Annotated in this window: 54 protein-coding genes and 1 tRNA gene (2 of these 55 cut by a window edge); 19 read left to right on the plus strand and 36 right to left on the minus strand. The window is 40.6% G+C overall.

Going from position 1 to position 57,671, the window contains the following annotated elements; all coding sequences use genetic code 11:
* The 6 genes from BM375_RS00520 to BM375_RS00545 form a co-directional block, all read right to left on the minus strand.
* Positions 1–165 carry the beginning of a hypothetical protein gene (locus BM375_RS00520; RefSeq protein WP_139227463.1) on the minus strand. The gene continues 357 nt to the left of window position 1, outside the view, so the window shows 165 of its 522 coding nt (coding positions 1–165); its start codon is at positions 163–165; its stop codon lies off the left edge, out of view.
* Between the two features lie 12 nt (positions 166–177).
* A complete protein-coding gene (locus BM375_RS00525; protein ID WP_093363215.1) occupies positions 178–1,638 on the minus strand; it encodes a hypothetical protein in 1,461 nt (486 codons plus the stop codon).
* 259 nt (positions 1,639–1,897) lie between these two features.
* On the minus strand, positions 1,898–2,557 hold the full coding sequence (gene pdeM, locus BM375_RS00530) for a ligase-associated DNA damage response endonuclease PdeM (RefSeq protein ID WP_093363216.1): 660 nt from the start codon (positions 2,555–2,557) through the stop codon (positions 1,898–1,900).
* Positions 2,557–5,004 carry a ligase-associated DNA damage response DEXH box helicase gene (locus BM375_RS00535; RefSeq protein ID WP_093363217.1) on the minus strand — a complete coding sequence of 816 codons (2,448 nt, stop codon included), beginning with the start codon at positions 5,002–5,004 and terminating at the stop codon, positions 2,557–2,559. The genes pdeM and BM375_RS00535 overlap by 1 nt, the downstream gene beginning before the upstream one ends.
* Positions 4,988–6,586 (minus strand): ATP-dependent DNA ligase, encoded by a 1,599-nt coding sequence (locus BM375_RS00540; RefSeq protein ID WP_093363218.1) that lies wholly within the window; start codon positions 6,584–6,586, stop codon positions 4,988–4,990. Before BM375_RS00540 ends, BM375_RS00535 begins: the two co-directional genes overlap by 17 nt.
* The gene (locus BM375_RS00545; RefSeq protein ID WP_093363219.1) at positions 6,583–7,581 is read right to left on the minus strand and encodes a ligase-associated DNA damage response exonuclease; all 999 of its coding nucleotides are present in this window, start codon (positions 7,579–7,581) and stop codon (positions 6,583–6,585) included. Before BM375_RS00545 ends, BM375_RS00540 begins: the two co-directional genes overlap by 4 nt.
* Before the next feature lie 61 nt (positions 7,582–7,642).
* Between BM375_RS00545 and BM375_RS00550 the strand changes: the two genes are divergently transcribed.
* Both BM375_RS00550 and BM375_RS00555 read left to right on the plus strand, forming a co-directional pair.
* Positions 7,643–8,302: an HAD family hydrolase gene (locus tag BM375_RS00550; protein WP_093363220.1), complete on the plus strand. Its 660-nt coding sequence runs from the start codon at positions 7,643–7,645 to the stop codon at positions 8,300–8,302.
* Positions 8,303–8,304: 2 nt separating this feature from the next.
* Complete coding sequence (locus BM375_RS00555; protein ID WP_093363221.1) at positions 8,305–9,069, plus strand: sulfite exporter TauE/SafE family protein; 765 nt, start codon at positions 8,305–8,307, stop codon at positions 9,067–9,069.
* A gap of 33 nt (positions 9,070–9,102) precedes the next feature.
* On the opposite strand, the gene BM375_RS00560 is transcribed toward BM375_RS00555, so the two are convergent.
* Both BM375_RS00560 and BM375_RS00565 read right to left on the minus strand, forming a co-directional pair.
* Complete coding sequence (locus tag BM375_RS00560; RefSeq protein ID WP_093363222.1) at positions 9,103–9,375, minus strand: GNAT family N-acetyltransferase; 273 nt, start codon at positions 9,373–9,375, stop codon at positions 9,103–9,105.
* 13 nt (positions 9,376–9,388) lie between these two features.
* A complete protein-coding gene (locus tag BM375_RS00565; RefSeq protein WP_093363223.1) occupies positions 9,389–9,823 on the minus strand; it encodes an SRPBCC family protein in 435 nt (144 codons plus the stop codon).
* 129 nt (positions 9,824–9,952) lie between these two features.
* Between BM375_RS00565 and mqnC the strand changes: the two genes are divergently transcribed.
* The 3 genes from mqnC (at position 9,953) to BM375_RS17075 (ending at position 11,937) form a co-directional block, all read left to right on the plus strand.
* Positions 9,953–11,074, plus strand: coding sequence for a cyclic dehypoxanthinyl futalosine synthase (mqnC, locus tag BM375_RS00570; protein WP_093363224.1), 1,122 nt, complete (start codon positions 9,953–9,955; stop codon positions 11,072–11,074).
* Between the two features lie 14 nt (positions 11,075–11,088).
* The gene (gene scpB, locus BM375_RS00575) at positions 11,089–11,649 is read left to right on the plus strand and encodes an SMC-Scp complex subunit ScpB (RefSeq protein WP_093363225.1); all 561 of its coding nucleotides are present in this window, start codon (positions 11,089–11,091) and stop codon (positions 11,647–11,649) included.
* Between the two features lie 132 nt (positions 11,650–11,781).
* Entirely contained in the window at positions 11,782–11,937 is a 156-nt protein-coding gene (locus BM375_RS17075) for a hypothetical protein (RefSeq protein ID WP_212611616.1), read from the plus strand.
* Positions 11,938–12,027: 90 nt separating this feature from the next.
* Here BM375_RS17075 and BM375_RS00580 read toward each other — a convergent pair whose 3' ends face one another.
* The 13 genes from BM375_RS00580 to BM375_RS00640 form a co-directional block, all read right to left on the minus strand.
* Positions 12,028–13,119 carry a family 16 glycosylhydrolase gene (locus BM375_RS00580; RefSeq protein WP_212611594.1) on the minus strand — a complete coding sequence of 364 codons (1,092 nt, stop codon included), beginning with the start codon at positions 13,117–13,119 and terminating at the stop codon, positions 12,028–12,030.
* A gap of 68 nt (positions 13,120–13,187) precedes the next feature.
* Positions 13,188–15,044: a hypothetical protein gene (locus BM375_RS00585; protein WP_093363227.1), complete on the minus strand. Its 1,857-nt coding sequence runs from the start codon at positions 15,042–15,044 to the stop codon at positions 13,188–13,190.
* Positions 15,045–15,063: 19 nt separating this feature from the next.
* A complete protein-coding gene (locus BM375_RS00590) occupies positions 15,064–16,584 on the minus strand; it encodes a RagB/SusD family nutrient uptake outer membrane protein (RefSeq protein ID WP_093363552.1) in 1,521 nt (506 codons plus the stop codon).
* A gap of 17 nt (positions 16,585–16,601) precedes the next feature.
* On the minus strand, positions 16,602–20,072 hold the full coding sequence (locus tag BM375_RS00595; protein ID WP_212611595.1) for a TonB-dependent receptor: 3,471 nt from the start codon (positions 20,070–20,072) through the stop codon (positions 16,602–16,604).
* Positions 20,073–20,282: 210 nt separating this feature from the next.
* Positions 20,283–21,380, minus strand: coding sequence for a FecR family protein (locus tag BM375_RS00600; RefSeq protein WP_093363228.1), 1,098 nt, complete (start codon positions 21,378–21,380; stop codon positions 20,283–20,285).
* Positions 21,381–21,437: 57 nt separating this feature from the next.
* Positions 21,438–22,025, minus strand: a complete 588-nt coding sequence (locus tag BM375_RS00605; RefSeq protein WP_093363229.1) for an RNA polymerase sigma factor — start codon at positions 22,023–22,025, stop codon at positions 21,438–21,440.
* Between the two features lie 215 nt (positions 22,026–22,240).
* Positions 22,241–23,053, minus strand: a complete 813-nt coding sequence (locus BM375_RS00610; RefSeq protein WP_093363230.1) for a hypothetical protein — start codon at positions 23,051–23,053, stop codon at positions 22,241–22,243.
* Positions 23,054–23,276: 223 nt separating this feature from the next.
* On the minus strand, positions 23,277–23,606 hold the full coding sequence (locus BM375_RS00615; RefSeq protein ID WP_093363231.1) for a helix-turn-helix domain-containing protein: 330 nt from the start codon (positions 23,604–23,606) through the stop codon (positions 23,277–23,279).
* 70 nt (positions 23,607–23,676) lie between these two features.
* Positions 23,677–25,047, minus strand: a complete 1,371-nt coding sequence (locus BM375_RS00620) for a Mur ligase family protein (protein ID WP_093363232.1) — start codon at positions 25,045–25,047, stop codon at positions 23,677–23,679.
* 3 nt (positions 25,048–25,050) lie between these two features.
* Entirely contained in the window at positions 25,051–25,890 is an 840-nt protein-coding gene (gene prmA / locus BM375_RS00625; protein WP_093363233.1) for a 50S ribosomal protein L11 methyltransferase, read from the minus strand.
* A gap of 123 nt (positions 25,891–26,013) precedes the next feature.
* Positions 26,014–26,775 (minus strand): triose-phosphate isomerase, encoded by a 762-nt coding sequence (gene tpiA, locus BM375_RS00630; RefSeq protein WP_093363234.1) that lies wholly within the window; start codon positions 26,773–26,775, stop codon positions 26,014–26,016.
* Between the two features lie 95 nt (positions 26,776–26,870).
* Positions 26,871–28,061, minus strand: a complete 1,191-nt coding sequence (locus BM375_RS00635; protein ID WP_093363235.1) for a putative sugar nucleotidyl transferase — start codon at positions 28,059–28,061, stop codon at positions 26,871–26,873.
* A gap of 81 nt (positions 28,062–28,142) precedes the next feature.
* Positions 28,143–28,388: a type B 50S ribosomal protein L31 gene (locus BM375_RS00640; RefSeq protein WP_093363236.1), complete on the minus strand. Its 246-nt coding sequence runs from the start codon at positions 28,386–28,388 to the stop codon at positions 28,143–28,145.
* 323 nt (positions 28,389–28,711) lie between these two features.
* On the opposite strand from BM375_RS00640, the gene lysS reads away from it, so the two are divergent.
* Complete coding sequence (gene lysS, locus BM375_RS00645) at positions 28,712–30,418, plus strand: lysine--tRNA ligase (protein ID WP_170852546.1); 1,707 nt, start codon at positions 28,712–28,714, stop codon at positions 30,416–30,418.
* 79 nt (positions 30,419–30,497) lie between these two features.
* Here lysS and BM375_RS00650 read toward each other — a convergent pair whose 3' ends face one another.
* Together BM375_RS00650 and BM375_RS00655 are read right to left on the minus strand one after the other, a co-directional pair.
* A complete protein-coding gene (locus BM375_RS00650) occupies positions 30,498–31,409 on the minus strand; it encodes an OmpA family protein (RefSeq protein WP_093363237.1) in 912 nt (303 codons plus the stop codon).
* Positions 31,410–31,644: 235 nt separating this feature from the next.
* On the minus strand, positions 31,645–32,670 hold the full coding sequence (locus BM375_RS00655) for a quinone-dependent dihydroorotate dehydrogenase (RefSeq protein WP_093363238.1): 1,026 nt from the start codon (positions 32,668–32,670) through the stop codon (positions 31,645–31,647).
* A gap of 102 nt (positions 32,671–32,772) precedes the next feature.
* Here BM375_RS00655 and BM375_RS00660 point away from each other — a divergent pair, with 102 nt between their 5' ends.
* Complete coding sequence (locus tag BM375_RS00660; protein ID WP_093363239.1) at positions 32,773–34,692, plus strand: ABC-F family ATP-binding cassette domain-containing protein; 1,920 nt, start codon at positions 32,773–32,775, stop codon at positions 34,690–34,692.
* Positions 34,693–34,702: 10 nt separating this feature from the next.
* Positions 34,703–35,032 (plus strand): hypothetical protein, encoded by a 330-nt coding sequence (locus BM375_RS00665; RefSeq protein ID WP_093363240.1) that lies wholly within the window; start codon positions 34,703–34,705, stop codon positions 35,030–35,032.
* 47 nt (positions 35,033–35,079) lie between these two features.
* Here BM375_RS00665 and BM375_RS00670 read toward each other — a convergent pair whose 3' ends face one another.
* Together BM375_RS00670 and BM375_RS00675 are read right to left on the minus strand one after the other, a co-directional pair.
* Positions 35,080–35,928, minus strand: a complete 849-nt coding sequence (locus BM375_RS00670; RefSeq protein ID WP_093363241.1) for an aminotransferase class IV — start codon at positions 35,926–35,928, stop codon at positions 35,080–35,082.
* 17 nt (positions 35,929–35,945) lie between these two features.
* Positions 35,946–36,986, minus strand: coding sequence for an RluA family pseudouridine synthase (locus tag BM375_RS00675; RefSeq protein WP_093363242.1), 1,041 nt, complete (start codon positions 36,984–36,986; stop codon positions 35,946–35,948).
* Positions 36,987–37,035: 49 nt separating this feature from the next.
* Here BM375_RS00675 and BM375_RS00680 point away from each other — a divergent pair, with 49 nt between their 5' ends.
* The gene (locus BM375_RS00680) at positions 37,036–37,899 is read left to right on the plus strand and encodes a 1-aminocyclopropane-1-carboxylate deaminase/D-cysteine desulfhydrase (protein ID WP_093363243.1); all 864 of its coding nucleotides are present in this window, start codon (positions 37,036–37,038) and stop codon (positions 37,897–37,899) included.
* Positions 37,900–37,971: 72 nt separating this feature from the next.
* Here the strand turns inward: BM375_RS00680 and BM375_RS00685 are convergent, their stop codons facing one another.
* Complete coding sequence (locus BM375_RS00685; RefSeq protein WP_170852547.1) at positions 37,972–38,601, minus strand: carbohydrate-binding family 9-like protein; 630 nt, start codon at positions 38,599–38,601, stop codon at positions 37,972–37,974.
* 163 nt (positions 38,602–38,764) lie between these two features.
* Positions 38,765–39,877, minus strand: coding sequence for a phosphotransferase enzyme family protein (locus BM375_RS00690; protein WP_093363245.1), 1,113 nt, complete (start codon positions 39,875–39,877; stop codon positions 38,765–38,767).
* A gap of 256 nt (positions 39,878–40,133) precedes the next feature.
* Here BM375_RS00690 and BM375_RS00695 point away from each other — a divergent pair, with 256 nt between their 5' ends.
* Entirely contained in the window at positions 40,134–41,459 is a 1,326-nt protein-coding gene (locus BM375_RS00695) for a hemolysin family protein (protein ID WP_093363246.1), read from the plus strand.
* Between the two features lie 4 nt (positions 41,460–41,463).
* Here BM375_RS00695 and BM375_RS00700 read toward each other — a convergent pair whose 3' ends face one another.
* Positions 41,464–42,315 (minus strand): glycoside hydrolase family 25 protein, encoded by an 852-nt coding sequence (locus BM375_RS00700; protein WP_093363247.1) that lies wholly within the window; start codon positions 42,313–42,315, stop codon positions 41,464–41,466.
* A gap of 53 nt (positions 42,316–42,368) precedes the next feature.
* Here BM375_RS00700 and BM375_RS00705 point away from each other — a divergent pair, with 53 nt between their 5' ends.
* Together BM375_RS00705 and BM375_RS00710 are read left to right on the plus strand one after the other, a co-directional pair.
* The gene (locus BM375_RS00705) at positions 42,369–43,253 is read left to right on the plus strand and encodes a bestrophin family protein (protein ID WP_093363248.1); all 885 of its coding nucleotides are present in this window, start codon (positions 42,369–42,371) and stop codon (positions 43,251–43,253) included.
* Between the two features lie 121 nt (positions 43,254–43,374).
* A tRNA-Ser gene (locus tag BM375_RS00710) sits at positions 43,375–43,459 on the plus strand.
* 128 nt (positions 43,460–43,587) lie between these two features.
* Here the strand turns inward: BM375_RS00710 and BM375_RS00715 are convergent.
* Positions 43,588–44,556 (minus strand): TolB-like translocation protein, encoded by a 969-nt coding sequence (locus tag BM375_RS00715; protein WP_093363249.1) that lies wholly within the window; start codon positions 44,554–44,556, stop codon positions 43,588–43,590.
* Between the two features lie 295 nt (positions 44,557–44,851).
* On the opposite strand from BM375_RS00715, the gene BM375_RS00720 reads away from it, so the two are divergent.
* From BM375_RS00720 to BM375_RS00730, 3 genes are all read left to right on the plus strand, one after another.
* Positions 44,852–45,100, plus strand: coding sequence for a hypothetical protein (locus tag BM375_RS00720; protein WP_139227465.1), 249 nt, complete (start codon positions 44,852–44,854; stop codon positions 45,098–45,100).
* 61 nt (positions 45,101–45,161) lie between these two features.
* Positions 45,162–46,337, plus strand: coding sequence for a cysteine desulfurase family protein (locus BM375_RS00725; RefSeq protein ID WP_093363251.1), 1,176 nt, complete (start codon positions 45,162–45,164; stop codon positions 46,335–46,337).
* A 93-nt stretch (positions 46,338–46,430) separates the two neighbouring features.
* Positions 46,431–46,757 carry a HesB/IscA family protein gene (locus BM375_RS00730; RefSeq protein WP_093363555.1) on the plus strand — a complete coding sequence of 109 codons (327 nt, stop codon included), beginning with the start codon at positions 46,431–46,433 and terminating at the stop codon, positions 46,755–46,757.
* 51 nt (positions 46,758–46,808) lie between these two features.
* Here BM375_RS00730 and BM375_RS00735 read toward each other — a convergent pair whose 3' ends face one another.
* The 3 genes from BM375_RS00735 to BM375_RS00745 all read right to left on the minus strand — a co-directional run bounded on the left by BM375_RS00735 (position 46,809) and on the right by BM375_RS00745 (position 49,218).
* Complete coding sequence (locus BM375_RS00735; protein WP_093363556.1) at positions 46,809–47,717, minus strand: NAD(P)/FAD-dependent oxidoreductase; 909 nt, start codon at positions 47,715–47,717, stop codon at positions 46,809–46,811.
* Between the two features lie 104 nt (positions 47,718–47,821).
* Complete coding sequence (locus BM375_RS00740) at positions 47,822–49,030, minus strand: GTP-binding protein (RefSeq protein ID WP_093363252.1); 1,209 nt, start codon at positions 49,028–49,030, stop codon at positions 47,822–47,824.
* Positions 49,027–49,218, minus strand: a complete 192-nt coding sequence (locus BM375_RS00745; protein WP_093363253.1) for a hypothetical protein — start codon at positions 49,216–49,218, stop codon at positions 49,027–49,029. Before BM375_RS00745 ends, BM375_RS00740 begins: the two co-directional genes overlap by 4 nt.
* 344 nt (positions 49,219–49,562) lie before the next feature.
* Between BM375_RS00745 and asnA the strand changes: the two genes are divergently transcribed.
* A complete protein-coding gene (gene asnA / locus BM375_RS00750; RefSeq protein WP_093363254.1) occupies positions 49,563–50,567 on the plus strand; it encodes an aspartate--ammonia ligase in 1,005 nt (334 codons plus the stop codon).
* A gap of 49 nt (positions 50,568–50,616) precedes the next feature.
* Here the strand turns inward: asnA and BM375_RS00755 are convergent, their stop codons facing one another.
* The 4 genes from BM375_RS00755 to BM375_RS00770 form a co-directional block, all read right to left on the minus strand.
* Positions 50,617–51,348 (minus strand): menaquinone biosynthetic enzyme MqnA/MqnD family protein, encoded by a 732-nt coding sequence (locus BM375_RS00755; RefSeq protein WP_093363255.1) that lies wholly within the window; start codon positions 51,346–51,348, stop codon positions 50,617–50,619.
* Positions 51,349–51,966, minus strand: a complete 618-nt coding sequence (locus BM375_RS00760; protein ID WP_093363256.1) for a histidine phosphatase family protein — start codon at positions 51,964–51,966, stop codon at positions 51,349–51,351.
* A 5-nt stretch (positions 51,967–51,971) separates the two neighbouring features.
* Complete coding sequence (gene mqnE, locus BM375_RS00765) at positions 51,972–53,165, minus strand: aminofutalosine synthase MqnE (RefSeq protein WP_093363257.1); 1,194 nt, start codon at positions 53,163–53,165, stop codon at positions 51,972–51,974.
* Between the two features lie 77 nt (positions 53,166–53,242).
* Entirely contained in the window at positions 53,243–55,075 is a 1,833-nt protein-coding gene (locus tag BM375_RS00770) for an ABC transporter ATP-binding protein (RefSeq protein ID WP_093363258.1), read from the minus strand.
* A 160-nt stretch (positions 55,076–55,235) separates the two neighbouring features.
* Between BM375_RS00770 and BM375_RS00775 the strand changes: the two genes are divergently transcribed.
* The 3 genes from BM375_RS00775 to BM375_RS00785 all read left to right on the plus strand — a co-directional run.
* Positions 55,236–56,396 carry a pyridoxal phosphate-dependent aminotransferase gene (locus BM375_RS00775; protein ID WP_093363259.1) on the plus strand — a complete coding sequence of 387 codons (1,161 nt, stop codon included), beginning with the start codon at positions 55,236–55,238 and terminating at the stop codon, positions 56,394–56,396.
* A 99-nt stretch (positions 56,397–56,495) separates the two neighbouring features.
* A complete protein-coding gene (locus BM375_RS00780) occupies positions 56,496–57,359 on the plus strand; it encodes a prephenate dehydrogenase (protein WP_262987250.1) in 864 nt (287 codons plus the stop codon).
* Positions 57,359–57,671, plus strand: the 5' portion of a protein-coding gene (locus BM375_RS00785; RefSeq protein WP_093363261.1) for a GNAT family N-acetyltransferase. Its footprint extends 209 nt past the window's final position; the window shows 313 of its 522 coding nt (coding positions 1–313); its start codon is at positions 57,359–57,361; its stop codon lies off the right edge, out of view. Before BM375_RS00780 ends, BM375_RS00785 begins: the two co-directional genes overlap by 1 nt.

Raw genomic sequence — 57,671 nt, forward strand, 5'->3', positions numbered from 1 at the left:
AATTTTATGGTTTGGACTAAAAACAAAATTATTATACAATTCCAACTGGCCTATCTTGTAGTCTATTCCGTTCACCGTAAAATCACCTGATCTTAACGGTGTCTGTGATGATGCTATATTTATTAAGAAAAGCATCAATAGTGATACAAAAAGTCTATTTTTCATTACTTTATAAATTTATTCTGGACAATTGTAAGAGCCATCAAATATCATTTTTAAGGATACCGGCTGTAAAGTTGTTAATATTTGAGAATCAGCATACGATGGATGTCCGTATCTATTAAATGACTGAAGCGCATCGCGATATCTTATATCAAAGTTAGGAATTAGCGAAATATCTTTAGTAGCAATTATATCCTCTACCAGATCTATGTACGCATCAACGGCAAAATTAAACCCATCTCTATCCGACCTCGTAAAATATACCCCAACGCTCTGTGCCCATTCCAAACCATTGGTAGCCACATCCTGTATGAGCATTCGCTCAAATTCTATATTAATATTTCCTGGTAGCCCCTGAGCATGGTGATGAAATGTGGAACCTATATTCTGATGCTGAAATGCATGAATCATTTCATGTGCCACAAAATCTGATCTAGTGACCATATATTCATTTACTATTATAGTTTTAGTATTAAAAACATAAACAGGATTACCGCTTTGCCTATCGACTATTAATTTTAATCCATGTGTAGACAGCTTCTGTAGCATATGGTTTAATGCACACGATTCTCGGATTTCATTTTCCGTTTCCTCATACAACATTTTTTCCTCTTCTGTAAGGCTTGAAATATCGATTCCTCCTTGAGTATCACCACCTCCACCATTTTCGCCACTTCCACCGTCGCCCCCGCCGCCAATGGGGGGGGCTGGATCTTCATATTTAACACAAATAGTTTGCATAACTGGCGCCCTTTGCGTCCAATAACTCCACGTATTCCCACATCTTATTTCCGAGGGGGGCAGACAGGTTCCCACGGGGCTTAACCTAAAAAACACTTGTCCTGTTTCATGACAATATGTTGTCCAGTCACATGTCATTACTGTTAAATATTCCGCACATTCACTGCTTAACGCGCTTGATGACATCTTATTAGCTGATCGTTGTCCAGCGACCGGGAGTTTACTTCCTTTCCCATTTATATAGCTATAAAAAGAAGTATTTCCGTTCAACAGATTGTCTAAGGATAACGTACCGTTTGATAAAAATGCAGGATCATGAATAATCCCGTCAGTTTCTTGATAGATATATTTCCCATAATATGCTACTTCATTATTTTCAAATAAGATAAACTCTCTATAATTGGATAAGTTAACAACTATTGTTTCTCTTCCTCTAATCCCTACTGGCAATAATGGCAAAATCGAATAGATAGTAGAATCATTAATGAATTGTACCTTCAAATCAGACCATTCAGGTTTATACCTAATAAACGTCGAATCATCAATTTCAAAATTGATTCTATCCTCTAAATTTAAATTATCATAAAGCCCCTGTAATTCCTTTAATGTTGGAGGATTCTGTACCTTTATCCAGTAAGCGTTATCAAAGTCTTTATTACAAGACAAAAAAGTTAAGCAACAACTAAAAACAATCAATATTAGCCTCGTATACCAAAATAACTTTATAACCTTCATGTAGATCGAATTGGTTTATAATGATGGCTAATATACATTATTTCTTTTAGATAGGGAAAAATAAGACGTATTCTTATATCTAAAAAAAAGACTTACAAACAAACCCTATACAGAGGTATATAAACGAGTTATATTCTTTAATCGTTATGCATGTCTTATTTAACTCATGGCTACCGCACTAATGAACTATCACAAGTTACGCTTTACTAAACTTGCAATAGTTGTGATAATTGTGAACCAATTCCGTACGTCAGAACATTTACAACCCACTTTCCGGAACTTCAATTACCGCATCGTTTACCACGGCGAACAACCGATTGTTGGATTTTTTGCGAATCATATAAAGTCCCGTCCAGCGGCCAAAGGCAGGCAAGGTCAAAACGCGATCTTCTAAATGAAAACAAGGAAGCCGGAAAGTCTGTCTGCCGCGAACTGCAATTTCACAGCCTGGATGTACATGCCCTACAATATTTAAACAAGAATTGTCCAACCCAGATAAAGGCTCGTGAGAAAACACGAGACCCTCCGCGAGCACAAGCTGGTTGACTACATGTAAAGCGATAGTCCCAAAGCGTTCGGCGGGGAGAATATCATGATTGCCCCGCGTGAGCACAAAATCTATCTGTGGAAAAGTCTTCAAATAGTCTGTAAACGCATCCCATTCATAGTTCCATTCCGAATGAAAAAGGTCTCCTAGAAAAACCACTTTACTTACCTCCAGCGATGTCAACAGACTACCCAAGCGTAAAAACTCTTCCTCCAGGTTCATTTGCGGAATAAAAAAGCCTTCTTTCCGAAAATGCCCTAACTTACCCAAATGCCAATCCGATATAACCAGTAAACGATGCACAGGGATGTACAATGCTTTTTGAGCTAACAGAAAAATATCCAATCCGTTCCACGATAGCTTTTTAGCCATTATTCTATCTTTCCTTCCAGCTGCAATTTTAACGTTTCTAAACGACTTTGCCAATCTTCGTTGCTGTATTTTTCCCGAAAAGACTCTGAAAAGATAGGAAAAGAAAACGGTGTGAGTTTATCCGGAAAGGAAAGGAGAATGCGGTGATCGGCAATACGCTCAAAAGCCAACTGCATGCGTCCCTCCTCCAATTGAAAATCAAAGACTTCGTCATAAGCCTGACGCAACAGCAGATTGTCGGCTTCATAATCTTCGAATACGGAGAAGAAGAGACCGGAATTGGCTTGAAGATGTTTTGTTTTCATCGGTTTACCGGGGTATCCCTGAAACACAAGTCCGGCAATGCCGGCAATATCCCGAAACCGTCTACGCGCCATTTCCCGAACGTTAATTCCAGATGTGATGTCCTGATGCAGGTTTTTCGGAGAAAGCAAATCTTTTACCAACGCTTCATCCAGATCATAGGACGTAGCCGAAAGCAGCTCAAAACCGTATTCATTGCTGGCAATACTGAACGTCGCGGGCTTTATCTTCCCTAACCGATAAGCGAGGACCTGCGCCATCCCCTCATGCACCAGTTTACCGTCGAAAGGATACACAAAGAGATGGTGGCCAAACCGGGTTTGGATATATTCAACTAATAAATCATCTTCTCCGGGTAAAGCAGAACGTCTTTGCTGCTCTTGAAATAAGGGCTTTAAAAATTTAATTTCTTCGCTGAGACCAGCATTTTTCTGAATATGCTTAAAACTGTGGCGGATAGCTATTCCCAAATCCGGTGATATGGAAAAACGACCACCCATCCACGAAGGAACCACACCTTTAGACTTTGTCGTCGGTCTTACCACGACTTCCATATGGCGTACATGCAACAGCTCCAATTGCCTACCCGAAAACCAAAAGACATCTCCGGTGTTGAGCTTGGAAATAAATGATTCCTCGATACTGCCTAAATATTTACCCGACATGAATTTAACTTTCATCATCGCGTCCGAAACGATTGCTCCTATGCTTAAGCGATGACGCATCGCCAGTTTTCGGCTTTCAACCTTATAAACACCATCCACCAAGACAAGACGATGAAAGTCATCATAAGCTGTCAATGCCTTACCGCCATGCAGCAGCATCTTCATACACTGATCAAATTCTTCCCTGCTTATCGAGGAAAAACAATGTGTAGATTTCACTTCACCAAAGATCTCGTCTGCCTGAAACCCATCACCTACGGCCAAAGTCATCAAATACTGTATAAGGACATCGAAACTCCGTATATACGGAATCCGTTGTTCAATAATATGCTCTTTTACGGCATATTTCAGGGAGTCACCTTCAATAATTTCCAGCGAATGGGTCGGCACATAGTAAATATAGGAGGTCTCATGCGGCCGATGTCCGGAACGTCCTGCCCGTTGGAGAAAGCGAGCGACACCCTTAGGCGAACCGATCTGCACGACGCAATCCACAGGTCTAAAATCTACACCTAAATCCAAACTGCTGGTACAGACGACGGCTTTCAACCGCCCCTCATGCAGGGCCTCTTCCACCCATAGACGTACCTCATCGCTCAACGATCCGTGATGAATAGCCAAAATACCGGCAAATTCCGGATAATGCATAATGATCTGCTGATACCATATTTCCGCCTGCGAACGGGTATTCGTAAAAATCAATGTTGATTGAAACTTATTGACAATAGCAATAACTTTATCCAGCAACTTCACACCGAGGTGACCTGCCCAGGGAAATTTTTCCAGATTATCGGGAAAGACGGTTTCAATACGCAGCTTCTTCTTTAAATTTGCGCGTATGGTGACACCTTTGTGATCCTTCCCAAGAAGGATATCCTGCGCTTCATCCAGATTACCAATGGTAGCCGAAATCCCCCATATTTTAAGTTGTGGACAAAGCACCTTAAGTCTACTCAGCGCCAGTTCGATCAGCACACCACGCTTACTGCCCAACAACTCATGCCATTCGTCCACGACAATAAATTCCAGGTGTTTAAAATAGTCAGCAGCTCCTTTACTGGCTAAAAGCAAATGAATACTTTCAGGCGTGGTTATTAACGCCTGTGGCGGGTTTTTACGTTGTTTCTGTCGTTCAGACACAGAAGTATCGCCTGTTCGGAGTTCTACTTTATAGTCTAAATCCAAGTCATTGCTTACTTGCGTGGTCGCTTTATATATCTCCTTGGACAAGGCACGTAAAGGGGTAATCCATAATGCGTGAAGCTTCGGAGTTTTAAGCTTATCTTTTTTCTTCTGAAAAGCTTTATTATCGTAATAGTGGTGTAAAATACCAAACCAGATAGCAAATGTCTTCCCAAAGCCTGTAGGGGCATTGAGCAAACCGGATTGTTCCCGCGCCAGTGCTTTCCATGCCTGTTTTTGAAATGCATGCGGTTCCCAACCTTGATTAAAAAACCATACGTCAGCTATTTGATTCATGTACAGACGATATCAATTGCAGTAAATCTTCTTTTGTGTTTGCTTCTGAAGCAGGTTTATCTTTTCGCCAGCGTACAATACGTGGGAAACGTAAGGCAATACCCGATTTATGTCTGCTGCTACGGTTTATTCCCTCAAAAGCCAATTCAAACACCAGTTCTGGCTGTACACTTCTTACCGGGCCGAACTTCTCTATGGTATTTCGTTTTATCCAGTTATCTATCGTGATCAGCTCTTTATCCGTTAATCCTGAGTATGCTTTTGTAAAAGGGACCAACTGCCCTTCATCCCAAACGGCGAACGTATAATCGGTAAACAGATTCGCTCGGCGGCCGTGCCCAGATTGCGCATAGATAAGCACACCATCTACAGTCATGGGGTCCGTCTTCCATTTCCACCATCGTCCGCGCTTTCTCCCTACTTCATAAGGACTATCTTTGTGTTTCAGCATCAGTCCCTCTGCATGATAATGCCGAGCTTCGCGACGAAATGTAGCGGCATCTGCCCAACTTTCAAAAGTTTTAGAAACCGATAATTTTAAAACATGATCTACAGGATATGTCTGCAACAGTTCGATCAACTTTTCCCTGCGCTTCCACAATGGCCATGAACGAATATCCTCCCCCTCCCATTCCAGCACATCATAACACACCATCACTAAGGGTGCATCCTGCAATGATTTTTTAGATATATTCTTGCGTCCTATGCGGGTCTGCATGACGCTGAAATCCAGTGGATGCTCTTCTTTCCAGGGAATAACCTCACCGTCCAATACAATACCGTTGGGCAAAATAGCCGTTAATTCATTAAACTCGACAAATTTGTCTGTCATCAGGTCTTCTCCGCGACTCCAAACAAATAATTCATCTTGTCTGATGATTAGTTGTCCACGAATGCCGTCCAACTTTGGTTCGATTATCCAATCGCTTATGTTACCCAGTGTTTCCGGCTCACTTTCCAAAGGATAAGCTAAATAAAATGGATAAGGTAGGAAATGTTTATCTGTTTGCACTTTGAACAGGGTTTGCAACGTTTCCTCAAAAGGATTCCATTTGCCCATTAGCTGATGCTCGATAACCGGTTCTTCAGCATTAAGGTATTTAGCCACAGCTTTGATTACTAACTTACGCGATACTCCTACTCTAAAATTCCCCGTGAGGAATTTGTTAAAAACAAAAAGCGCTGTTCCATTTAAGCGGGTCCAATAGTCTATTATAATAGACCGCTGTTCGCCTATGTCTGCCCCCTGCAATCGCATGATATCCTGAAATATAGTAACCAAGTGAAATGCTGTTTCTTGATTGCTTTTTGGGATGACGTGCATAAGCGTTTCGGCTAAATCTCCCACAATGAAATAACTCTCTTCCAAAAGCCATAGCGGAATAGAAGAAAATTCAGCAGCCCAAGCCCGCAAATCTGTGGTTTTAACGGGACGTTTTGGTTTATTACCCATCAGGATAGCGATCGCAAAAATCTTATCCTCTTCGGTTGCTTCTTCCAAATATTGAACGATAGCATTCACCTTCCCTGACGTTTTAGTCGTTTGGTCAATTGCATCAAATAGCATAATAAAATCCATCATGCGGACTCCTCCTCTTCATCGTTATAAAGGGTTTTAAATATGGATGATTGGAGATTATATTCTTCTGCCACCCATCTGGAAAAGACGTTTTCATATCCGTGGGTAACATATACCTTTTTAGCCCCTGTTTGTAAAACGGCCTGATTAAGTTGTTTCCAATCGCAATGGTCAGAAAGCGGAAATCCCATATCCACACCGCGTCTTCTCCTTGCACCGCGCAACTGCATCCATCCGCTGCACATGCCGATACGGTAAGGCTTTAATTTTCGCAGCCAAGGTGTATCACTGGCTGACGGTGGGGCCACAATCAGAGCTTCTTTGATTCTGGAACGATCGGTATCACTTGTGATACGCTCGCCTTGAAATTGATAACCGACTTCATTTAATGCCGCATTGACATTAGCTACTGCTCCATGCAGGTAGATATCACCTATCGTACGATCTGCGTGGGCGAGCATATTCTGTGCCTTCCCTAAAGCATAGCCAAGCAACACTGTATTGTAGCCTTCTTCTGCATTTTTCTTCCACCAACGGTTTATAGCGGCATATATGTCGTGAGCGCTAGGAAATTGGTAAACGGGCAGCCCGAACGTACTTTCGGTAATAAAATGATCGCATCTCAGCTGCTCATAAGGTTGGCTGACACCGTCAGATGCTAATTTGTAATCTCCTGTAAATACCCACACTTCGCCTTGATAACTGAGCTTAATCTGTGCAGATCCAATAATGTGGCCAGCAGGATGAAAGGAAATTTTAACACCCTTGATCTCGAATTCTTCACCATACTCCACCCCTTGAACGGAGTTTTCTTCGCCCAACCGCAATTTTAAGATAGGCACGGTATGATGATGACAGATGTAATGTGCCATTCCCCAGCGCATGTGGTCACTATGTCCGTGGGTAATGAGCGCTGTTTTTACAGGTTTCCATGGGTCAATATAAAAATCACCCACATTACAATAGAGTCCATTATCATTTACGGAGAGTAGTTTCATGTTGAAGCATTTATAGTTAAATAACAAAAATGCAGATGCATAGTTTTCTTATCTTTGCAGCATGAACGAATTTGCAGTTATCTTCGACATGGATGGCGTCATCTGCGACACCAACCCTCACCACGCTAAAGCGTTCGAAGCTTTCTTTGATAAATACAAAATCGCCTACAGTGATCAAGAATTTGAGGAACACATGTATGGCAAGCATAACAGCTACATTATGTCCCACTTCTTTAAAAGACCTATCACGGGCGATGAACTGTTAAGGCTTGAAAATGAAAAGGAAGCTTTATTTCGTGAGTTGTACAAAACCCAAGTGGAAACAATTCCTCATTATATCCCCTTTTTACATGCGCTTAAAGCAGAGGATTTTAAAACCGGGGTAGCGACCTCCGCACCAAAGGCTAATCTGGATCTGATTGTGGACGCATTAGCAATTCGTGAACTCATGAACTCCATCTTGACTAGCGAGGATGTTACGCTACATAAGCCGCATCCCGAAGTCTATTTAAAATCTGCTGAAAGAATTGGCTTAGACCCCTCGAACTGCTTGGTTTTTGAAGATTCTTTCTCGGGAATTACTGCGGCTAAGAATGCTGGAATGAACGTTGTCGCGGTGCTAAGTTCGCATACCCGAGAACAGCTTCCCGAATGTGCCTATTATATTAACGATTATCAACAGATAACACCAGAGATCGTTAAAGATATTTTGCGTAGTTAATCATGTCCGAAGCTCTACAATTGATTTCCTCTCCCTATGGTTGGGCACTCTATTTTAGCTGTGCCATTCTGATAGGCATGTCCAAAACTGGTATCCAAAATATCGGTACCCTAGCTGTTCCCTTATTTGCATTACTATTTGGAGCAAAATATTCGACAGGAATTGTCTTGATTTTATTATGCTTTGCAGATTTGGTCGCCGTGATCTATTACCGTAAAGCTTTCTTATGGAGCGAAATCAAAAAGCTGTTACCACTGGCTCTTGTCGGGTTAGTTGTAGGTTTGCTACTTGGAAATTACATCAATGATAAGACGTTCAAAACAGTTATAGGTGTATGCATCATTACTGGTATGGGGATTATGATATGGATGGAGCGCACATCCAAAGAACGACAGGACAGGCTGATCGAAAACAAGTGGTACTCGCCGGTGTTTGGTTTTATCATGGGCTTTTCCACAATGATAGGAAATGCCGCTGGTCCAGCTCTCTCAGTCTATATGCTTTCCAAACGGTTAAATAAGATAACCTTCGCGGCCACCTCGGCATGGTTTATCATGATTCTCAACTTCACCAAAATACCACTACAGGCTTTTGTATGGCATAATATAAGCTGGTCGGGAATTTATCTTAACCTCTTAGCCCTTCCCTTCATCCTGTTGGGGGGATTCATTGGTATAAAGATTGTCAAGATTCTTCCCGAACAACAATTCCGTTATCTGATTATGACTTTGGTTGTGATTTCAGCTATATTGCTGATTATCCTTTGATCAGTTCTCCCTTAGGTAGAAAAAGGAGAACAGTTAAGCCAATATATCCTTTAACTTAGGATGCTTTTCAAAAACCTTTTCGGCAAAAGAACATTCCAAAGCTATTTTCATATCCTCTGTACGGGCGAATTCTGCTGTCGCCAGCACCATGTCTTCCGCAATTTTATTTCCCCGATAATATCCATCCACCTCCGTATGGTTGATGGTCAAAATCCCGTCTTTAATCGCATAATTCAATTCCCCGATTTGTACCTCATCATTTACAGCCAACCACTTATTCTGATCTTTCACATGTACTATTTCCATAAAACCTCCTTATTTATTGATTTTCCAAAAATTTAGCCAACGATACGCCCAATATAATATTCCAACCCTTTTCGAAATTTGCTCTTGAGAACTCCTCTCCAGCCTCTTCAAAGTTCTCTGCTCCCTCATGCACCAATCTTACGGTTGTTGCTGTGCCACGCGGTATAAAATGCCAGGTAAGCGTGGACTGACCTTCACTATGAGTCGGGTGTGTCCATGTATGCCGAAACAGTTCTCCAGGTTTGATTTCCAGGATTTCACATTGATGATGGTATTTTTTTTTGGGACCAAATTCATAGAAATTAAAAGTCGCTCCTTCTTCCAACTCAAAATCCGGAATCTTAAAATACCATTTGTCTAACTTATCTTTATTAGTAATAGCGTCCCAAACTTCTCTTACATTGGCCGAGAAAGTGCGCTCGATTGAAATTGGTCCTGGATTAGTCATATCGTCATCTTTAATAAGTATGCATAAATATAACAAAAAATTGGGAAAAATAGTTTTTAGTCTGTATAAATATTCTTCACCGTCTGAATTGCTTTTACTTGAGGAAAATCATGCGTATCTTTGTTAACAATGAATGTAGAAAACTTACTTGAACGCGCCCTCCACTTCGATTTTTTGACGAAAGAAGAGGGAATTTTCTTATATCAGCATGCCGCTACTGCCGATTTGGCTTATGTTGCCAATGAATTGCGGAAAATCCAAGTTCCGCACGGGAAAGTGACCTGGCAGATCGACCGCAATGTAAACACGACCAATGTGTGCATTGCAAATTGTAAATTCTGTAACTTTTTCCGTCGTCCGGGACATGACGAGAGCTACATCACGGACATAGAGACATACAAGCAAAAGATCGAAGAAACTTTTAAGTATGGCGGCGATCAGCTTTTGCTACAAGGCGGACATCACCCCGATCTGGGACTGGAATTTTATGCTACTTTATTCCGCCAGTTAAAGGAGCTTTACCCGACACTAAAACTACATTCATTGGGACCGCCAGAGATTGCACATATCGCTAAATTGGAAGGCATGTCGCATATCGAGGTGCTTACTGCACTCAAGGAGTCAGGATTGGATTCCTTGCCAGGTGCAGGAGCTGAAATCTTAAACGACCGTGTACGCAGGTTGATTTCAAAGGGAAAATGTGGTGGTCAGGAATGGCTTGATGTGATGCGTGCAGCTCACCAAATCAATCTCCCTACATCGGCGACCATGATGTTTGGTCATATTGAAACGCTTGAGGAACGTTTTGAACACTTGGTATGGATTCGTGAAGTTCAATCCGAGAAACCGCAGGATGCTTTCGGTTTTATCGCCTTTATTCCCTGGCCATTCCAAGATGATGGGACTCTGCTCAAAAGATTACGGGGAATCACCAATAACGTTACAGCTGAAGAATATATCCGCATGATAGCGCTAAGCAGAATCATGTTGCCTAACATCAAAAATATTCAAGCATCATGGCTGACCGTAGGTAGAAAAACGGCGCAGCTTTGTTTGCATGCAGGTGCAAATGACTTTGGATCGATCATGATCGAAGAAAATGTGGTATCAGCGGCAGGTGCTCCGCACCGGTTTACATCGACATCTATTCAACAGGCCATTGAAGAAGCAGGTTTCGAACCCCAGCTGCGTACACAGAAATACGAGTTCCGCGAATTGCCACAGATGGAAGAACAGGTCATTAACTATTAAAGACAAAACCCACGGTGAAAGATATTTTACTACATATAGAAGCTATCATTTTCGGCAGTGAAGAGGGTATCTCTGCAAACGACATACGTCAGGTTCTACAAGAGGCTCTAGCTATTGAAATTACCAATCAAGAAATTGTCGAATTGGCAAAAAAGATCGAGGCCAAATACAATTCGGATGACTATGTATTCTGCCTTCGACAGATGAACAGACAATACCAATTTCTCACCAAAGAAATTTACCACGAAAGTATCAATCAGCTACAGGCGCATCGCGACAAAAAGAAACTTAGCCAATCCGCTTTGGAGACACTCGCTATTATTGCCTATAGACAGCCGATTACTAAGTTGGAAGTAGAACAAATCCGTGGTGTAAATTGTGATTATTCTATACAACGGTTATTGGAAAAGAAGCTTATCCAGATTGCCGGCAAAGCCGACAGCATAGGTAAACCGTTATTATATGCAACTAGCAGTCAGTTCATGAATCATTTTGGTATCAACTCTACCAAAGAGCTTCCACAACTAAAAGATATCGTAGCGGAAGAAAATACAATCGGAGAAATCCTAGAGTAAGAACGTACGACACCAAGAGACTAACAGTCAACAAATTAAAAAAAATAAAAAAATTTCATGTTTTAATATTGTTGTTTAATTTTACGCCGAAGAACAAACAATAGGTTAATCATTTTTTAATTAAACATGGCTATGATGGAAGTGGCAGAAAAAGAGGTTATGATTGATGAAATCATCAATTTTAACGGACCGGAGGATGATGCTGATGATGTCTACGATGATGATTTCGAGATCGAAGAAATTGACTCTCTTGGGGAATTTGATGATTTTGATGACGATGATTTTTAATTATCGCTAAAATCAACCTAAGCGTGTAAAGAAAGAAGGCAGAATTAAATAATTCTGCCTTCTTTTGTTTTAATCGGATACAGCTACACTTTACGGTTTTTTCTGGAATACCCTTACGTAATCGATTTCATACGTAGCTGGTAATACAGATTCATCTATACCTTGAGCACCACCCCAATCTCCACCCCATGCGAGATTAAGTTTGAGATAAAATGGTGCATTAAAAGGCCAAGTATCCTTATTTCCGGTCTTATCGTTCTGGAAAGTAAAAAATACTTCCCCATCGATATATCCTTTTATAAAGTCTTCCGTCCACTCAACAGCATACACATGAAATTCATCCTGTGCCGTTGGGATCATTTTTGAAGCAGTTTTTTGTGTCCCAATGGAATGATAATATGCCTTGCTATGGATCGACGAATGAATTCGATTCGGGTCATATCCAACATGTTCCATAATATCAATCTCACCATCTTCCGGCCATGAAGTATAGTTTTTCGGCATCATCCAAAAAGCTGGCCAGGTTCCTTTTCCCTTCGGAAGTTTTAAACGAGCTTCGAAATAACCGTATGTCCAGCTTTGATTAGTATTCATACGAATAGAATACACTGTACCGTCTATTTTCTTTGCAGTAATTCCCAGTATACCATTATTTATTACAGCTAATTGTTCACCATCTTTATCACCTGCCACGTAGGTTTGTAGTTCATTATTGCCCCAACCGCCGCCGCCGGTTTCATAAAACCATTCAGCACTTGGGCGATTTCCATCATTAAATTCATCATTCCAAACCAGCACATAGCCTTCAGGGGCTTCCACATCAATCATAGGTTTTCCGGCCTGCTTAACAGGAATACTCACCCGAGTAGTACCAGATTTTAGAACCACCGAACCTTCACGTTCCTCCAGTGTGGTATTGGCAGCAATAGTTACTGTCACCTTTTCCGTGGCATTGACCGAACCTGTTGGCGTACAAGTAATCCAATTTTCGTTACTATAGACCATCCACTCCCGATTTGCTGTGACATCCATAGTAGAAACAGCTTCGCTATGGTCTACATTAATTTGAGAGATAGAGCTTGTAATATTACCAGCCTCCGCTTCTATGTTATTGTCATTTTTACTGCAGCACAGTGAGCTCAGTGCCATCAGGGATAAAATAAGCAGTTTCATTTTTCTCATAATTATATTCTTAGAAAGCCTGCACGGGTATTTTAAGGAGAGCCCGCGCAGGCATTAAATTCATCATTTTAGTTGTTACACATTGATTCTTTTAAGATAATCTTACTGATAGTAACCTCTGTATTCGCCGGGTTTCCACCAAAGTCAAAGACCAGATTGACTTTATCTATATCTAGACCGTCCATATCCGGAACTTTAAGAACAAGGTCTTCATAAGCCTTCAAATTAACGTTCTTAGTAAAATAGAACGTTTCATCATCATCTACCTTAGTAAGTTTAACCGTTACACCAGTAATATCCTTCGTGGCATTCAACACACATTGGAAATCGTACTTATTGGCAGTGCTCGTACTGATATTATCTGTCTTGAAATGGACTTGTGCTTGCCACTGCTGAAAAGTCTCTTCCGGCAAGGTAACTTTATATGAATTCCCATTAACGACAACCTCTGGGGCGGCAACTTCATTCCAACCTGGAGCATAATAGAAAAAGTTCGTATATTTCACCGATTTCCATTTGTTACAATCCGAATCTGCATTATCTGGTCCCGAAACAGTCGTACCATCATCACAGCTGTGTTCTTTCAAAACTACACGGCTTACGGAAACGACCGTTTGAGCAGCATTACCTCCAAAATCAAACACAAGACTGACCTGATCCATATCAATACCTGGCATATCGGCTTTGGTAAATATATAGTTTTCATAAGCCTTTAATGAAATCTTCTCTTCAAAGAAGAACGTCCCATCCTCACCTGTCTTAACCAATTTAACAGTAACATTGTTATGATCTTTAGAGGAGTTAAGCACCGCAGAAAAATCATAATTTGTTGATGCCTTGGTGGTCATATTTGTCCGGTAAGCTACCTGTGCCTGCCACTGTAAACTCGTTGCCACTGGCAAAGTTATCTCATAGGAATTACCATTAGCTACGAAACCAGGATCACCCACCGAATTCCAATCTGGAGCATAGTAAAAATCATTTGTTATAGTCGCCTTCTTCCACAAGTTACAATCACTATCTGGGTCATATCCGCCGATTTGTGGCTCTTCTTCACCAGTATCTACATCGGTGGTCAGGATGTAATGCCATGCAATACTCCCATTGTCAGATACCAACTCAATCTTATTTGCCGAAATACCGACAACCCTATACTTTGGCGCGTTGTAGCTTTCATCATTAGCAATATAAGGAAATAACGTCTCTGCCGGGAATATGAGGAACACATCCTCCCCTTCTCCGACAAAGCTGTAAGTAGTCGTTTGCTCTTCCACTGGAGCCATAAAATCCAACTCATTGTGTGGATTGTGCGCACTGAACAATGAACTTTCTTTATTTACATATACAGTTCCCCCTTCGCCTGGATTGTAGGTATATTTCATATCACTTGTAAACGTCAATATGTCATCGTATACCCCCCAATCGGCCTTGTCATTCGGCGGAGCACTCCACCACTCGGTACCATCCGTACCTGATGGACCACAAGCTAGATGGGCTATTTCCTTTTTGGCAATGGACCAGGTTTTACTTCCACTGCCCGCAATCAATCCGATATATTTATCGTAATCAACTAACGAATTATCAATCGTGAAGGTTTTAATAATTGAACCATCACTGATTCCATGTGCATTTCCGAGCTTGATTTCTACAGAATATGTGCCTGCCGCATTGTAAACTTTGGTAAATTTACTCGATGTGGAATAGACTGTTTTACTTTTTTCCACAAAGCTCCATATTGGATAAGCACCTTTATTGTTAAAGGTAAAAGTTACTTGGTTGATTTCCTGGTCAACAACAATATCGACATCGATATCCGTCGCTAAAGGTATTTCTCCTTCCGAGGGACGAAAAATATCTTTCGCACATGCTGCAAAAACCAGAAGTACGATCAACAAGCCTCCTAAATAGTTATATATCCTTTTCATAATGCTGTACTGCTTAAGGTTAATAATTGTTTTGGGTCAATGTACCTGCAGATGCATCAATTTCTGATTGCGGTATCGGCAGATACTTTTTGGATGTTGTCCATGTACTTGTGCGGTACAATCCATCTGGTATAAGATAAGTTGGTGCATAACCCGAACGAATCAAATCCCAATAGCGCTTTCCTTCACCCAAAAATTCCAAACGACGTTCCTTGATGATGTTTTCAACGGACGGCGAGATAGCGTTAAGACCAGCCCGTGTACGGACTTTGTCTAAGTAGCTCTGTGCTGTCCCCGTTCCAGAGGCTCCACGGGCAATCAATTCAGCAGCATTCAACAAGGTCTCCGCATAGCGATAGACCCGGAAATTGTTATTGTAATTCAAATCTGCATCAGCAGAGTGATTTGCATTCCCATCTTTTCGAGCCATATATTTCTTTAAAAAATACCCTTGGTCTTGATAGCGCGCTTGATAAGTTGCACCTGTTTGTTCTGCATATTTTGCAAAGTTCAGAATACCACCATCACGTCTTTGGTCATTGTCATCGTATAAAGCGTAAGCATCGGCTCTCACAGGCTCAAAACCCCATCCACCATCATAATCCGGACTACCAGCCAGATTATATATACCGATAAATTTAGGATATACCGATCCACCATCGGTGGTCGGACTGCTCCAAGAACGGACAGCGTTACGACTGAAATAGTTAATTTCAAAAATAGATTCCTGCGACCATTCACCACTTTCTTCCCATAATCCCGCAAAATTACTCACCAAATCGTATTGTCCGGATTTGATAATTTCCTCCATATACTTAAGGGCTTGGTTTAAACGGCTATCATCATTTTGGTACATCACAACTTCAGCATACAGCATATAAGCCATAGCCAATGATACTCGTCCCTCTCTTCCACTACCTGCCTTCATTGGCAATCCGCCATTGTTGATTGCATCCTCTAATGTTGTAATGATACCTTGATACACCTCATCAGCCGTATTTTGGTCAGCGATATATGGGTAAGTCAAATTCGTCTCATAATAAGGAATATTTCCCCAAAGTTTCCACAACCATGTGTAATAAAAAGAACGTAATACTTTAGCTTCTGCCAGATACAAGGCTTTGGTATCATCAGAGATACCTTGTACATTATCCATATACTGCATCACAATATTTGAACGGTTCACACCTGAGTAAAAGGTTGTCCACAAGTCACTAACCACCGAAGTAGGTAGAGCTTCATAATTGAACATGCGGTGAAGATAGATACAGTCGTTGGCATCAGCACCTCCAACGTAAACATCATCCGCCATTACATCAGACACCAACCCGATGTGGGTATATTGCCCCCATGCATAGTCAAACCATTGCAAAGGATCGTAAGCTGCTACCAATGCTTCAAAAATTCTGCTTTCAGAGTTATAATATTCGTCCACGTACAGTTTATCCGCAGATTCTACTTCAAGGAAATCCTTTGAGCAGGAGTTCTGTATCAGAACAGTAAAAATTGCTATTGTTATTATATAGAGTAATCGTTTCATCTTTTCCATTTTTAATTTTAAAAGGATACATTCAAACCAAAAGAGAAAACCCGTGCTTGTGGGTATATACCGCGGTCTATACCGAGCGACGTCCCTCCTGCAGAAATCTCTGGATCAAGGCCTTCATACCTGGTTAACGTCAACAGGTTTTCGGCCGAAGCAAATATCCTAAGGTTTGAAACGAAATATTTACTGGTCAGATGGTTCGGGAGTGTATAGCCAAGAACCATATTTTTAAGTCGCATATACGAGCCATCTTTGACATACAGACTGGATGACAACCAGTTGCCATTTTCATCTGTAAAGGAAAACCGTGGAATCTCATTAGATGTTCCCTCCCCAGTCCATCTGTTCAACATATAGCTTGGCAGGTTAATATATGCAATATCCGTTCTACGTGTAGCATCGTAAATATCATTACCAAGAGTTCCCTGCAACATGAAACTAAAATCGAAATTCTTCCAGGTTATGTTCGTATTAAAACCAAATGTCCATTTTGGATTACCATTACCGATTATAGTGCGGTCTGCATCCGAAATAACACCATCTCCATTGAGATCAACGAACCTCACATCTCCCGGCACGGCTTTAGGCTGTATCATATCGCCTTCGCTTCCCACATGGTTGTGTATTTCATCCCAGTTCTGGAAAATCCCATTAGCTTGATAACCGTAAAAATAAGGGAAAGGGAAACCATTTTCAGCGCGGCTAATCGTTCCTACATTTTGGTAATAATCATAGTTCGCAAACCCTTCTTCATTGCCAAGGCGTAACATATTGTTTTTAATATACGATGCATTAGCTCCCAAACGTACGCCCCAATCCCCTGTTCTAAAACGATACATGGTCTCAAACTCCACACCTTTATTTTCCATTTCACCCACATTCCCGATAGGTTTTGCTTCGCCCACATAAGATGGGATAGACATGGTCATCAACATGCCATTCGTCTTTTTGTAAAAATAATCTACGGAGAAATCAAGTGAGTTACGGAAGAAGCTAAAATCTAGTCCTATATCGGTCTGCACAGATTCTTCCCACCTCAAATCAGGATTAGCCAAGCCACTTGGTTTTGTCCCTACGTGTATTGTTCCATCTCCGGTTCCGAAGACATAATTGTTGCCCGAGGAAGTCAACGCCACATAGCCAAACGCACCGATGCTTTCATTTCCGTTCTTACCCCAAGAACCTCTTAATTTCATAGCCGATAGCCATTCAGGGCGTCCCTCCATGAATTGCTCGTTCGTAATATTCCATCCTGCAGAGAACGAAGGAAACGTAGCATAACGGTTGTTCGCACCAAAATTAGAAGAACCATCTCTTCTTATGGTCGCCTGAAACATATACCGTTCATCATAATTATAGCTCAGACGAGAAAAAATCGACGCCAATGTGCGTGGACTATATGCCCCTCCATACACACTCATATCCCCATTTGCCGCCGTCCCGGTAGTAAAGTTAATATTAGCCTTGCTACCATCTTCTTCCACTAAGTGACGATTTGCTCCTCCTAGATTACGACCAGTATTTTTCTTAGCCGATTGCCCTACCAAGACCTGAAGGTTATGTTTGTCTAAGAAACTTTTTTCATACGATAATACATTTTCCAATTGCCATACAAGACCGCGATTCATTTCCGACCACACCCTTGATTCTTCCCTGTAATTGGATTGGCCTAAATAATATTTCGGCGACCAGCCATCATTTCCCCAAAATGCCAAGTCTGTACCAAAAGACGATCTGAACTTTAGGTTGTCCCAAAGGTATAATTCCGTCCAAAAATTAGAAATAAACTTATCAGCATTTCCTTTATCTCCAGGAAGCGCAAGCTGTGCCAAGGGGTTTGTAATTTCGTTATAATCAGCACCAGCAATGGTATATACCTCTCCTGTATTAGGATCTTTGACTGCATAAGGATGCCGTGCAAGAGCCGCCGCCGGATCCTTTTCATAAACACTCAAAAGCGGAGAAAATGCAATGGCACTTCCCAATGGCGAACCATATTCAGAGTTGGTAGAGATACCCATCGATTTTGTACGGGAATAAGACGCATTTACACCTAAAGAAAATTTATGCAAAAAATTACGCTCCTGATTATCCAATAGATTGAATATCATATTTGAACGCAAGCTCATCCGATTGTAATTGGAACGGTTCCAATTACCTCCCACAATACCTTCCTGATCGTAATATCCTGCCGAAAGGAAGTAATTTACTTTTTCACTTGCTCCGCTGATACTTAGTTGATGATTGGAAACTGGGGCATTTTTATTGAAAACCAGATCTTGCCAATCTATACCTTTACCATACGAATAAGGATCTGGATAACGGACATTCTGTCCAGAGTTCAGCAAACCTTCATTCATTAATATAGCATACTCAGTAGCATTCAGCACATCTCGTTGCTGCCAACGGTTTTGATATCCTTGTGAAAAGGAATAATCCACTCTTGTTTTTCCCAAAGTTCCATTTTTCGTGGTGACGAGCACAACCCCATTTGCTGCACGAGCACCATAAACTGCTCCCGAAGCAGCATCTTTCAACACTTCAATAGAACTGATATCGCTTGGGTTCAAATAATCTATACCTCCATCGATAGGCATGCCATCCACGATATATAGAGGATCACTATTATTGATAGTACCTATCCCTCGGATTCTGACTTTAGAGCCTTCACCTGGTTGACCGGAAGACTGTGTTACGGTAACACCCGATACCATACCTTTCAATGCATTATCTATCCGTACCGGGGATGTGTTTTTTAAATCATCCGCCGAAATACGGGAGATAGCAGCAGTAACAACACTTTTCTTCTGAACACCATAGCCGACAACGACTACTTCATCCAGATTACTGAGTTGCGACAATAGCACAACAGATACTTCTGTTTTGCCAGACACGGGAACTTCCTGCTGGAGAAATCCAACAGACCGGAATGTCAACGTACTATTTATATCTGAAATTTCAAGACTGTACCATCCATCCTGGTTCGTATTAGTTCCACCTGTACCTCCTTTTACCAACACAGTTACACCTGGAATGGGTTCCCCTTTTTCATTTGTTACTCGACCTGTAACAGTTCGTTGCTGTCTGATCTCTATAGGTTTTGCCATGGGCTCCGCAGACGATGATTTCTTTCGTTCTATCGCTATGGACTTTCCCTTAAGCTGATATTGCAAAGACTCGCCCTGAAATAATACATCCAAGGTTTCTGTTATTGTTTTGTCCTTGACCTTAATCGATACAGGCCGTACGCTTGCCAGTTCCTTTTCATTATAGATAAAGGTATAACCTGATTGCTTACTGATTTCCATCAGCACCCTTTTCAGTCGGGCTTCCTTTTGGTCTAGACTGATGCGTTGTGCATTGACATTGCCCAACGAGACCATGATAGACGCAAAGAATAAAGTTACAGTCAATTTCATGGTCAAATAAGTTTGTGAAAGATGTAGATATTTACTATCATATCTAAGGTTCTTTTTGTTCATTTTTCGGTTTATATACAAGTATGCCTACTTCATCATGATGCATATCCATCCCTTCTAAAGGGTTGATATATTGCCTCATAATCCCTAAGTTTGCATACAGGGTTTGTGACTTGGTTAACACTTCTCAAAATTGCAAGCCGACATACTGTCCGGGGTGTTGCGAGCGCCTCGGCAGTTCTTTTTGTCGAACAGCAAATTAGGTTTATTTCTTTATTCTTCTGCCGCGACCCTCCTTCCTTCAACTTTGAATTCCACACCTGTTTTTAATGTTATAGCCTGTAACACTTCAGAAAGCTTAGCATCACGTGGTATAATGGCAGACAAATGTTTATTACCGTGTTTTTTCATATCTATTTCCACATCATACCAACGTTCAATCTTCTTAGCGTAATGATTTAACTGCTCGTCATTAATGATATAAAGCCCTTCTTTCCATGATGAAACTTCTTCTATATCAACTTTTTTCACTATGATTGATTTTGCATCGCTCACGCTAGCCTGTTGACCAGGTATAAGTATAACTCTATGCTCTGTATCAATCGCGTTTACTTGCAAACTACCTTCTGTTAAAGTAGTAAGCACTTGTCCATCATAAGCATTGATATTAAAACTTGTTCCCAATACCTTAATTTCTTGGCGGTCACTCCGAACGATGAAAGGCTGTTTAGTATTCCTGGCAACTTCAAAATACACCTCTCCAGTTACGCTAACAAGACGTTCAGCACCAATAAATGTCGTTGGATAACGAATGGAGGATTGTGCATTAAGCCAAGCTTTGGTCCCGTCGGGCAAAGTAAGCTGATATTGACCTGCTATAGGTGTGGAAAGGGTTGCCATTTTAACATTTTCAACTTGTTTGATAGTTGTACCATCGGGATACATGATAGCAGTCCCATCCGTTATCAAACCATCTTGCTGACCGCTCAATTCAATTCCTTCTTCACCCTCCAATGTAAGCGTAGCTTTATTACTGCCAGGTAAAATATCTTGCACTTGAGAGACATCCACTATCTGGCTATTATCTGTCACTTTTTTAGTCCAGAGTACCCCCACTGTTAATAACAATAGAACAGCGGCAGCAATAGAACGTATATACGTTATCGGAACAATTTTGCGTTTCGGTATCTCGGCTAATCTATCTTTTAAAACTGACAGATCGGTTATAGCTTCTTCATCTTGTATTTCTTGGACATCTTCCTGTAAAGTCAGATACCATTCTTCTACCCAAACTTTTTCCTGCTCAGTGCAATTACCTTCCAGATATTTCTTTAAAAGAGCTTTAGCCCTCAGTTGTTGGTTTTCCCTCATAATTATGTTTAATCATATATATGACGGACAACTATGGCTTAGGGGGGGGGTAAAAAATTAAAAATATTTACAGAATAGGATAAAAAGAACCCAAGGAAAGGCACTTAACCGCATGCGTAATACCCGTAGTGCATCTTTAATATAGCTTCGGACACTTTGTTCAGAAAGATCAAGCTTCTGGGAAATTTCCTTATGATTGAGGTAACTTTTTCTACTGAGTTCAAAAACTTCCCGAACTCTCGGAGAAAGCGTCTTCAAGACATTTTCAATTTGTTCTTGCAGCATTTTTTCACGCAATAGGTAATCCGTATTGGCTTGCCCGATTTCTATATGCCCCACAAGTGATTCTAAATAATGAGATTTGGATTGTTCTTTTGCAATATAATCAATAACTCTATTGCGTATACTAGCATACAGATAAGAGGATATTTTATCGGTTATACGGAGCGATTCACTTTTCTGCCAAATATTTGCAAACAAATCGTGTACGATATCTTTAGCCGCTTCACGATCCTTTAATTTCTGATAAGCATGGAGATAAAGAGTAGCATAATACTGCTGATAAAGCTGCTGAAAAGCTTCTCTGTCACCTTTCAGCAACATCTGCAACAATTCTTTATCATCAATAATTGACGGACTCCCCATAAGACATAACGGTTTATGCTCGCCAAGATAGTAAAAATATACAATTCGCAAGAAAAATAAATAGCAAGAGGTACTCTTCTAAATAGCGATGAGCAAACTAAAACGTAAACTGCTCTTTAATTTTCCCAGACATATCCTTGATAATCACTTCTATCGACTTACCTGTCACCGACAAATCCATCACGTCACGATTTCCGTTGACAATTAATGGAAAATTATTTCCTTTCTCGCCTTTTGGAATATAAGCATAGCGATGTGTATGGCCTGATGGCATCAAACCAAAAGGCTGTATTCAGCCCCTTTGGATTGCCCTTACTATTCCGTCTCACTTTTACCTCAAAATATCCGCCACGACTATTGTCCAGCAAATTCTCATTTTTCCGCCAATCATAAGTCTGTATAGACGAAATCTTTTGAGTTCCTGTCTTAGTGTATAGTCTATCAGGAATCGTGTCGTTCACATAAAGATTGATATATTGCCCACTCATCGTATACGCCGGTTGAGGTAATTTATCGGTCAACATTTCCTGTAGAGACTCTTTGTTCAAATAATTGAGCGAAGAAAAATAGTTGGTGGTCCACTTATTGAGGTTCAACAGTTCATCATTAAACTCATCTTGCCAATAAATCTCCATGCCCGGGGGAACAGCTTTAGAGCTTGGGTTAGATGCAGCCTCCTGCAAATCTACAGGTTCCAGATCCCACTCTTTCGTAGAATACACCTTTCTTTTTATCACCTCCCCTGATGGCAATTCTAGCCAAATATGGTAATACGTCTCGGGTTCAATGTCCTGTATATAGTAGCGTTTGACATCTGCAACGGTTTGATAATTGGCTTGTTGGGGCTTACGCTTGCTGGTTGACCAATATAACTTACTCCCTTTCGGCAAAGAATTGTTTTCAGACAATTCCAACCTTATCCAACTCCGGGTAGCTAAAATAGACAGCTCAACTTCGGATACTTTCTGTGCAAATACATACCCTGAAATAAACCATCCAACAAAGAATAAAAATAAAATCTTACGCATAATAAAGGATGAGTTTTATAATCTGTTATTTAAGATGTAAAACAATAATAACAAATTATATAAGATAAACAAAACATCAATATATAGAGAAGTAATAAACTTATTGCCAAATAGATAAACAATCGTTTGCGTAATATTTATAGGTAAGAATTGTTTTTGAGAAAACAAAAAAAGACAGGTTGCAATGCATTGCAACCTGTCTTCCTTAACCATCAAAAATGGTCTATTTCTTATGTAATTGCTCGTATAGATCAATTACTTTTTTCTGTAGTTCAATTATTTCAGTTTCCCTATCCTGAAGCTTTTTCGTCAACTCCGCTATTTCATCCTGCACTTGTTTTTCCTCTTCAGCATCTGTCACAGACAATAATTGGACCAATGAAAGTCCAAACAATTTTGAAATTTGATTTAGTCGAGAAAGGTTCACATCGGTGATACCAGTTTCTATTTTTGAAAATGCGGGAATGGATATATCTAACCTTTTAGCTACATCTTCTTGACTCCATCCCTTTTGGTGTCTTAATAAACGAATTTTTTTTCCTAATGTATTCATGGGTAATATGTTTTCCAAAATCAAAAATAACAAAAATTTGTTACAAGAAAAATGGCAATTAACAACAACATTAATTATTTCTTAAAAACTTATCTGCTAAATCATGTATATTAATACTGTTATGATTAGGAGAAATCATAAAAAGGAGATTAAAACCTAATGATTTGAATTTAAGTAAATACTGCTCCAACTGTACAATTTCTGTTATCAAGACACAATTAGGATGCTTAAAAACTTCCTTAACCTGTTCCTCTATATGTTTCAGGGAAACACTATTATCTTTTATAGAATCCTGATTCACCAGAACAACTGCATAATCACTAGCTTCCATACTTTGTTCATAAGAAGATAAAAAGTTGCTATCCATGACATCATAAGGATTCAGCTCCACAACAGTCATCAAAGCTTGACCAGGAAATTGTTCTTTAATAGCATAAATACTTGTCCGAAGTTTATACGCGGAATAAGCAAAATCTTGATAAACAACACTCTCATTATCACTGGCTACAAATTCCAGATATCGGATAGAACTTTTGAAATCCCTTATTGCCTCATAGAAATCTGCACGCTTTACCCCTAACCATTCGCATACTGTATATGCTCCAGCAATATTAGAAAGATTCAGTTTTCCAAAAACCTGCAATGGAATGCGATCTTCACCAGAATGCAAATAAGTCACACCTTTGTTGATAGAATACTCCGGGAGTTTATAACCATGACGATTGATTTTACAGTCTGATGTACGTTCCACCACCGCTTTCAAAGTCTCATTATCCTTATTGTAGATTAAAGTTCCTTTGTCACTAATGGTTTTGATAAATTTCTCAAACTGCTCAAGATAAGCTTCTTTCGTGATATTATGTTGGTTTTCCTTCCATTCTATACCACTTATGAGGGCTATATTCGGATTATACAAGTGAAATTTAGAACGGTGGTCAATTGGTGAAGCATAATATTCATCCCCTTCAATTAAGATAAAACGGTTATGAGGTGTTAACTTAACCAAGGAATCAAAACCTTCTAATTGTGCCCCCACAAGGTAATCAAACTCTCGGTTTAATTTTTTCAACACATGCATAACCATGCTCATGATGGTTGTTTTGCCATATGTCCCTGCAATAACCACACGTGTTTTATCAATACTTTGCTCATAAATGAATTCAGGAAAAGAATAGATCTTCAGATTCATTTCTTGAGCTTTCAACAGTTCAGTATTGTCGGCGTCAGCATGCATTCCCAAGATAACAGCATCAATATCTTCTGTAATCTTATCAGGAAACCATCCCAATTTCTCAGGAAGCAAACCTGCCTTCGCCAATTTCGACTTAGATGGCTCTACAATCTGATCATCAGATCCAGAAACCTGATGTCCCTGCTCAGCCAGAGAGATGGCTAAATTGTGCATGACTGCACCACCTATGGCTATAAAATGAATGCGCATATATCAGCTTTTAAGATACTTAGCAGAACACCATTTGTCCGTCACTTTTTTGCCGACAAAGGAAAAACCTACCTCCGTAGCCTTCGACGTCAAGATGTCTAGGTCTTCCCCATCATAAAACCCACTCACATACAATTCGCCTCCCTTTTCTAAACATGCACTATATTGATCCAGTTGGTCCAGCAGGATATTACGGTTGATATTTGCCAAAATAACGTCAAACGATTTGCCTTGCAACACCTCTTTCGACCCCAAATCAGAAACAATATTGGTAATCTGGTTCAGTACTTTATTTTCCTCTACACTAGCTACGCAAATATCATCATAATCAACCGCCAATACCTCTTTTGCTCCTTTTTTACTTGCTAATATAGCTAAGATGCCAGTTCCACACCCCATATCCAACACGTTTTTGTCCTGGAAATCGTTTTCCAAAACATATGCTAACATCATAGATGTCGTCTGGTGATGTCCGGTACCGAAAGACATTTTCGGATCGATAACGATCTCATAAGGTACGTCCGTACGTCCTTCGTGGAAGGTAGCACGTACATAACACTGATCGTTAACCGTTATTGGCTGGAAATTGCTCTCCCATAATTTGTTCCAGTTTTGATCCTCCAAATCTTTCGTTTCATAGGACACATCAAAACCTTCCGTATGATGCAAAAGCACGGTTTCCAAACCTTGTATATCAAGGTTTATTGCAGGGATATAAGCGGTAAAGCCTTCTTCACCTTCCTCGAAAGTATCAAAACCTATTTCCCCCAAAGCATCTATCAATAGATCCTTCTGCCAGTCTTCCGCTCCGGAAAGAATAAATTTAACTGAAGAGTATTTCATTCAGAATCAATATTAAAACTTATTTACAATACTGTCGTATTCAGATGAACGCTATTTTGTCAGGCTGAGCGTAGTCGAAGTCCGGCAAAATAGCGTTCAATCACAACAAAATTGTATGTATGATTAAGCGTTAAAAACTTTTACGATATCTAAGAAGTCACGTGATTTCAACGATGCTCCTCCGATAAGTCCTCCATCAATATCAGCTTGCGAAAATAATTCATCCGCATTTTTAGGATTACAGCTTCCTCCGTAAAGAATAGTTGTATTCTCTGCCGTTTCAGCAGAATACTTCGCTGCAATGCTTTGACGAATAAAAGCGTGGACTTCTTGTGCCTGTTCTGGCGTAGCTGTTAAACCTGTTCCAATAGCCCAGACTGGTTCATAAGCCAACACAACGCTAGCAAATTCCTCTGCTGAAAGATGGAACACACCTTTTTCCAATTGCTCTTTAATAACGTCAAAGAAACGCCCCTCTTCCCTTTCTTCTTTCGTCTCACCGATACAGAAAATTGGTTTCAAACCATGTTTTAACGTAGTATTTACTTTTTCAGCCAATAATGCATCTGTTTCACCAAAATAAGCACGGCGCTCAGAATGACCTAAAATAACATATTCTGCCCCAACAGATTTCACCTGTGCAGCCGAAATCTCCCCAGTATATGCACCGGATTCTGCTTGGTGAATATTTTGTGCGCCTGTCGACACCTTACCTGTAGCCAATTTACCAATACTGTACAAATGAATAGCCGGGCTACAAACAATCACCTCTTGATTGCCAACCACTTCATCTTTTACCATGTTTACGATTTCTGAGAATAAGCTTACACCTTGCTCATAATCCAAATTCATTTTCCAGTTACCTGCTACGATATTTTTTCTCATTGTTTTTATTTGTTAATATATTGTTGTTAATCAAAATGGATATTGTCCGTACAGAACAATTACTCTTTCATATTGTTTCAAAATTGCGGAATGATTTACGCCTGTGAGAATTCATCTCGCCTTGTTAAACAGAACACCTCCCATAAAATGCGGAGATCCTTCTCTTCAAGAGGCTCCTTAATGACGATCGCCCTTTCTTTTAGCATATTTTCAAATTTATTCCAGACATACGTCTCATGCTTCGCATCTGTCAGCCATGAGAAATCCCGCACAAACTTAGGAATAATATTTGAAGTAGCCACCTGTACACCTACACCAATAACAGCACCTGTGCTAATTGACGAATTAATGCCACACATTGCAAAATCGCCCATGAACACACCTACTTTATAACGGTTTGTTTTACGCCAATTATTAAATTTATAATCATAAAGCTTAATGGTCTTCCAATTGTTCAATAAATTAGAATTACTTGTTCCCGCACCAATATTACATCCTTCCCCGATAACGGCACAACCTAAATATCCATCATGTCCTTTTGCACTGTTAGCCCACATCACCGTGTTGTTAACCTCACCCGATACTGTCGATTTTGGGCCTATACTGACATTTGGATAGAGCTTGGCTCCCATTTTCACTCGAGCACCTTCTCCGATTGCTATCGGACCACGAAGATGGCACCCCTGTTCCAATTGAGCATTGTTCGCAATATAGATAGGTCCATCCAAGGTATTGAATGTACAACCATAAGCCTGTATATTGTCGCCCACAAAAAGTTTATCACCAATGATCGTATTTGAATCATGCAATTGGGCAGAAGGCTGTCCTTGTGTAAGCAAATCATAGTCGAAAACTATCTGCGAAGCATTTTGAAGAAAAATATCCTCCAAAAATCGCAAACACGGCACTTCTCCTTCAAAATTACAGACATTTAGAGCACTTCTATCTGGTTCGGTTGTCCAATTCTTAACCCGATAAGCAATCCAATTGCCGTCTTTCTCCAAAAGGCTTTCTTCCGCTAATCCGCGAAGTGACTCCACCAGTTCTGCTGTCGGACAAATATTCGCTCGCAAAACTAAATATTCCTCTGCATCAGCGTGACCTCGATACTTATCTTGCAGATAGGGCTCAGTATAAAAACTCACCGGAGCATCCAGCGATAGCTGCCATTTTTGCTGAAGCGTAAGCACGCCTAAACGAAAATCACCCACAGGCCGGGTGAAAGCCATCGGTAATAGATGTTCGCGCCATTCAGCTCGATCGTGTAATACTATTGCTAACCTCATACCGATAAATTTACACAAAAAAATCCCGACAAGAAGAATCTCATCGGGATATTCGCAGTTATTTTTTCTGCCGGGCTGTTACTATTTGCTGTAACGGCTACGGAATTTGTCGATACGTCCTGCAGTATCAACCAATTTCATTTTACCAGTGTAGAATGGGTGTGAAGTGTGAGAAATCTCCAATTTCACCAATGGATATTCATTACCATCTTCCCAAGTAATAGTTTCTTTAGTGTCTACACACGACTTAGTTAAGAAAGCATAGTCATTTGACATATCTTTGAAAACAACTAATCTGTAGTTTGACGGATGCAAATCTTTTTTCATTTTATCTTATGATTACGTATTATTTCAACAATTGAGGTGCAAAGATAATTTATTCTTTCCGTAAAAGCAAAAAAATAATTACCCACACCTGTTAATTACTTTCACTTGAAATCTTAAAAATTCCCAGCGGTGCAAAAATAGATAATATTTACACATATCCCAAACTTTAGATTTCGTTTTAGGAGCAGCAACAATTAATATATTAGCCTTTTGTTTATAAAAAATCAGCATACCTTATCCCTCAACAAACATGAGAATAAAAAACACAACTTTCTATTATCTTTTTGCTAATTTTGCTGACCATTTGAAATTAAGATAAAAACATGAGTATTGCATTATCTGAACAGGAACAACAGCGCAGGCTAAACCTCCAAGCCATCATCGATTTAGGAATAAACCCCTATCCTGCTGATGAGTTTAAGGTGAACGTTACTGCAGCTGACATCTTTGAAAACTACGAAAGAGACAAACTCAATTATAAGAATATCCGCATTGCAGGACGTATCATGAGCCGTCGGGTGATGGGCAACGCTTCTTTCATGGAGCTTCAGGATGCCACAGGCCGTATTCAGGCTTATGTAAAACGTGACGATATCTGTCCGGGAGAAGACAAAACCCTTTATAATACTGTTTTCAAAAAGCTATTAGACATCGGTGATATCGTTGGTGTAGAAGGTTATGTATTCACAACCCAAACTGGTGAAATCTCTATCCATGTCGAGCAACTGACACTGTTAACAAAATCCTTGCGTCCACTCCCAATTGTTAAAGAAGCTGAAGGCAAAGTATTTGATGCGTTTACAGATCCGGAGCAGCGTTACCGTATGCGTTATGTGGATTTGATTGTTAATCCGCAAAACCGCGATATCTTCATCAAACGCACCCGTATGTTCAATGCCATGCGTGAGTTTTTCAATAATGCAGGTTATATGGAAGTGGAAACACCGGTATTGCAGGCAATTCCAGGTGGAGCAGCCGCACGTCCGTTTATCACACACCATAACGCATTGGATATCCCATTATACTTACGTATTGCTAACGAGCTATATTTAAAGCGCCTTATCGTTGGGGGATTTGAGGGTGTATACGAGTTCTCTAAAAACTTTCGTAACGAAGGTATGGACCGCACACATAATCCAGAGTTTACCGCCATGGAGATTTATGTAGCTTATAAAGACTACAACTGGATGATGGACTTTACCGAACGCTTGCTGGAACATTGCGCCATCGCCGTAAACGGAACAACAAAAGCTACTTTTGGCGAGCACCACATTGATTTCAAAGCACCATACCCTCGTGTGACAATGGCAGAGTCCATCAAACATTTCACTGGTTTTGATATCACTGGAAAAACAGAAGAAGAAATCCGCAAAGCAGCCAAAGGAATGGGGATCGCTGTTGATGACACTATGGGCAAAGGCAAACTGATTGATGAAATATTCGGAGAAAAATGTGAAGGAAACTATATACAGCCAACATTTATCACCGACTACCCGATCGAGATGTCACCTTTGACCAAAAAGCACCGTGACAACCCGGAACTAACCGAGCGCTTTGAATTAATGGTATGCGGAAAAGAAATAGCAAATGCTTATTCCGAATTAAACGACCCTATCGATCAACGCGAGCGTTTTGAGCATCAGTTACGTCTCTCAGAAAAAGGCGATGACGAAGCCATGTTTATCGATCAGGATTTCTTGAGATCCCTGGAATATGGTATGCCACCAACATCTGGCTTGGGAATTGGAATGGACCGTTTGATTATGTTCTTGACCAACAATGCATCTATCCAAGAAGTTCTTTTCTTTCCGCAAATGCGCCCAGAGAAAAAAGAAATCGTAGTAGAATTAAACGAAGAAGAAAAAGCTGTATTGGCTATCTTATCCGAAGAGCAACAGACTTTAGCTGATGCTAAAGAGAAATCTGGCTTAAGCGGAAAAAAATGGGATACAGCAACAAAAGGTCTACGCCAAAAAGGGTTGATTGATATTATTGTCGATGGAGACAATAAGTTTATCGTGAAAAAATAAACAACACACTAAACATAAAAATAAGAACGGCGATTGATAATCAATCGCCGTTCTTATTTTTATGTGTCTTAAGGATCGGTTACCAACCCATATTTCTGTTGCCCGTTGCCCCTGCTTCTGCAGGAGTATCTGTCGACGACTCTGGTGCCTTATCAATCAATTCCATAAATTGATCCAGTTTAGGCGTAATAATAATCTGCGTACGACGGTTCCGTGCTTTTCCTTCAGCAGTATTGTTCTCCGCGATAGGGTTATATTCACCTCGACCACCTGCTGTTAAGCGCTTCGGATCAACACCATATTGATTCTGTAGAGCCTGCACAACCGATGAGGCACGCAATGCACTCAAATCCCAGTTGTTCCTGATATTTTGTTTTGAGATCGGATCGGTATCCGTATTACCTTCAATTAATACCTCATAATCTCTGTAATCCATGATAATTTTAGCAATTTTACCCAATGTCTCTCCCGCTCTATCTGAAATCTCGTAACTTCCAGATTTATAAAGCATATTATCCGATAAAGAGATATAAACAACACCTTTCAACACCTGTACATCGACATCACGCATTTCCTCTCTGCTCAAGGAACGAGTCAAGTTATTGGTCAACACCATATTAAGGGAATCACTTTTATTTTTCGTGTTCACCAAGTGCTGAATGTATTTGTTAGAGGCATTGATCTCATCCACCAACTTGGAAATATTGGCATTACCTTGGGTATTCTGATTAATACTATTGTCCAGCGACCCTTGCAAACGCGCTAAAGCTTCTTTAAGCGAAGCGTTGTTCTTACGCTCTTGTTCCAATTGGTCTTCCAGGCTTTTCACACGAGCTCGGCTCTCCGTTAGTTCCATTTGCCCTTTTTGATAAAGTTCAGCTAAATCTTGGTGCTGTGTTTGAAGAGCGGCGTATTTCTTTTTACCAACACAACCCGAAAGAAGTAGACCAGTAGCAATAACGCCCATCATGATTATCTTTTTACTTATCATAATCCTGTTTTTTTTAATGTTTCTTTACATGAAATAACAAAAGCCGTGCCTTTTTATGTGGCACGGCTTATTAGACTTATTGTAAACGTGTTAAACCTAGGTTAAATACTTGTTAAACCAGACTTTGAACGGACTTCAGCAGACTTGCACGGACTTGAACGGACTTTTGAGCAGACATTTCGATTGCAGTTATAATAAAGCCATCAAAATATTCCCTTTCATCATCTCCATCAACTTATTTCAATAAACCTTTACAAATCTGGCTAACCAATGCAGGTCCCTCATAAATAAAACCAGTATACACCTGCACTAAGCTCGCCCCTGCATCCAATTTCTCCAATGCATCCGCTGCGGAGTGGATACCTCCAACGCCTATGATAGGAAAAGAGCGATTAGACTTTTCCGAAAGATAACGAATCACCTCGGTAGAGCGTTTGGTCAACGGCTTACCACTCACTCCTCCCATTTCATTGACCAAAGCCGCGTCACTTTGCAATCCTTCCCGGGATATAGTTGTATTCGTCGCAATAACACCCGCAATTTGTGTTTCCTGCACAATCTCTACAATATCATCCAGTTGTGAATCAGTCAAATCCGGAGCTATTTTCAACAAGATAGGGCGTTGAATATGCTTGGTATGATTTAAGTCTTGTAAGGTATTCAATATCTTCTTCAATGGTTCTTTTTCCTGCAAATCACGCAAGCCAGGCGTATTAGGAGAACTCACATTCACCACAAAATAGTCAACATATTCAAACAAGGCATTGAAGCAAGCAATATAATCATTGACCGCTTCCTCATTTGGTGTTACTTTATTTTTACCGATATTTCCCCCAATGATAAGACCTTTTTTATCCTTAATATTTTTCAATCGTGCCGCTGCTACTTCTGCCCCTTGATTATTAAACCCCATGCGGTTAATCAGTGCTTCGTCCTTCACCAAACGGAACATTCGCGGTTTATCATTACCCGGTTGTGGACGTGGAGTCACCGTACCGATTTCGATAAAACCAAAACCAAGGTTAGCCATATCCTCGATATACTCTGCATTTTTATCAAATCCCGCCGCCAATCCTACCGGATTCTTGAATTTCAGTCCAAAAACTTCCCGCTCCAAGCGTGGATCATCCACGGAATAAATAGATCGCAGCAAGGACTTGGCACCCCATATTTTATTGAAACGGCGCAAGCCACCTGTCACATTGTGGTGAGCAGTTTCGGGGTTCATCGTAAAGAATAAAGGTTTGACTAATGTATACATAGTGCAAAGTAAAAATTAAAATGTCAAAAGTCAAAATGAAGTTAGAAGCCACAACTATTCCCTGCCAACGGACAACTAAAAAATTACTACTTTTGTAGCGAAATGATATCTATAAATAATTTAACTTTCGAGATTGGCTCAAGGGCATTGTATGAGGAGGCGAACTGGCATATTAAGCCCGGTGATAAAGCCGGATTAATTGGAGCGAATGGTGCAGGGAAATCTACCTTGCTTAAGCTTATCGTGGGCGAGTATTCCCCTACCGAAGGCAGCATCTCCATGGCTAAAGACCTTAAGATCGGTTATCTTAACCAAGACTTACTCTCTTACCATTCCGAGAAGAATATTGTGCATGTTGCTATGGAAGCATTTGAGCGCCAAAACCAACTTCATGCTGAAATCGAAACGCTTCTAAAAAAACTCGAAACCGACTATTCAGACGATATCCTGAATAAACTGAGTGACAAGCAGATGGAATTTGAGGCCTTAGATGGCTATAATATCGAATTTCGCGCACATGAAATCCTTGCCGGATTGGGCTTCTCTGAGGAAGAACAACGACGCCCTCTGGCGACATTCTCCGGTGGTTGGCGGATGCGTGTGATGCTTGCCCGAATCCTGTTGCAAGCGCCAGACATTCTCTTATTGGATGAGCCTACCAACCACTTAGATCTACCATCCATCAAATGGTTGGAAAACTATCTCCAAGCATTCGATGGTTCTATCGTTATCGTATCCCATGACCGATATTTTCTAGATCGCATTATCAATAAAACTGTTGAGTCACGCAAGGGAAAGCTTACAGTGTACGCTGGTAACTACTCTTACTATTTGGAAGAAAAGTCGCTCCGCGAAGAGATACAGGGCAATCAGTTCAAAAACCAGCAGGCAAAAATCAAACAAGAAGAACGCCTGATCGAACGCTTCCGTTCAAAAGCAAGCAAGGCCAAAATGGTACAGTCACGCATCAAAGCTTTGGATCGCATGGAGAAAGTCGACGCCGTTGATGATGATAATCCCGAAGTAAACTTTAGCTTTAAGTTTTCCAAACCTTCTGGACGACATGTCGTGACTCTGGAAAATATCTCAAAGTCTTATCCCAACCTTGAGATCCTTAAGGATACGGATGCCCTGATTGAGAAAGGTGATAAGATTGCGCTCATCGGAGCAAACGGGAAAGGTAAATCGACATTACTACGCATCGTTGCAGATGCCGATAAAGAATACATTGGAAAAAGCACCAAAGGACATAATGTGTCGCAAACCTTCTTTGCACAGCACCAATTGGAAGCCCTGCATCTTGAAAACAGCATCCTACAAGAATTGATAGCTTTTGCACCTAAACATACCGAAACTGAAATCCGCTCTATTTTGGGTTGTTTCCTATTCACAGGCGATGACGTGTTCAAAAAGATAAAAGTGCTGTCAGGTGGGGAAAAATCCCGTGTAGCTTTAGCAAAAGCCTTAACAGCCGACGCTAATTTTTTAGTACTCGATGAGCCTACCAACCATTTGGATATGGCTTCCGTAAACATCCTCATCCAGGCGTTGCAACAATACGAAGGAACCTTTATCGTAGTTTCTCACGATCGTTATTTTCTGGATCATGTCGCCAACAAGATATGGTTTATCGAAGACAAACAGATTAAAGAATATCCGGGGACATATGAAGAATATGAAGAGTGGAATGCAAAACGTACGGTAACAAAACAAAACGATAAACCAGAGAAGAAAACCGTCAAAGAGACGCCGAAAAAAGAAAAAGTTGTGCCACCGGAAGATAGGCAACGTGCGCTTCAAAAGAAAAATAAAGAATTGCAGACCTTAGAGCAAAAAATAGCTGATAAGGAAAAAGAGGTAAAAGAGTTAGAAGCACATCTAGCAGAGGAAACTGTATATTCCGACCCACAAAAGCTTCAAGAAGCCACACGTTCTTACAATTCGACAAAAGCGGAATATGAGCAACTGCAAGAAGCTTGGGAACAATTGGCAGAAGAAATCATGGAGCTGGAAGAATCCTAATACATACAAAATGAAAATTTTATATTTTGTCACTTTTTGGGCATGTCAGATTTTGTCCAGCATCCTATTTAAATACGGAGGAATCCACCCCAAATACCAATGGCTTACCCTCATCGGTGGCAACATTATTCTGCTATCTGCGAGCTGGTTTTTGGTACAACTTTTCAAAACTGTACCGCAACCTATCGTGATTGCTTTATGTTCTGGAGGTACATTTCTAACCGTACAGTTAGCAATGGCATTAGTTTTCAAACAGCCCCTCTCATGGATGCAGATATTGGGCTCGCTGGTCATCGTAACCGGTATGGTTATGGTTACATTCGGCGGGAAACAAGCATAACTAAATATAATAAAATTGGAGCGGCCTAGGCCGCTCCAATTTTATTACTAATCCTCTCCATAGCTCCATGAAATAAGCTTATCCTGTAAAATGCGTGAAATCTTATTGAAATAGCGCTTTTGTTTGTAGCCCATCACCCATTGAACTCCCTGAACAGCATTTGTACAGAAAATTTCATCTGCCTGTTTCATAATCTCTGGGCTAATCTGCGCTTCGACAACAGGAATTTGTTCATCAGCCGCCATATCCATCACTACCCTACGCATCACACCTTCAACACAGCCTTCCGACAAAGCCGGAGTGTACAGGGTCTTATCATAGTACACAAAAATATTAGAAGTCAAAGCTTCACAAAGATTACCTTCCTGATTCAACAGGAAAACCTCATCATAGGCAAATTTTTTCTTAAAAAGTCCAGCCATAACAAAAATCAGGGCATTGTTGGATTTCAACTGTGATAGGTCACTATATGGCTTCTTAAACTCTGTATAGACATCAACAATCAGCCCCAGTTTTTTATCACGAATGGATATAGGCAGACGATCAACCTGCAAAGTGTAAGCCGGTTTATTGGTTTCAGGAGCATACAATCCGCCACCATCACGAAACACAATCAAACGCACCCTTACCGACTGCCCTATCATATTGTTCTTTCGTATCAGCTCTTCCACTTTCGAACGAATAAAGAAAGCGTCAAATTTAGTTGCTTCTTCAAAATGCAGTAACTGCAAACCTTTTTGCAAACGCTCGACATGAAAATCCAGAAAGCGAATATCACCGTCTTTCCAAAGCATGGTTTCAAAAATACCATCACCATAGCGGAAAGCTCGGTTATCTACAGTAGCAATTCGTTCGTTTTCGGGCACAATCTGCCCATTCACATTTATATAGTGCATAAAGTAATATCAAAAAATTAAATACCTAATCCTTCAGCAGAAGAATAGCTTCGCCATTTTTCCAGAACCTGTACGAAATCATCGGTCAATGGCGTCTCGAAATACATCATCTCTTTTGTACGTGGGTGTACAAATCCTAAAGATTGAGCATGAAGTGCTTGACGAGGTAGAATATCAAAACAATTCTGTACAAACTGTTTATATTTCGCGAATACAGTTCCCTTCCGTATTTTATCTCCGCCATAAGCCTCGTCCGAAAACAACGGATGACCAATGGATTTCATGTGTGCACGAATCTGATGCGTACGACCTGTCTCCAGTTGACACTCCAATAAAGTTACATAATTCAACCGTTCCAACACCTTATAATGCGTAACGGACCACTTCCCTTTATCCGGGTCATCATATACATCCATCACACGTCGGTCTTTCACACTTCGTCCGATATATCCCGAGACTGTACCATCTTCGGCAACATCTCCCCAAACTAACGCTATGTATTTACGGTTTATTGTATGGTCAAAAAACTGTTTGGCCAAGAAAGTCATTGCCCATTCATTCTTGGCAATAACCAATAAACCGGAAGTGTCTTTGTCAATACGGTGAACCAACCCGGGTCTCCCTGTGTTTCCCGGTAAAGTAGGCAGCTGATTCAGGTGGTAGGTCAACGCATTTACCAACGTACCGGTGTAATTGTTATATCCCGGGTGAACGACCATCCCAGCCTCTTTATTGACCAATAAAACATCATCATCTTCATAGACGATATCCAATGGAATATTCTCGGGATAAACTTCCGTATCACGTGGTGGGTCTGGTAAGACAACAGTGATGACATCCAGTGGCTTCACTTTATAACTCGCCTTGACAATTTTTCCGTTAACCAGTACAGATTCGGCATCGATGGCATTTTGGATTCGATTACGGGAAGTATTTTCTATCCTGTTCATCAAGAACTTATCCAAGCGCAGCAAAGCCTGCTTCTTGTCAACTTCGATCTTGAGATGCTCGAACAGTTCCCTTTCATCCTGTTCCTGTAAATCTAATTCTTCTGCCATCACGCAAAAGTATTGAAATCCTTTAAAATCTACTAACTTTGGAAATAATATGTTAGCATTCGACATCCATAGCCCGGAAGAAGAAATCCACTTTCCACTGTATCAAGAAAAAGAAGTACGCGTGTTCGTTAAACGAGACGATATGATACATCCTTATATCTCCGGAAATAAGTGGAGAAAACTGAAATACCCCTTAGAAGAGGCTCGATTGACTAACAAAACCATATTAGTGACGTTCGGTGGCGCTTGGTCGAACCATTTGCTGGCAACAGCTTGCGCCGGAGCTAAATTCCGGTTTCAAACAGTAGGTTTCGTTCGTGGAGAAGAAGTACAAAATCCAGTTTTGGCACTCTGCAAACTCTTCGGCATGCAGCTATACTTCATCGGCCGCGAAAGTTATAAAAATAAACCGTCCGTATTTGAGAAACATTTTGGCCATCGAGATGATGCCTATTTCATTGATGAGGGCGGTTATGGAGAAAAGGGAGCTTTGGGGGTAAAGGATTTGTTGGAAGAGATACAGGGCATATACAATCATTGCTTCTGTGCCTGCGGCACGGGCACAACCTTGGCTGGTTTGGCATTGGGAAATAGCGCTATGCAATTACACGGCATACCTGTACTGAAAGGTGGTGAATTTATCTACGAAGAGCTAAGAAAACTACATGCTGATCCTCTTCAAGTTATCCTCCATCTGGACTATCACTTCGGAGGTTATGCGAAGAGCAATATTGAACTACAAAACTTTATCCAGGCTTTTTGCCAACAAACAGGCATCATGATAGAACCTACCTATACCGGTAAACTATATTATGCTTTGCATGATTTGATTTCGAAAGATTACTTTGCAAAAGGTTCAAAGATCTTGACCATTCACACTGGTGGGTTAACAGGTCTTTTAGGTTATTTGTAAAGTTAGGGAATCGGTTAATTGCTTAACTGATTAATCCATTAACCAGTTAAACAATTAACCGATTAAACTTCTCTATTGGAATTGTATTTCCCCAAAAAATGTGGGCAAATGGAAATTAGGAGTTGGATGTTCTATCCTGTTCCAAGAGATAAAGTGCGGTGTCGGCAATCCATCGCCGCATTTATAAAAATTCGCGTAAGCCTTCGTTCCTGAAAGCTGTTCTTTGCCTAAAAGTTCAGTTGGAATAACTAAAATAATGCTCCACGATTTTTTACTCTCTACATTCACCACCGAAGTGGTCGTTTTCACCTTTAGAATTTCTTCGGCAGACAAACGTGTTCTTTCAGCCTTTACTTCCGTACCGTAGCCTATCAAGCCCGTACCCAGCACATTAAATTCAAAATTGTAATAATGCTGCTTGTCAAACGAAAGAAAAAACTCTACACAACTATCCTCCCATACCGATTCATTCGGACGAACAAATTGTGCTTTGACAAATTCTTCCTCAACCGTATAATGTAAAAAGATGGCAGTATCATTATGAGCTGCCTGGAATTTGACAGATGGGCAATAAGGATAATCTGCCGGCCAATTGACTTCGCTGATACTATGGCTGGGTAAGTTCTTTAATTGTTGGCCGAGCGTATAATAATCAAAATGCTCGGTATTGATATTGATTTTGGGAACGGTTAGCTGTTTCATATTAAGGGTTATAACATGGAGCTGTCCGAAAAGGCCACCGTTATCGTCATTGCGAGGAACGAAGCAATCTGATGACGGTAAAAACGCAGATTGCTTTGTCATTCTTCCTCGCAATGACGCGTTTTTTTAAGTTTTTGCTACTCTTCAGACAGCCCCATCAAGTTTACGCATTTACACTTTGTTCTAATATCTCCACAAGCTCAGATTCGTGCTTTTCTAATTCTTGCACCAACTTAAGCTGTGCATTCGTACGTACCAGATTATGCTCAGGATAATGGATCTTATAATAAGTATCTCCTTCCAGATAATCCGTCAAAAAGCGTACGGCCTGCATATAAGGCAATAAAAACACGCCATGTAACAACGATGCTGTTTCCGCTTCTGTTAAAAACTCCTTGGCTTCACTCAAATAACCTTCCGCATAGGCCTTGAACAAGGGAATATTCAGTACGATCTTCGTCTTGTCAGCTTCATCTTCAGCAGCCGAATTGATAATCGTACGTATTGCATCGCCAAAATCATAGGCAACATAGCCCGGCATCACCGTATCTAAGTCGATAACACACTGGACATTGTCTTCTTGATCCAACAGAACATTATTAAATTTAGTATCATTGTGCGTAATCCGCAAAGGAAGTTCACCGCGTTGTGCCATGTCCAATATTGTACGCATACGTTCCTCTCGGTCAAAGATATAATCCAAAATATCCTGTACGCTTTTTACCCTACCTACGCTATCTTTTTCGATTGCTTTTCTCAGATTACCTAGCCTAAAGTCTATATTATGAAAGTTCGGCAATATCTCAACCAATTTCTCGGCTTCCAAGTCCGACAATTGCTTCTGGAACTCGCCGAAAGCCTGTCCTCCGGAATATGCTTGTGCTGTTGTCTCTACGATATCATAACTTTTTGTATCTTCTATCAACAAAAACATCCGCCAATAATTCCCTTCTTCATCTTTGCAATATAGCTTTCCTTCTTTCGTCGGAATCAAAGTAAGCGTACTCTTTTCTACACGCTCTTCACCCAAATGGGCCAATTTCCCTTTCAGATGGTCCAACACGATTTTCGTATTGTTCATCAATCCATCAACATTCGAAAAAATGTGGTGGTTGATACGCTGCAAGAGGTAACTTCTACCATCTTCTGTGTTTGTGCTTACACAGAAAGTGTCATTGATATGCCCAGACCCAAATCGTTTAGCATCTACAATCTCGCCTTGTATATCAAATTGACTGGCCGCATTTAGCCCTGCAGTGTTGTTATTATCATCCATTAGTTCTTTCAATTACTACATAATTCATGTTTACTCGACTGCAATATCTACAATTAATATGTAAAATTAAAATACCAAAATAACACAAACGATTGCATGCAATTCTGCTATCAATATGAAGAAAATGTTTTGAATATCTCAATGGATACACTTTTTCCCATTATCATGATAATCTTTTATACTATAGAACAATAATCAATTTCCTTACAAAGTATCGGAAAAGATTTCTTAATTTTAAGAACACAATCCAAAATATATGCTCACTGAGATAATTATCATCTTTACTTTAATTATTCTTAACGGAATTCTTTCCGCATCCGAAATTGCAATCGTATCCAGTAGAAAAGCTCGCCTGCAAGCAGCGGCCAACAGATCCAATACATCTGCCCAAGCAGCCCTACAACTAAAGGAAAACCCAAATCAGTTTCTATCGACCGTCCAGATTGGGATTACCTTAATCGGTATCCTAACAGGTTTTTTTAGTGGCGGAACCATTTCTACTTATTTAGCAGAACTATTAAATCAAATAACTTTCCTTGCCCCTTACAGCACGCAGCTTTCAATCGTCATTGTTGTTTTGGCAATCACCTACCTTTCTTTGGTTATAGGTGAACTTGTCCCCAAACGCGTTGGTATGGCTATTCCCGAAAGATATGCTATGCTCATTGCTACACCTATGCAACTGCTCAGCAAAATTGTCAAGCCATTTGTATGGTTGCTAAGTATATCCACAGAAGGAATTGTACGCTTATTAAACATCAAAGTTTCCAAAAACACTGTTACAGAAGAAGAAATCAAAGCCTTAGTGGATGAAGGTGTGGACAGTGGTGTTATCGATCATTATGAACATGATTTTGTAGACCGTTTATTGGTGTTAGGTGATAAAAAAGCCATTAACTTAATGGTGCACCGCTCGGAAATAGACTGTTTGGATCTGCAAAAGGATTTTGAAGCCAACAAGGCAATTATCCTACAATCAAATCATACAGAATTTCCGGTTATAGACGGCAGCTTTGACCGTGTTAGAGGTGTTATCCAAGCCAAATCTTTTCTAAAGAAACTTATAGACAATCAGCCTATTGTTCTGGAAGAGCTGATAACGCCTATCATGTTTGTCAACGAAAATAGCTACGCCTATTCTATCCTCAATGGGTTTAAAAATGCTAAAGCACAATTAGCGGTTGTAATTGATGAATACGGTATTCCTCAAGGAATTGTTTCCTCTAAGGACATTGTGCGCTCCGTATTTATTGGTATCGATTTAGAAGATGAAAATGAAGAACCGGAAATACGCAAACGTGAAGATGGGTCTTACAGTGCAGATGGTATGATGCAGCTGACGGACTTCCTCAACTTTTTCCACATAAAATTATCAGAAGAGGAAGAAGAAGAAATCAGCAATATTACCACTTTAGGCGGCTTGGTATTTCTAACGTTGGATCATATACCTGCCGAAGGTGATTTTATCCTCTTCAAAAGCTATCGTTTAGAAGTTTTGGATATGGATGGGCACCGTATTGACAAAGTACTGGTAAACAGTCTGGACGAACCGAAGAATGCGATTAACGAAAATGAAGATTAATGCTTCAATACGGCAAGGCTAGCTGCTCCAATTCTTCAATATTACCTTTGAACATGTTCAAATCTACAGGACCTTTAATTCCTCGAACGAATCCCCGTTCTGAAAACTGCCAAAAGTTCCAATGTTTTTTGGGCTTATCCACCCAGAAATTATAATTGGCTATCCAAAGTATATAATCCGAAAACTCTTTTTCCAAGAAATCGGTAAAGTAACTATCACCCGAATACAAAATAGGCTTGACACCATAGTGTTGCTCCACCTCATCCAACCAGCGCTTCAATCCTACTTTGAGAGAATCCATCGGTTGACGTCGTGGACGCTCTTCAATATCCAATACTGGAGGCAGATCACCCGGCTTCATCTTCACCGTAGCAATAAAGTTTCGCGCTTGTTTCTTTGAATTTTCGTTCGGACGAAAATAATGATAAGCACCACGAAGCTTTGCTCTGCTTTCAGCAGCTTTCCAATTTTCAGCAAAACGTTTGTCCTTTGCTTTCTCCCCCATCGTTGAACGGATAAACACGAAATCCACTGGAAATTTATCATGGATAGTATTTACTTCTATCCAATTTATATCCCCTTGATATTGTGAGATATCGATACCATACACGTATCTATCGTGTTTCGTCATCAAATCCACATTGCGCTGCTCATGCTCGCCGGAGCTATGCCCTTCACCGGCATCCTCGGTATACAACCAACTCTTCAACGTATAGGAAAAATCAGTCGTATAATAGAGCAATCCAAAAATAAACAGAATAACAACCGGAATGGCTATACTCCAGATTAAGTACTTTGTACGTTCATTTTTACTTACTTTCACACTACGCTTGACCGTTCTGCCAGATTTTGCCATATTGCGGTGAAAATAGCGGTTTTATTTTTCATTGACAATATATTGTTTTCTTTATGCATGTTTATAACCCCAAGGAGTGGTTTTCTAAAACCATCATGCTCCAAACACAAGGAGCCTTTAAGAAACTTATCCCCTTTCTAGTCCTTATTGCCATTTACTCTTGGGGAATTGCCTATTGGGAACTCGAATATCTTAAGCTATCCGAGAAAAGCTGGATAAAAAACACCACCATAGTACATAGTCTTTTAGGCTTTGTACTTTCTTTATTATTGGTATTTCGTACAAATACAGCTTACGACCGCTGGTGGGAAGCCCGCAAACAATGGGGCACATTAACCAATATTAGCCGTTCCTTAGCCTATAAGTTAAATAGCTTTTTGGAAGAGGGTGACAAAGTATCACGTAGTTTTTACCGCAAAGCGTTACCGCTATACGCCGAAACCCTTTTTGATTTTCTCCGCTCTGATTATACCAAATTTATGTTGGACGAAACAGAACATCCTGAATGGAAAACGCTGGACGAAAAAAAACATGGCCCCAATCAGGTGGCCGCACTCATTTTCAAGAAAACAAATGAGCTTTATAAAGAGGGTAAAATTTCAGGCGAACAATTCATCATCTTAAACGATGAACTTCAAAACCTCACGAATGTATGCGGAGCCTGCGAACGAATAAAAAACACACCTATACCACTAAGCTACAGTGCATTCATAAAAAAGTTTATCATCGCATACGTCGTAACCTTGCCTTTTGGCTATGTCTTCTCTATGGGATATTTTGTGATTTTAGCTGTTCCGTTTATCTTTTATGTACTTGCTATGTTAGAGATTATCGGCGAATCCATCGAGGAACCGTTTGGGCAAGACAGCGATGACCTACCCATAGATAAAATTAGCAGAAACATAAAAAAACATACGCAGGAACTCTTGATGCCCTAATCTTTGGTACAAACAGTAAATCAAAGGCCATATAAAAAATAATTGCACTCATTTTCAAAGGGTAATGACAATAAGCCAAAATAAGTTTTGGAGAGACGGTTAGAATTTCTACTTTTGTGACGGAAAGTTGGCAGAGTGGTCGAATGCGGCGGTCTTGAAAACCGTTAACTGTCACAGGTTCGGGGGTTCGAATCCCTCACTTTCCGCAGCAAAATCCTTCATCTTTTGATGAAGGATTTTTTGTTTTAAGGCTTCAAACCAAAAAGAGGTTCAATATCGAATCTGAGGTTTTTGGAGCTAAACCAATCCTCCTTCCCTTGCAGTAAAATAGGCACTATGGCCGCCAAGCAGTAACGCCGTTAGCGCGCACCATCTGTTGGCTACCATTCGGAATAACGGGAATAACTTCAGGGCTATTATCCATATGATATTTCTTACCATCGGAAGGAATGATTTTTAAGAACCAATGACTATTCATCGATGCAGGTGCATGGAAATAGTCCGCTCCAATCAATAAATATTTATCATCAGGTGAAAATTCACCAAAATTTTCGTCAGCAGTGCCATCTGTTACCTGTACAAGATTCTCACCCGTTATATCCATCATAAAAACATGTTTATTAATGTACATACTGATTTTTTGCCCATTGTTGCTTACACGCACATTACCCCAGTTTTCATAATTCATTTCCTTCACCAAAGACAAATTTTCGTACGGAGGATCAGCGCGCAAAAGCATATTTTTGAAACGCACCAAAATACTATTATTGGGCAGCCAATAAGCATTATCAGTCGAAGTGAATGTGTCCTCTCCTATCCCAGACATTTCATACTTGATATTGCCATCCATATCCATCATCACAATACCATTATCGCCATCCGGAACAACCATAATAAAACTATTATCAAAGGATATTTTTCCATAGTTCCGCGTACTATTACCATAACGTGGTACATAATCAAATGCTTTTACAATCTGGTCATCTGCTGTATTGACAAGAGTAAAGCGATTACGATCATATGTCCCCGCTTCTCGTGAGGAGACAAGACGTAATTTACCATCTCTACTAATTTCCCAACTCACTGTACTGTATGCATTATAGGAAAAAAATGCATCTTCTTCTCCTGTCCACATATCTATTTTCATGACATTCGAAGTATATTGATGGTAGATGATTCCGGGCAAGGAAGTATTCCCTCCTCCATTTCCTCCCTTATCACCCCCATCATCTTTGGAGCAGGAGACAGACAGCACAGCAACTAGATATAACGGAAAGGCTAAAACACAAAAAAATCTCTTCATAACAAATATGTAAAAAGTTTATAACTCATTCCCAAGTGGTGTTTCAACAAGCAAACCTCTTACGGGACACCTTATTAACACAATTAACACAAAAAATGTAACAAAAAAGATACCAAAGAGATTGTAATCTATATTTCAACATAAGATTGTCGCATCTGCCTCTATAATCTCGTTTATAGTTTATACAAATCGATTATATATGAAAAGATTAGGTTTATTATTTGCTTTTGCGATGTTATGTTGGAGTTGTGATAAAGATGATACACCATCTAACGCCACAGAGTGCGACATAAGAATGAAGAAGTTGTACGAATCTGAACTGCAATGCACCCAGAAACCGACCGCCATGGCGGTGAATCTATTTTCAGGCACCTACGAAGGAGAAAAAGTATATTTCACAGACATTATTTGTCCTGCTTGCGGTGTAATGCCGCCAAGTTTTGGTTATACATGTGCTGAGAAGAAAATCACCTTTGATAGTTATACGAATGTCAAAAACATCAAACTGGTCTATAACAGCTGTACGAAAGAATACGTAGATTAAGAATAGGCAACTCACTGTTGTTCCAATTTTCAAAAACCAACCCGAGTTCGTATCTTTAAACATGTCGTTTATTTATCTGGACAACAACGCCACGACACAGCTCGATTCAGCTGTACTGGAAGCAATGCTCCCCTACCTGAAGGATCTCTATGGCAATCCCTCCAGCATGCAGCACCGTTTAGGACGCGAAGCACATAAAGCAGTGGAAACCGCTCGCCAACGGGTTGCGCAAGCAATAGGTGCCAAAGAACAGGAGATCTATTTTAATTCCGGGGCTACAGAAGGGATTAACACCGTTTTACGTGGTGTCGCCCAAAGCTACGCGACAAAAGGCAAGCACATCATCACCTGTAAAACAGAGCACAAAGCTGTCTTGACCACTTGCGAGTTGTTGGAACGACAGGGAATGGAAATCACTTATCTAGATGTGAACAACAATGGCGAGTTGTCTTTGGATCAACTCAAGAACGCCATTCGTCCAGATACCATCTTGGTGTGTCTTATGTCAGCCAATAATGAAACCGGCGTACTGCATCCAATTTCCGATATTGCCCATATCTGTCAAGAACGTGATGTTCTCTACTTCTGCGATGTCACACAAAGTATAGGAAAACATCCTTTGCATGTGCAACAATTACCTGTTGATCTTTTGGTTTTTAGTGCACACAAGCTACACGGTCCTAAAGGAACAGGCGTACTATACATACGAAGACGGACAGCAAAGCCCATACAAATACCTCCATTGATTTCCGGAGGTAAACAAGAGAATAACTTACGTGGAGGCACATTGAATGTTCCCAACATTGTTGGTTGTGGTCAAGCTCTAGCAAACATAGAAACCAAGCCGCAAATCAAAGCATTACGGGACATGCTCGAAAAACAAATCATCAGCCGTGTCCCTGAAACCTTTGTCAACGGACAGATAGAAAAACGATTAGACAACACGAGCAATATCACTTTCCGCCACTTGAAGTCCACAGAAATCATGACCGCTCTTCCGGATATTGCGCTGTCGTCCGGGTCAGCCTGTGTGTCGGGACTTTCGGATCCGTCACACGTTCTGAAAGCCATGGGGCTCAGTAATGAAGATGCACATAGCAGTATCCGCTTTAGCCTAAGTAAATATACAACCGAGCAAGACGTCGCAGACGTTGTACAACAGATAGAACAGGTTGTTACCCGTTTGCGTGAGGCATCTCCTATCTGGAAGCTTTTTAAAGACGGACTCATACCTTAATTTTGACACTTCCACAACCATTAATATTTGCAAATCAAATGGAGTTTAACGTATTTTGTACTATAATAAAAGAAGGAATACAACATGGATGCAATGGTAACCATTACAGATAAAGCAAAAGGCCGTATTGAGCAAATCATGCGGGAGGAGAATTACGACAGCAGTTATTTTGTGCGCGTAGCCGTAGAAAGTGGTGGCTGTTCAGGGCTTTCCTACAAATTGGATTTTGACAATGAGGAAAAGAAAGGCGATCAGTTTTGTGAAGATAAAGGTATTAGAATCTGCCTTGACATCAAATCTTACTTATATCTGGCGGGAACAGAATTGGATTATTCCGATGGTCTAAACGGAAAAGGGTTTGAATTCCACAATCCGAACGCCAGTAGAACCTGCGCCTGCGGAGAGAGTTTCTCGGTTTAATAGTGGTTTACAAGATTTTATAACGCGGACTGAATAGTCCGCGTTTCTTTTTTAAAACGTTTCCTCAGCCATTGTATTATTCACCATAGCACCTGCAACATTTCCTGTTGCTACGGCATTGGCTACGGAACGCATAAGGCTTGCATTGTCGCCACAGGCAAAAACACCTGTTACAGTTGTTTTCTGAAACATATCTGTTTTGAGCAATCCTTGTTCTGTCAGCTCACAACCCAATATTTCGGGAATCTGGCAATGCTGTTCCAATACAGGCCGTGAATAGATTGCTTTCAGTTCAAAGGTTGAATTGTCCTTGAAAACGATTTCGCGTATATTGCCTTTTTCATGGTTCAGGTAAGCAATTTCTTTCTCAATAATCGGAATGTTATGCCGGGCAACTTTATTGGTTTCTTCTTCTGTGAGCAACGATTTCCCGTTTGTAAAAATCGTCAAATCTTTCGTCCAGTTACGGATGAGCTGAGCGTAATGAAGCGCAAAACTTCCGTTTGCTAAAATACCTGTTTTTTCTCCTTTCACTTCGTAACCGTGACAATATGGACAATGAATAACGGAAATTCCCCAACATGCCGAAAAGCCTTGGATGTCGGGCATGATGTCCTTTACACCTGTCGCAAAAATGAGTTTCCGGGCTGTAAATATTTCGCCAGTTTCTGTGGTAATGGCAAAGCCGTTTTCAGTTTTTGTACCGCTAACAGCCAGCCCGTTTAAAAACTTTACCGTGCTGTATTTCAAAACCTGTGCTTTGGCCTTTTCTGCAATCGCACCTGGTTTTTCTCCATCCTGCGTGATGAAGTTGTGCGAGTGTGGGGTTTGCCGGTTGCAGGGCAACCCACTATCTATGATTAAAACACTGCGCAAGGCTCGTCCCAATGCCATGGCTGCGGAAAGTCCTGCATAGCTCCCGCCAATAATAATTACGTCAACATTTTTATGATCTGTCATAAGATTGAATTTTGTGAATGATGGAAAGTGAAAAGCCAATGCAGTCAAGGCCAGTCCGGTCTGCTTGATGATTTCCCGCCTTGTATATTTTGTGTGGCGCACTGCTAAATATCTATCGGAAAAGGGTCATTTAATTTTATATGCTTATCGAACAGATATTGTTCATCATCCTGCAACAAACATCTTTCTAAACCGGCAATAACGCTATCCTTGTCTATGTCTTGCCCGATAAAAACCAGCTCATTCATACGGTCGCCCCACTTCGCACTCCAACGTTCTTCAATTACGTCCCGATTATAGATAAAAGAAGCATATTTCATCCGTTCGGGATAAGGCATACTGCACCACCAGACGCCTGCCCGTTCCAAACGGGAGGAACCGCCTGCCTGCGAAAAATTTAATGCATCATTGGGCCGCGAAGCCAACCAGAACAGACCTTTGGCTCTGATAATTCCAACAGGATATTCTTCATGGAGATATTTCCAGAATCTGTCTGGGTGAAACGGTTTTTGGTTGCGAAACACAAAAGAACTAATGCCATATTCTTCTGTTTCGGGCGCATGTGTTTCGGCTTGCAATTCTTTTTGCCAGCCAGCCGAATTTTGAGCCTCCTCGAAATCAAACAATTTCGTATTTAATATTTCTGTCGGGGCAACTTTTCCAAATTCAGAAGTGATAATTTTTGCTCCTGGATTGAGTTTGTGAATAGCGGCTTTTAAAAGCCCGACAGTACCAGCATCTACCAGATCGGTCTTGTTCAGGATAATGACATTTGCAAATTCAATCTGGTCCGTCAACAGGTTGACAATTGTTCTGTAATCGCCCTCCATATCGGTCAAGTTGCGATCTTGCAAGAGCTCATTTGTTCCAAAATCTTTAAAGAAATTTAAGCAATCCACTACTGTTACCATGGTATCGATATAGCTGAAACGTGAAAGGTCGATTCCGTTTTCTTCATCCACAAATGAAAAGGTCTGCGCAACAGGGACAGGCTCACTGATACCCGTACTTTCAATGAGCAGATAATCGAAGCGTTTTTCTTTAGCCAGTTTTTCTACCTCTGTCATTAAGTCTTCACGAAGTGTGCAACAGATACAGCCATTGCTCATTTCGACCAACTTTTCTTCCGTTCGTGAAAGGGTGTTTTCATTTTCGATCAATCGTGCGTCCACGTTCACTTCACTCATATCGTTCACAATGACGGCTACCTTCAGCCCATCTTTATTGTGCAAAACATGATTGAGCAAGGTTGTTTTTCCTGCACCTAAAAATCCGCTCAAGACGGTTACGGGAAGTTTCTTTTCTGTTATCATATCTGTTTAAACCAATTGATGATGTTTTTTAAATGTTGCTCGCCATACAATGAGATAAATCTTTGCGTTTCCTTATTGTCCGGATCCTGATAAACTGCCAGACGTTGTTTTGCAAAATCTTTAGTCAGGTTAATTTTGCAATCGTTGATGATGCAGCTCTTCCATTGTTCGTAAGTCTGGGGTATCATTTGAATTATGTTTATATAAATGCAACAATATTGCAAATATAAAAATCAAACACTTTAACAGCAACATAATTGCATTTATTTTTTTAGGAGAATAAACATATTTACGTAGGTATTGTAAAATCTAAGGTGCTTTACTTAAATACCAAACAGATAGTTTCTTCTCAAATTAAGGTATATGCCCACAATTGTATCATTCACGAAATACATTTGTCAGCAGACTACTATCTAAATATTAATATTTTCTACCCAACCTCTTTTTTAGTTAAGAAAATAACTATTTTTGCCTTAAATTTTTAAAAATATATCAACAAACACGTTAAAGCTGTCTGTTGATAATAATAAATATGGGACGTAACTTATTAAAAACTGAACAAGCGATTACGTTTGTTAAGGAGACTTTTTCGCGTAAACTTATTCAGGCATTGAACCTTATTCCGGTATCTTCACCATTAGTTGTATTGGACGGCACAGGTATAAACGATGATCTAAACGGCATCGAAAGGCCTGTTAGTTTCCCCATCAAATCCTTGAACGAGCAACGTGCTGTTGTGGTGCATTCCCTTGCTAAATGGAAACGTGTACGACTTAAAGAATTAGAGATTGAGGTAGATGAAGGCATCTTGACCAATATGCACGCTTTGCGGCCTGATGAGGATTACACACCTATTCACTCCATCTATGTTGATCAATGGGATTGGGAAAAGCACATTTTGCCCGAGCAACGCACTTTTGCCTATTTGCGGGATACTGTTTTAAGTATTTATAACGCGTTGTACGAAACTGAACAAGAAGTAGCTCAGCGCTATCCGAACAAAGAAGCCATCCTTCCGAAAGACATACACTTTATCTCCTCTGAGGAATTGCTTGCCCGTTACCCGGATCATACACCGAAGGAACGTGAGAATGCTATTGCCAGAGAATTTGGAGCAGTATTTATTTATGGTATTGGAGGCGAGCTCAGCAATGGTTTTCCGCATGATGGACGTGCAGCTGATTATGATGACTGGAGCACAGATAATGAAAACGGCTATAAAGGACTGAATGGTGATATTTTGGTATGGAATCCTATTCTTAATACTGCTTTTGAGTTATCTTCCATGGGAATCCGGGTAGATGAGAAGGCCTTGCGCCGTCAATTAGAGATCCGTCATAGTTTGGATCGCACCAAACTGTCATTCCACACGATGTTGTTGAATGGCGAGCTCCCGCAATCCATCGGAGGTGGTATTGGTCAGTCCCGAGTATGCATGTTCATGCTTAAGAAAGCACATATCGGCGAGGTACAAGTCAGTATTTGGGACAATGAACAACGTCACCTTTTAGCCGATCAGGCGATTCATTTGCTATAAAAACATATTTTAAACCTATAAGGTTTTGAAAACCTTATAGGTTTAAGTTTTACTCCTGCCCCAAAGAACGATATAATTCCAAATACCTTTCTACAGCCAGACGCTTTTCAGCAGTAAGGTGAAAATCCAGGTATTCCGTCAGGTACTTTTTATAATCGAAGTTTTCACAAGGAGGCAAATCTGCGATGACATCTTCAGGATGAGCGATTCCCTCTCCCAATGCTCTATTGAACGCTTCCTCAAAAGATTGTGGCAACGACTTATTCGCAACCCATATTGCAAAAGCAAAAGGTAGCCCGGTCATTTCCTTCCAATAATACCCCAAATCGTAGGCGTAAGGAACCGAATTTTTTTTACCGAAAGTACGATCGCCAATCAACACATAGGCATCTGCCTGCCCTTCGGTCAATATCTCCACTTCCTTCTTCCAATAATGTTTTAATAAGATTCGAGCCAGCCCATTAGATGTCCGTGACTGCTTATCGAGCAGCAGTGACTGTACCTCCTCAATCGGTTTTTCCGAAAAGATAAAAACCGAGTCCACCGCTCCGTTACTGCCGATACAATAATCACCAACGATATGATAACTATCCATCTTTGCCAATGCCGCAATAGGAATAATCCCTAAATCTGCTTCATCTTCCATCACCTTACGCGCGCATTCGCTGGGATAATCCACCGAAAGATCAATCTGCTCCATCAACTCGGCCGACTGTTTAATTCCTTGCAGAAAAGGCAAAGTATTGGTATAGGATACGGCGGAAATCCGTATTTTCTTCATTTACAAATTTTCTAAATGTTTGACATTGTAGTGGTCTGTAATGGTAAACAGACCTTTTTGATATTCCAACACGTAGAGTGCTGTATTGGTATGTGGGAAATCGTCCATCAGATTGACAGGTACTCCTGTCAGATGGCAAAGCATAATACGCAAAGCCCGACCATGCATACAAACAAGCACTAATTCTTCATCTGTCTGTTTCAGCATATGATTTATCGCCTGCTTCTGCCTTGCAACCAATTCATTGGGCGACTCACCATTTTCTATACGTACATCCAATTCATTATTTCGCCATGCCGAGACCACCTCGCCAAAGCCCGACATAATGGTTTCATCCTGTTCCTTACCTTCGTATATTCCCCAGCTAATCTCGTCCAGACCTTCCAGTTCTTCCGATGGAATTCCTAAGTCTAAAAATTCCGATACCGTTTGTTTTGTACGCAGAAGCGTTGAAGTATAAACCTTATCGAAAGGCACATCTTTAAACGCTTCATAGAAAGCTTTGGCTTGTCTTTGTCCCATTTCGTTCAACGGAGAATTGACGCCCCGCCCTTGTACAATACCTTTCGAATTTAAATCCGTCTGTCCGTGTCGTATAAAATAAAAAGTCTTCTTCAAAATGTTTATTCTACTACAGGTAATGCATAATATTTCGGCTTGGATGTCCCTTCAAAGACGACATCCTTATAATCTGTTACCACACCATATAGGGTATCTCTTTCAATCGGATGACGGCCAACATTCTTAATAAGCTCCACCAACTGTTGAGTGCTCATTCCAGGATGCTGTTCCTCTGCACCGGCCATCGAATAAATCTTGGTTGTATCATCCAACGTACCGTCAATATCGTTTACACCAAAAGCCAATGAAAGCTGTGCGGTATCTCGTGAAATCATCGCCCAATAGGCTTTAATATGGTCAAAATTATCCATATAAATACGGGCAACAGCGTAGTTCCGTAAATCCTCGATAACGGAGACTTCCGGCACATCAGACATTTGATGCCCTTGGTTTCTGAATTTCAACGGAATAAATGTCTGGAATCCGCCAGTCTTATCCTGTAATTGACGCAAACGCTCCATGTGGTCTATGCGATGCCAAAATTCTTCAATATGTCCATAAAGCATCGTGGCGTTTGTACGCATTCCCAATTTGTGTGCTTGCTCATGTATATCAAGCCACTGCTCAGCCGTACACTTATCACCAGCAATTTTCTCCCGCACCTCAGGATGGAAAATCTCCGCTCCACCACCGGGCATAGAATCCAAACCACAGGATTGTAAATATTTCAATCCATCATAATGGCTCAGCTTCGCTTTCTTGAAAATATAGTAATACTCGACTGGAGTCAGTCCTTTGATGTGTAGATCTGGCCGATGCGTTTTACAACGTTTGAAAAATTCAGCATAAAAATCCAGATTTTGCTTCGGCACTACCCCACCGGTAATATGCACTTCGGTCACTGGTTCATCGTCGTAGGACTTGACAATGTCCATCATACCATCCACATCCATTTCCCATCCCTGCTCACGTTCCTTAATCATCCGGGAATACGCACAAAATTTACAGTCGTATACACAGACGTTTGTAGGTTCGATGTGAAAATTACGGTTAAAATACGTACGGTCTCCGTGCTTTTTTTCACGGATATAGTTTGCCAAAACACCCAGATAGCCTAATTCTCCCTTTTCATAAAGCAAGACTCCTTCATCGAAACTAATACGTTCGCTTTGAAGAACCTTCTGAGCTATGTGTCTTAAATCAGTATCTAAATTCTTGTCTTGAATAAGAAATTCAAGCTTTTTTGTTGCATCCATTTCCTCTCTCCTAACTTGAACAAATGTACCAAATCACAAAGAAAAAAGCGATTTTCCAATCGCTTTTTATATATCTATTAATCCACAAACTGTTGCATATCGATAAGGCGTTTGTACAACCCTTCTTTTGCCAGCAATTCGTGGTGTGTACCTTCCTCTACAACCCGTCCCGCCTCCAGAACCACAATCTTATCTGCATTCTGTATCGTGCTCAAACGGTGAGCAATCACAACCGTTGTACGGTTTTCCATCAACTTATAGAGGGAATCCTGCACTAATTTTTCCGATTCCGTATCCAAGGCCGAAGTCGCTTCATCCAACAGCATGATAGGTGGGTTTTTCAGCACTGCACGTGCAATACAAATACGCTGCCGTTGCCCACCAGATAATTTCGCTCCTCTATCTCCTATATTGGTTTCATATCCATTTTCGGCCTTCAGGATAAATTCATGTGCATTGGCAATACGTGCGGCATGCTCCACTTCTTCCTGTGTAGCCTCTGGTCTTGCAAAAGCGATATTATTAAAAATAGTATCGTTAAACAGTACTGTTTCCTGATTGACTGTACCAATAAGCGCTCTTAAAGACTCCTGCGTCAAATCGCGCAAATCAATACCATCAAAGTGGATTGCTCCATCCGTAACGTCCATAAATCGAGGAATCAAGTCAATTAAAGTCGATTTACCACCGCCGGAAGGACCTACTAAGGCAATCGTTTTTCCCTTTGGAATCTCAAGGTTAATATCGCAAAGAATCTCTTTTTCGCCATAAGCAAAACGTACATTTTCAAACCGTATTGCTGTGTTAAATGCTTTCACAACTTTTGCATCCGGCTTATCGGTAACAGTACTCTTCTCATCGATAAGCTCCAACACACGTTCGCCGGCAGCAATACCATTATGGATATTGGAGAAAGCGTCGGTCAAAGCCTTGGCGGGACGCATCACTTGCGAAAAAATAGCGATATAAGTAATAAATTCCGACGCTTCCAAATCTCCCTGCCCATTCAGCACCAAACTACCACCATACATCAGGATAACCGCTACCATAATTACACCCAAAAGCTCTGAAACCGGAGATCCCATTTGCTGTCTGCGCACCATACGGCGCATGATTTTGGAATAATATTCACTTTCGTTATTGAATCTGTCCTTCACAAAAGGAATAGCATTAAAAGCTTTGATAATCTTTACCCCAGACAAGGCTTCATCCAAATAGGAAATCATATTGGCATAAGATTCCTGCCCTTCACGCGCCTGTTGACGCAACTTTTTTACAATTAAGGATATGAAAAATGCCGAAACAGGAATAACAGCCAACGAAAACAAAGTCAGTTTTGTAGAAAGTGCAAAAAGCACGATAATATAAGCGATAAGCTGTAAAGGCTCTTTAAAGGCTACTTGCAAGGTTGAGGTCACCGAAAATTGTACGACCTGTACATCCGATGCAATCTTAGACATGACATCACCCTTTCTACTATTGGTAAAATAACCCAAATGCAAATCCATCACATTGTTAAAAACGGCTTTACGCAAATTCAAGAGGGTATGTATCCGTAAGTTTTCCATTATCCTCTGGGATAAGTAACGGAACAGATTACTGATAAACACAGAGGCTACAATAACAATACAGACATATTTCAGCGCTTCGTACGGCCCAATGTCGTAGTATAATTTATCTGCCAGATACATAAACCAATCGCCCATATTGTAGCCTTCCGGCTTAACAAGGGACTCAGCAGTGTCTATTTTCGCATCTCCCGTACCCTTGAACAACACTTGCAGCAAGGGTGCAAGCATAGCCAGATTAAGCGTACCGAAAACCACCGTGATAATCGTACAGATAATATACGGAATGGCATATTTCTCAATTGGCTTAGCGAAGGATAGCAGTCTAAAGTATGTCTTCATGTATTCTAATGAATTGCAAAAGTAATAAATTTAGATAAGGTAATCCCTTGGATTGGATAAACATCCATCGAATTGTTGCAATGATTTGATATTTTCGCAACATAAATCCGTTTTTATTATACAGAATACGTAATTTAGACCGTCAAAATCAAAAAAACACATGGACATAACAGTAGCCAAACGGCTTCAACATACAGAAGAATATTACTTTTCGAAGAAGTTGAGAGAGATTGACGAACTCAACAAACAAGGCAAGCAAGTCATTAACTTAGGTATCGGTAGCCCGGACCTTCCTCCCCACCCGGATGTTATCCAAGTATTGGAAGAAGAGGCTGTTAAAAGTAATGTCCATGGTTATCAGAACTACAAAGGTTCTCCTGTATTACGGCAAGCTATAGCCGATTGGTATACCCGTTATTACGACGTTCAGCTGAATCCTGCTACCGAAATACTCCCACTGATAGGTTCGAAAGAAGGCATTGTGCATATCTGCATGACCTATCTACAGGAAGGTGATGAGGCGTTGATACCCAACCCGGGGTATCCTGCATACACCAGTGCCGTCAGAATATCCGGAGCAAGTATTGTATATTACGAATTATCTGAAGAAAAAGGTTGGCTACCTGATTTGGAAGAACTGGAAAAGAGAGATTTATCCAAAGTTAAAATCATGTGGATCAATTATCCCCACATGCCTACCGGAACATTGGCGAATCAGGCTTTTTTCACTGATATTATTGCATTTGGAAAGAAACACAATATCCTGATCTGCCATGATAATCCGTACAGCTTTATCCTGAACGAACATCCGCAGAGCATCTTCGCTGTTCCCGGAGCTAAAGACGTTGCTATTGAACTTAATTCCTTAAGCAAATCCTCAAATATGGCAGGCTGGCGTATAGGAATGCTTATAGCTGCCGAGCAACGGATCAACGAAATCCTACGCTTTAAAAGCAATATGGATTCGGGTATGTTCTTGCCACTGCAATTAGCCGCAGCGAAGGCATTGTCTTTGGATAAATCCTGGTATACACAGCTGAATGCCGAATACGCAAAAAGACGGGAAAAAGTCTATCAGATTATGGATATGCTTGGCTGTACATATAGCCGAGATCAAGTTGGCTTGTTTATATGGGCAAAGATACCTAATGGGTATACAGATAGTTACACACTTTGTGATAAAGTATTATATGAAGCCAATGTATTCATTACGCCTGGCGGTATTTTTGGCTCTGCGGGAAACAACTATATACGCATCAGTTTGTGTGCCAAAGAAGAAGTCTTCGATCAAGCCATAGCACGGATTAAGGAGATAGGATAAAGAGCAAAGAAGAAAGATGCAAGAGCAAAGAAGAAAGAAGAGAGGTTAAAGAACAAAGATTAAGAACTTAATGAGTAGCAGGTATTATCTCAATACTCAATACTCAATACTCAATACTCAAAAATGAATATAGCCATTGTCGGAATCGGACTCATAGGAGGTTCAATTGGTATCCGACTTAAAGAAACAAAATTTTGCGACAAGGTTATTGGCGTAGATAAGAATGAGAACCACCAGAAAAAAGCTTTACAGTTGGGCTTGGTGGATGAAATACAAACTTTGGATGAGGTCATCCAGAATGCCAAGGCCATTATTTTAACAGTACCCGTTGATGCTATTACAAAAATGCTTCCGAGCATATTGGATAAAGTGACGGATCAGGTAGTCATTGACATGGGTTCGACCAAAACGAACATCCTTCAACAGATAGCCGAGCATCCCAATCGCGGTCGCTATGTAGCTGCCCACCCGATGGCAGGTACAGAATATTCAGGCCCCGAGGCTGCAGTGGCAGATCTTTTCAAGGGCAAAATGATGGTTTACGTAGAAGCTTTCAAATCGGATGAAGATGCCTTTGAGCTGGCGGATGCCATCACGGAACAATTGGAGATGAAAACTTCCTTCATGAATGCCGATGAACACGATATGCACACGGCGTATGTTTCGCATATCTCCCACCTTACCTCTTTCGCTTTAGCCTTGACGGTCTTAGAAAAAGAGAAATCTCAAGGACGTATTTTTGAGTTGGCAGGTTCAGGTTTTGAGTCAACCGTGCGTTTGGCGAAATCTTCTCCCGATATGTGGACACCGATTTTCAAACAAAACCGCAGCAACGTTTTGGAGGTGTTGGAGGAACATATCAAACAACTCCAGAATCTATACGACAAGCTGGATCAAGAAGATTACGACGCACTACACAAATTGATTAAAAAATCAAATAAGATTAAACGGATTATCAAGTAATGGAAGAACTATTTTCTGCCTTAGAAAATGATAAGGTCGTACTAAAACCTTTAACAGCATCGGATTATGATGTTCTGTTTCAAGTAGCTTCCGATAAAGAGATCTGGGCTCAACATCCCGATTACACGCGTTATCAGCCAGAAGGGTTTGCTGTTTATTTCGATAAGTTATTGGAAACAGACATGCCCTATCTGATTATAGAAAAATCCAGTCAGCAGATTATCGGTGCCACCTCCTATTATCAATACAAACCAGAAGAAAGTAAAATCGCAATTGGTTTTACCTTTCTGGCGATTGCATATTGGGGCGGCC

The sequence above is a fragment of the Sphingobacterium wenxiniae genome, from assembly GCF_900116225.1.
Classification (GTDB): domain Bacteria; phylum Bacteroidota; class Bacteroidia; order Sphingobacteriales; family Sphingobacteriaceae; genus Sphingobacterium; species Sphingobacterium wenxiniae.

Excerpts from the sequence above, each read along its gene's own strand:
- BM375_RS00775 (WP_093363259.1), top strand. The coding sequence starts at position 55,236 with ATGGACATAACAGTAGCCAAACGGCTTCAACATACAGAAGAATATTAC.
- BM375_RS00770 (WP_093363258.1), bottom strand. The coding sequence starts at position 55,075 with ATGAAGACATACTTTAGACTGCTATCCTTCGCTAAGCCAATTGAGAAA.
- mqnE (WP_093363257.1), bottom strand. The coding sequence starts at position 53,165 with ATGGATGCAACAAAAAAGCTTGAATTTCTTATTCAAGACAAGAATTTA.
- BM375_RS00660 (WP_093363239.1), top strand. The coding sequence starts at position 32,773 with ATGATATCTATAAATAATTTAACTTTCGAGATTGGCTCAAGGGCATTG.
- BM375_RS00610 (WP_093363230.1), bottom strand. The coding sequence starts at position 23,053 with ATGCGTAAGATTTTATTTTTATTCTTTGTTGGATGGTTTATTTCAGGG.
- BM375_RS00585 (WP_093363227.1), bottom strand. The coding sequence starts at position 15,044 with ATGAAAAGGATATATAACTATTTAGGAGGCTTGTTGATCGTACTTCTG.
- BM375_RS00600 (WP_093363228.1), bottom strand. The coding sequence starts at position 21,380 with ATGAGGGAAAACCAACAACTGAGGGCTAAAGCTCTTTTAAAGAAATAT.
- BM375_RS00685 (WP_170852547.1), bottom strand. The coding sequence starts at position 38,601 with ATGAAACAGCTAACCGTTCCCAAAATCAATATCAATACCGAGCATTTT.
- BM375_RS00745 (WP_093363253.1), bottom strand. The coding sequence starts at position 49,218 with ATGATACCCCAGACTTACGAACAATGGAAGAGCTGCATCATCAACGAT.
- BM375_RS17075 (WP_212611616.1), top strand. The coding sequence starts at position 11,782 with ATGATGGAAGTGGCAGAAAAAGAGGTTATGATTGATGAAATCATCAAT.
- BM375_RS00615 (WP_093363231.1), bottom strand. The coding sequence starts at position 23,606 with ATGAATACATTAGGAAAAAAAATTCGTTTATTAAGACACCAAAAGGGA.
- BM375_RS00545 (WP_093363219.1), bottom strand. The coding sequence starts at position 7,581 with ATGAAACTACTCTCCGTAAATGATAATGGACTCTATTGTAATGTGGGT.
- BM375_RS00755 (WP_093363255.1), bottom strand. The coding sequence starts at position 51,348 with ATGAAGAAAATACGGATTTCCGCCGTATCCTATACCAATACTTTGCCT.
- mqnC (WP_093363224.1), top strand. The coding sequence starts at position 9,953 with ATGAATGTAGAAAACTTACTTGAACGCGCCCTCCACTTCGATTTTTTG.
- BM375_RS00590 (WP_093363552.1), bottom strand. The coding sequence starts at position 16,584 with ATGAAACGATTACTCTATATAATAACAATAGCAATTTTTACTGTTCTG.
- BM375_RS00620 (WP_093363232.1), bottom strand. The coding sequence starts at position 25,047 with ATGCGCATTCATTTTATAGCCATAGGTGGTGCAGTCATGCACAATTTA.
- BM375_RS00670 (WP_093363241.1), bottom strand. The coding sequence starts at position 35,928 with ATGCACTATATAAATGTGAATGGGCAGATTGTGCCCGAAAACGAACGA.
- BM375_RS00725 (WP_093363251.1), top strand. The coding sequence starts at position 45,162 with ATGTCGTTTATTTATCTGGACAACAACGCCACGACACAGCTCGATTCA.
- BM375_RS00635 (WP_093363235.1), bottom strand. The coding sequence starts at position 28,061 with ATGAGGTTAGCAATAGTATTACACGATCGAGCTGAATGGCGCGAACAT.
- lysS (WP_170852546.1), top strand. The coding sequence starts at position 28,712 with ATGAGTATTGCATTATCTGAACAGGAACAACAGCGCAGGCTAAACCTC.
- BM375_RS00675 (WP_093363242.1), bottom strand. The coding sequence starts at position 36,986 with ATGGCAGAAGAATTAGATTTACAGGAACAGGATGAAAGGGAACTGTTC.
- asnA (WP_093363254.1), top strand. The coding sequence starts at position 49,563 with ATGGGACGTAACTTATTAAAAACTGAACAAGCGATTACGTTTGTTAAG.
- BM375_RS00695 (WP_093363246.1), top strand. The coding sequence starts at position 40,134 with ATGCTCACTGAGATAATTATCATCTTTACTTTAATTATTCTTAACGGA.
- BM375_RS00705 (WP_093363248.1), top strand. The coding sequence starts at position 42,369 with ATGCATGTTTATAACCCCAAGGAGTGGTTTTCTAAAACCATCATGCTC.
- BM375_RS00640 (WP_093363236.1), bottom strand. The coding sequence starts at position 28,388 with ATGAAAAAAGATTTGCATCCGTCAAACTACAGATTAGTTGTTTTCAAA.
- BM375_RS00680 (WP_093363243.1), top strand. The coding sequence starts at position 37,036 with ATGTTAGCATTCGACATCCATAGCCCGGAAGAAGAAATCCACTTTCCA.
- BM375_RS00540 (WP_093363218.1), bottom strand. The coding sequence starts at position 6,586 with ATGATGGATTTTATTATGCTATTTGATGCAATTGACCAAACGACTAAA.
- BM375_RS00690 (WP_093363245.1), bottom strand. The coding sequence starts at position 39,877 with ATGGATGATAATAACAACACTGCAGGGCTAAATGCGGCCAGTCAATTT.
- prmA (WP_093363233.1), bottom strand. The coding sequence starts at position 25,890 with ATGAAATACTCTTCAGTTAAATTTATTCTTTCCGGAGCGGAAGACTGG.
- BM375_RS00555 (WP_093363221.1), top strand. The coding sequence starts at position 8,305 with ATGTCCGAAGCTCTACAATTGATTTCCTCTCCCTATGGTTGGGCACTC.
- BM375_RS00655 (WP_093363238.1), bottom strand. The coding sequence starts at position 32,670 with ATGTATACATTAGTCAAACCTTTATTCTTTACGATGAACCCCGAAACT.
- BM375_RS00550 (WP_093363220.1), top strand. The coding sequence starts at position 7,643 with ATGAACGAATTTGCAGTTATCTTCGACATGGATGGCGTCATCTGCGAC.
- BM375_RS00735 (WP_093363556.1), bottom strand. The coding sequence starts at position 47,717 with ATGACAGATCATAAAAATGTTGACGTAATTATTATTGGCGGGAGCTAT.
- BM375_RS00740 (WP_093363252.1), bottom strand. The coding sequence starts at position 49,030 with ATGATAACAGAAAAGAAACTTCCCGTAACCGTCTTGAGCGGATTTTTA.
- BM375_RS00730 (WP_093363555.1), top strand. The coding sequence starts at position 46,431 with ATGGTAACCATTACAGATAAAGCAAAAGGCCGTATTGAGCAAATCATG.
- BM375_RS00605 (WP_093363229.1), bottom strand. The coding sequence starts at position 22,025 with ATGGGGAGTCCGTCAATTATTGATGATAAAGAATTGTTGCAGATGTTG.
- BM375_RS00560 (WP_093363222.1), bottom strand. The coding sequence starts at position 9,375 with ATGGAAATAGTACATGTGAAAGATCAGAATAAGTGGTTGGCTGTAAAT.
- tpiA (WP_093363234.1), bottom strand. The coding sequence starts at position 26,775 with ATGAGAAAAAATATCGTAGCAGGTAACTGGAAAATGAATTTGGATTAT.
- BM375_RS00595 (WP_212611595.1), bottom strand. The coding sequence starts at position 20,072 with ATGAACAAAAAGAACCTTAGATATGATAGTAAATATCTACATCTTTCA.
- BM375_RS00525 (WP_093363215.1), bottom strand. The coding sequence starts at position 1,638 with ATGAAGGTTATAAAGTTATTTTGGTATACGAGGCTAATATTGATTGTT.
- BM375_RS00580 (WP_212611594.1), bottom strand. The coding sequence starts at position 13,119 with ATGAGAAAAATGAAACTGCTTATTTTATCCCTGATGGCACTGAGCTCA.
- BM375_RS00565 (WP_093363223.1), bottom strand. The coding sequence starts at position 9,823 with ATGACTAATCCAGGACCAATTTCAATCGAGCGCACTTTCTCGGCCAAT.
- BM375_RS00650 (WP_093363237.1), bottom strand. The coding sequence starts at position 31,409 with ATGATAAGTAAAAAGATAATCATGATGGGCGTTATTGCTACTGGTCTA.
- BM375_RS00535 (WP_093363217.1), bottom strand. The coding sequence starts at position 5,004 with ATGAATCAAATAGCTGACGTATGGTTTTTTAATCAAGGTTGGGAACCG.
- pdeM (WP_093363216.1), bottom strand. The coding sequence starts at position 2,557 with ATGGCTAAAAAGCTATCGTGGAACGGATTGGATATTTTTCTGTTAGCT.
- BM375_RS00700 (WP_093363247.1), bottom strand. The coding sequence starts at position 42,315 with ATGGCAAAATCTGGCAGAACGGTCAAGCGTAGTGTGAAAGTAAGTAAA.
- BM375_RS00720 (WP_139227465.1), top strand. The coding sequence starts at position 44,852 with ATGAAGAAGTTGTACGAATCTGAACTGCAATGCACCCAGAAACCGACC.
- BM375_RS00665 (WP_093363240.1), top strand. The coding sequence starts at position 34,703 with ATGAAAATTTTATATTTTGTCACTTTTTGGGCATGTCAGATTTTGTCC.
- BM375_RS00715 (WP_093363249.1), bottom strand. The coding sequence starts at position 44,556 with ATGAAGAGATTTTTTTGTGTTTTAGCCTTTCCGTTATATCTAGTTGCT.